This window comes from Aliidiomarina minuta (assembly GCF_003987145.1).
Taxonomy (GTDB): Bacteria; Pseudomonadota; Gammaproteobacteria; order Enterobacterales; family Alteromonadaceae; genus Aliidiomarina; species Aliidiomarina minuta.
Genome location: NZ_PIPL01000001.1, coordinates 2,007,909 through 2,065,579 on the forward strand (window position 1 = coordinate 2,007,909; position 57,671 = coordinate 2,065,579).

The window sequence follows — 57,671 nt, forward strand, 5'->3', positions numbered from 1 at the left end:
CCGGCATCACTGGCTAACGTACTTCTGGGCTGCTCCATACTACTCAATGTCTCGGCACTAAGTAACGAGGTCGGGAAATCACGCCCCTTAGTCAACCAGAATTGTCCTAATCGCGCCATATCAGCAGCACTGCTGTAAGCACCTTCACTGGCCCATAACCAACGGTCTTTACTTTCAGTTTGGCGCGGTGGCAACCCCAGATGACCTGGCATCAGTTGCTCCTCAGGCACCGCGGGTAAATGACTAAAAGTAGATTCAAGCCGTAAAGGACTCAATACCTGCTGGTGCAAAATCTGCTGCCATGACTGTTCATAATGGCTTTCCAGTAAAGCGCCAATAATTGCATAATTAACACTGCTCGGGCTACTCATGGTGCCAGGGGGCCAACGCACCTGCAAAGCGCCGGGGTCACGGTTCAAAGCGGCTATATGAGGCGCATCGGGGTGCAAACGATAGTGATTACGGAAGCGTCGCTGATCAAGACCACTGGAGTGTTCCAGTAAATGTACCAACTGCAATGAGTGTTGTTCAGCATACGGATTTCGCAGCTGTAATTCTGGAAGGCGCCCTCCAACATCGCTTTGCAGAGAAAACGTTTGCTGCTCAACTAATTGCATAATGGCAATACTGGTCATCATTTCAGTAAGGTTGCCTACGGCATACAATGGCTCGTTTTCCTTTTCGGCAGCGCTTCCATAATCTCCACGCCAGCGAACGCCAGCGGTATCGAAAATAATGATACTGGCAGCGGGCACACCCAAGGTCCGTACCCGTTGCTGTAACCGCTGCTCAAGCTCCTCAGTGCTGGAGGGCCAGGCCATCATGTCCACCTGAGCCTGTGTCGGCGGGCTAAAAGATAACCACAAGATAGCTAAGAGGAGTACGCGCTGAAAGAAAACATTCATGTTTAAGCTTCCAGTTCCTGAGCGGTAAATACATCTTTAAACAACGGAGTACTCAGGTAACGCTCTGCCGAGCTCGCTATGATAACAACGACATTTTTATCTTTGTTTTCCACTTTCTCCGCCACTCTTTTTGCTGCCACCACTGCAGCACCGGATGAGATGCCCGCCAGAATACCTTCTTCGCGCATTAATCGGTGCGCCATCGCCATGGCATCTTCGTTACTCACTCGCTCCACGTCATCTAGCAAGCTCAAATCCAGGTTTTTCGGAATAAAGCCTGCACCTATACCCTGAATTTTATGAGGTGCCGGAGTCAGCTCTTCTCCAGCCAGCGCCTGGCCAATAATAGGAGAGTCTGCCGGCTCAACGGCTATTGCCTGCATGGCTGAACCTTTTTCTTTAAAATAACGGGCCACCCCGGTAATAGTACCGCCGGTACCTACACCGGCGACAAAGAAGTCCAGCTTACCGTCGAGCGCCCGATCAATTTCCGGGCCTGTCGTACGTTGGTGGATACCCGGGTTAGCCGGGTTTTCAAACTGTTTAAGCTGCACATATTTGTCAGGCCATTCGCCAGCCAGACGTTCAGCTTCAGCCACTGCCCCTTTCATACCTTTATCAGCGGGTGTTAAACGCAATTCAGCTCCCAGCGCTTTCAGTAGTTTCCGCCGCTCCAGGCTCATAGATTCCGGCATAGTCAATAACAATGGATAACCACGTGCGGCCGCTACAAATGCCAGGGCAATACCTGTATTACCGGAAGTTGCTTCGATGAGTATTTTGCCTTCGCTCAGTTGCCCGGATTCCTCAGCAGCCCAGATCATACCGGCCCCAATGCGACATTTAATGCTGCTTGATGGGTTTCGGCTTTCCATTTTTGCAAATACCCGGCCGCCAGCTACCCGGTTAAGGCGGACCAATGGCGTATTGCCAATGCTACTGGCGTTGTCTGCAAATATATTTTTGTCCATTAAGGGTTCCTGATTAAATCGTAGGGTCAAACCTGTCTAAGGCTTCCTGACGGCTCTCTGCCGCGCGTTTTTCTGCTTCTTTAAAATCTTCATCTTCCAGTTCAATCCGGGGCAGCTCACCACAAACATCGCCGCCCATTTTATTCACAGAGCGACAGATCTCACCGACTCGTTCATCCAGTAGATTCACATGGTCTAACATACGGCCAATCGCCATCGCCACAGGATCCGGATTATCCGGCGATACCGCATAAGCATCAAAACCATATTTTCGGGCGATAGCTGCGCGCTTCTTATCGTCGGTTGTATGTTCCGGAGGCGTGACTATACGGCCCGGTATGCCTACCATAGTGGCGCCCTCAGGCACATCCTTAACCACCACGGCATTAGAGCCAATACGCGCATTATTACCGACATGCAGTGGCCCCAGAATCTTGGCTCCTGCACCTATTACCACGCCATTACCCAGTGTCGGATGTCGTTTCCCCGCTTTCCAGCTGGTGCCTCCTAAAGTAACACCATGATAGAGCGTACAGTCATCCCCTATTTCGGCGGTTTCCCCTATGACCACACCCATACCGTGATCAATAAAAAACCGGCGCCCGATAACAGCACCCGGGTGAATTTCAATACCTGTCAGCCAGCGCGCCAGCGTGGATAAAAAACGGGCCAGCCAGCGCAGTTTCCAACGCCATAGACGGTGAGTCAGTCGATGCCACCAGATAGCATGCAACCCTGGATAATTGGTTAACACCTCAAAAAAATTACGGGCTGCCGGGTCTCGCTGATAGACACTGGCTATATCTTCTCGCATACCTTTAAACATTAGGCTTTCCTGTCAGTTCCGGGGTTTGGTCGCAACATTTTAACGGCTCGCCTAGTATAGCGGTCTCAGGGCCTCGGGGTGAAGCAGAGTTGATAAAAGTCTGATATGTTGAAACTCAGTCGTACCATAATAAAATAACCAGGAGCCACTCATGAAACGACTTATCACATATTTTACTGCATTCAGTGCACTTATACTGGCTAGCACTGCCACCCCCAGCACTGTTATTCACGCCGGCACTTTGATTGATGGCACGGACAGCGATCCGGTGAGCCAGGTTAGTATTATTATTGACGGAAACCGTATTAGTAGCATTGAGTCCGGCTTCCTTCAGCCGGAAGCGGGTCAAACTCTGGTTGATCTCAGCCAGGCCACGGTAATGCCCGGTTTTATTGACGGTCATACTCATTTATCAACTCAATTGTCACCCTCATCTTATCTTGAACGTTTTACCGATAATCCAGCGACCACGGCTGTACGTGCAGCCCATTTTGCAAAACTGACGTTGCACGCTGGTTTTACCACCGTTCGTGAACTGGGCGACAGCGACCACATCAGCGTGGCAGTTAAACGAGGTGTGAATCAGGGGTTATTAGAGGGGCCTCGCGTATTTGCTGCGGGTAAATCTTTAGCAACTACTGGGGGCCATGCCGACCCTACGAATAACGTACGGGACTCGCTGGTAACTGCACCTACAGCTTCCGATGGTGTTCTTAATGGACCTTATGAAGCGCGTCAGGCGGTACGTAAACGTTATCAGGAAGGCGCTGACCTGATTAAATTAACCGCCACTGGCGGCGTTTTAAGCATGGCAGCTTCCGGACAGAACCCGCAATTCATGCAGGATGAGCTGGAAGCTGTCGTCGCTACGGCTCACGATTATGGTATGACAGTCACAGTGCACGCTCACGGTAAAGAAGGCATGATACGGGCTATTAAAGCTGGTGTTGATTCGATTGAGCATGGAACCTACATGGATGAAGAAGTCATGCAGCTCATGATAGAGCATGGCACTTACTATGTGCCCACTATCACAGCCGGTAAATCTGTCGCTGAGCGAGCAGAAGTGGACGGCTTTTTTCCGGAAATGGTTCGCCCCAAAGCGCGTGAGATAGGCCCTTTGATTCAACAAACCTTCGCGGATGCCTATGCTGCGGGTGTCAAAATTGCATTTGGAACCGATGCCGGTGTTTATGACCATGGTGAAAACTATCGTGAATTTATCTATATGGTGGAAGCTGGAATGCCCGAACTGGAGGCCATACGCTCAGCAACCTGGCATGGTGCCACGCTGCTAGCGCAGATTGACAACCTGGGCAGTATAGAAGCCGGTAAACTGGCTGATATCGTAGCGGTAGAAGGTGACCCTTTGCAGGATATAACCCTGCTCAAGAATATCAGTTTTGTTATGCGTGACGGTCAGGTTTTCAAACAGTAACAGTCAGCGCGCCGCTTCAGGCGCGCTCTTTTTTAACCCAGACTAAAAGCTCAGCAACATCAGTTTGAATGTTTTCTGCCAGGTCTTTTTCATAACCTTCCCGCTCATCGTCCATTTTACGGATTTCCTTACGGGGGTATTGCTTACGCGCTTCATGGGTTGGCATATGCTTAATGCGCTCGTACATGTCATGAATTGCCGGATACTGTTGCGCAAAATCATATTTTTCACGCAACGCCAGATGATCCAGCAACACTGTAACGCGCAGACTGCCTTCCGACAACGGACATTGCTCCTGCTGCATAGCCAAAGCTATGGTTTCTATGCTTTCCAACAGGTTAGCATTGCGTTTTGCCACGGCAGTATCACGTACCTGGCGCTGCTTACGAAGTTTCGCCAGCAGACTACCTGCGTAAAAGCTCAAACCCGCAATAATCAATAAGCCTGCAATAAAGGCTATCCACAGCATACATTTCTCCTGCTACTTAGCATTAAATCCAATCTTTCGGGTTTTCAAATTTTTGCCAGGGCTCCAGCTCGTCTTCACTTTCGGACTCTGTTTCGTCCGCATTATCACCCTCTTCTTCGTCCTCTTCCTCGACAATGCCCAGCTGTTTCGCCAATTCCTGATAGCGAGCCAATCGCGCATTCACAAAGTTTCTATCGCGTGGTGTCAGGGTCTCGCCCTTATCCACCTGCTCCAGCAATGACTGCAAGCGCTCGTCATTTTCCAGCTGCGCAAGCTCCTGCTCAGCAGTTAAGTTTTCCGCTTTAACAGGAGTCACCAATGGGATCTTACGTTTACTTCCCACTCGTGGATCGCGGGGTTGTCCAGATTGACTATGTTCAGCCTGCTGTTGCAACAGGCTATGCCTGTTGCCCGCTGGTTTGCCTTTAGCCTGTTCTGGGTTCTTCCGCTGGTCAGGCTGTTTTTTCGCACGTAGTGATTTTGGTTGAGATTTCACTCCCAGGGTGCCGGGGGTGCGGCTTTTTTTACGACGGGTCATAACACAACTCACTCTTACTGTTTCGCTTATCCTTATATGGTAACGCATAACAGCCAAAGCAACAGCCAATAAAAAAGGCGATGACATAGTCATCGCCTTTACATGAACCCAACGCACCTATCTGGTGGTATCGAGAACTGTTGTCGCTACTTTCCGTGTTTTCTTTTTATTATTCCCTGTTTAAATCTTATGCCTTTATTATTATCGACTTTAAAGTCTCTTTTTGGCTTGTCGACCACATCCCATGGTTAACGTGTTCGCCTCCTGGCGTTATTATTTTTCCCTAAAAATTTACATTTGTTATTGGTGTGGTCTGTTTTTTTATTTTTATTTTTTGTCGCCACACGCTTTATGGATGCCTAGATTACTGGTTTTCAGCTCAGGATCAACAACTTTATTGATATAAAAATGTTATTTCTTATTACAGCTCAGTTAATTTTGTGTAAAACCTTACTATCAAAAGTCATAGACTAAAGCAGTCGCACTTAACATAACAATCAGCGTACAATCAGTAAGTATCCGTTATCAAACAAATAATCATCAGGAGTCGAGTATGCGTAACTTTCTATTGGGAGGTCTGGCCCTCGCCCTTACCGCTTGCGCGAGCGCGCCACAACAGGAAACACAGCCCCCGGGGATTAATGCAGAATTCACACAGCTAGCCGAGCAAGCCTGGGAATATAATCAGGAACAACGACACCCTGATGATAGGCTGCTCGATATTTCTCCTCAGGCTCTGCAAGAACGACATGCTCAGCGCCGCGAATACTATCAACAGTTGGAAGCGCTGGATGCAAGCCAGCTGGATGAGCAGAATCAGATTAACCGCGATATGATTATGTATGCGCTGGCAAATCAGATTGACCAGTATGAATTTAATGCACATCTGATACCACTGACTAACGAAAGTGGTTTCCATAGCAGAATAGCAAGCCTGCCGAACAGCTCCACGCTACGTAGTGAAGAGGATTACCGCAACTATCTGTCCCGTTTGCAGGCGATCCCGGCTCATTTTGAACAGCAAATAGAGTATATGCGCGAAGGACTTAACCGCGGCATTACCCAGCCAGCAGTTGTTCTAACCAATTTCCCCGCAGGCATCATGGCGTATGTAAAAGCAGACCCTCGGGAAAGTGTTTTCTATGCGCCGTTCAACGAACGCCCGCGCAACCTGAGTCGGGACGTTTTTAGCGAATTAGAAATGGAAGCCCAGACCATTATCGCCACTCAGGTCAATGATGCCTATCAGGACTTTCATGATTTCATGGTCGATGACTATATTCCTAATGCCCGCGATACTATCGCTGCCCACGACTTGCCACGCGGCGAAGCCTTTTACCGTAACAGGGCCCTGCACTACACCACTACGGATTTGACGGTAGAGGAAATCCATCAGATAGGCCTCGATGAAGTTGCCCGTATCCGCGCTGAAATGATGGAAGTTATCGAAAGCGTCGAATTTGACGGCAGTTTTGATGAATTCATCGAGTTTCTGCGTAATGACCCTCAGTTTTACGCCGACAGTGCTGAGGAGCTATTAAAAGAAGCCGCCTATATTGCCAAACAGGCCGATGCAGCCTTACCTCGCTTCTTCACTCATTTACCTCGAACGCCTTACGGTGTGGCGCCGGTTCCCGATGAAATAGCGCCTAATTACACCACGGGTCGTTATGTAAGCGCGCGTCAGGATGATCAACCCGGTTATTACTGGGTCAATACCTATGCCCTCGATCGCCGCCCACTGTATGAACTGGAAGCTCTCACTCTGCACGAAGGTGTGCCCGGTCATCACCTGCAAATAGCACTGGCTCAAGAAATGGATCATCTGCCGGACTACCGCCGCAACACTTACATCTCCGCCTTTGGTGAGGGCTGGGGTCTGTATGCTGAATACCTGGGACTGGAAGCTGGTTTTTATCAGGATCCCTATAGTAATTTCGGCCGTCTGACCTATGAAATGTGGCGCGCCGCTCGTTTGGTAGTAGATACTGGCATGCACACTATGGGCTGGAGCCGTGACCGTGCGGTTGAGTTCCTGGCCAGCAATACTGCCCTGTCTATGCATAACGTGAATACTGAAATTGACCGTTACATCAGTTGGCCTGCACAGGCCTTATCTTATAAGCTGGGCGAACTCAAAATCAAAGAGTTACGTGCAGAAGCTGAAGAAACCCTCGGTGATGATTTCGATTTACGCGAATTCCATGATGAGGTACTGAGCAACGGCAGTGTGCCCTTGCAAACGCTGGAAGACCAGATACGAGCTTATATTCAACGTAAACAAAGCTAGTTATTAAACTTCTGATCCAGGCCCGCTTTCTATAAGCGGGCCTTTTTTTGCGTTCAATTATATTCTGCCGCGGGCTACAAAGCTGCGTATAAACCCGTGTTGCACTTCACTCCTTATGATAATATTTTGCCAGCAAAAAATAATAAACACATATCAGGGAGAAGCAGATGGCTTACGATTTCGGCTCACAAGGGTTAGGTATAACGAACCCATTCAAGAAAGAAGGCGCAATCCGCCTTATCGGGGGATTAGCAATCACAGCTGTTGGCTTATATGCATTGCTACAGGTCACCTCGTTAATTGGCGATAATTTAGTCGCTGCCTGGATTTATGCCGCCACAGGCTTTTTACTTTTAGTTGCAGGTCTGAAGCGCTGCGGCAGCGGTTTAATGCAGCTATTTAAGTTTTTTGTTGGGCGCTCGATTCCTTCATCACTGGCTCACAACCTGACTAAAAGTGAACGAGAGAATGCAGAGATTGAAGCAAAGCAAGGCTCGTTGGCTTATAACAAAAGCACACTGGAATCTATGCTCATGGGGCGTAAAAACGCCACCTTCACCGAGCCTCAGGGGTGGATGGGCCGCTTAGTCCACTCGCTCTTTCCACGCCTGGTTTTCATGCCCTATCCAATACGAAATGTAGTGCAGGAAGTCGTTTCGGCGGTAATCACAACGCTCATCGCATTCATTGCTTTTGGTTTAACCTATTTTGTCGCCTCAAGCGGTCTGGCTGGCGCTGCAGGTCATATTATAATACCTGCTTTTTCAGTATTTCTGCTGGTCTACCTGGTGAGTACCTGGCGCAAGGCCGCAGTCAACGTGAAGTTAGACAAGGTTAAAGCATTGCACAGCGCAAATGCCGGAAGTGTTGCAAAAATCATTGCCTTCTCAATTATTTTCCCGGTGCTCATAGGACTGGGTTATCACTATTTGCAAACCAATGCTGCATTTCAGCTGGACGAAATTGGAGCCATAACCGGGCAAATCGAATTGTTTAGTGCCTGGCCAATGTTGTTTTTGCTGCTGGTACTGGCAGCAATCATTACTACTTTCGTAATGACGCTGGTTAGTGGACGAGCTAACCAGGTGAATACTGCAACAGAAGTGGCTGAGTATCGCGAGAACATGCAGGAGTCGGTTCATCCACACGAAATTTTTATCAATATTGAAAATATCGTGCTGGCGAACCGTCGGTACAAAGAAGTTCCTAACCGGACATATATCGACTTCAACCCGACGCTGAATGAACAAAGCCAGGGCAAAGGGGACTTTTCCGGGGAGCTCTTAATTGAAACTCAACCCGCCTATGCGAAACATGAAGAGCAGCCCGTATTTTCCTTAATGCGTTTGATTTCTACTGCGCTGGCACAAGTGTTACTGGTAGTGGGTGCGATCTTCTTCCTGCTGTTAGCAAGCAACCTTGTGTATGTTTACGACTTTTTCTCGACTACTGATTTTAGCTCGGCACAAATGAATGACCCGGACTTTGTCAGTAGCTGGATGGGTCAGGCGTCCACGGTTGTAATAGCTGCGGTAGGCAGTTTCTTTGCCTGGTTGATCATTTCCTTGATGGGGCGCCTGCTGGAAGGTTTTACGCATATATTCTGGGCTGAACTGCAATTTAATTCGCTACTCATGTATATGAAAACTGAAGGTACCTTTTCAGAGTCAAAGATCTCAACCGGCATGTCTATTCACGACTCCACCCGCAGCGAAAACGTAATTGTAAAATCCTCAATTACTCCCTGGATCGTAACTTCGCGCATTATCAGCAGTACCTTTGCCGGTAGCGGACAGAATAACGTCGATATGCCTCGTTACGTAATGTCGATGCATAAAAACCAGGATGAGCTGAACATTATGGTTGAGGAAATTCGTCACTTCCTGCGCAACCGTGAAAACATTGCAGGTTTTACCAACACTAAAGACTTACAGCACGCTGAAAACATTCTGCGGGTAAACCAGGTGTCCCGTGGCGAAGAAGGTAACCATAAGCTCGAACATGATGAGCAAGCAGCAGGTTATCTGCGCTCGCAAAGCGAAGCCGAGGAAGAAGCCGGCAAAAGCTAACCTGTCTCAGGACATAAAAAAATCCGCAGCCATTTCTGGCTGCGGATTTTTTTTATTCATAGCAATCTTTATTTAATAAAGACCACTGATGTAACGAGAGAGGATATCAATGTCCCGGTCAGTTAAGTGAGTAGCTACATCACGCATCATGCCATTCGGGTCATTATCCCGCTCACCAGCTCGGAAAGCCTCCAGGGAAACTTGCGTGTACTGAGCATGCTGGCCACTTAACAGCGGAAATGCTGCCAGACCCATGCCGCCAGCGCGAGGCCCGTGACAAGCCGCACAAGCGGTAATTCCACGTTCTTCGTCGCCACCCAGATACAGACGCTGCGCTTCGGCTAACTCTCCATCGTCAAGGTCTGCGCCTATCACATCATGCTCTTGTGCAGTAAAATAAGCCGCTAAATCGCGAATGTCCTGTTCACTTAAACCTTCCACCTGATCAGCCATCAAAACGTTATAGCGCCCACTTTCACCACCGGTTTCATTACCCAGCTGGTAATCATGAAGCTGCTTCACCAAATACTTTGAATGCTGACCTGCAATCGAAGGGAAGTCACCAGCCGGACTGTTACCGTCAGCTCCGTGACACGCCGCACAGGTTTGTGAAAGCTCCTGACCACGTTCAATATCACCAGTGTCAGCAACGGCCGCACCGCTTCCAAACACAACTAAACCACATAGAATCGCGAATTTTTTCATGACCTGTTTCTCTGCATCCAATAGGGCGTACTGCCCAGACCTAAAGTCGCTTAACACGTTAATTACTGGGGTACATTTTACACGAATCTGCTCATGAATAAATGCCCAATGCAGAATAGGTAGTAATAGGTTGGCCGTTGCCGGTTAAATCCGTCATAATAGCGCCCCAAATATACTAGCAGAGGTGCCCTGTGGCAGAATCCAAGATTCATTTCGGCAACGCCCGGTTTTTGACCAGCGCGCCAAGTATTCGTCAGTTACCAACCGATGAAGGTATTGAAGTTGCCTTTGCCGGCCGCTCCAATGCCGGAAAATCCAGTGCGCTCAACGCACTTACTCGTCAACGCCAGCTTGCACGCACAAGTAAAACCCCCGGCCGAACTCAACTTATCAATGTTTTCAGTCTGGACGCTGACCACCAGCGTCTGATTGATTTACCTGGTTATGGCTTCGCCAAAGTACCTATGGAGATGAAGCTGAAGTGGCAACGCTCCCTGGGTGAATACCTGGAAAAGCGGGAATGCCTGCGCGGCCTGGTTGTGCTTATGGACATTCGCCACCCGTTCAAAGATCTGGACCAGGACCTGATTTACTGGGCAGTAGAAAGCAAAATCCCGGTCTTAGCCGTACTCACCAAGGCCGATAAACTAAAGTCAGGTGCGCGTAAGAAGGCGTTAATGGAAGCTCAGGAAGCAGTTCCTGCTTTCGGTGGCGATGTAAATGTCATTACCTTTTCAGCCACCAGCAAAGCGGGTTTACCAGAGCTGGAGGCCATACTGACTAGCTGGCTAAATGCTGAATAATGGAAGTTAATTACCCCTTAACCACCTGGCTGAAGCTCATGCTTCTCACGCTGGTCTGGGGGAGTTCTTTTATGCTCATCAAAAAAGGGCTTATCATTTACACCCCCACAGAAGTTGCTGCCCTGCGGCTCGCTTCTGCGGCGGCAGTGCTGGCACCTTTCGCATTGATGCGGCTTAATCGTATAAAGGGCAAACAATGGTGGGTCCTGCTTTCCGTGGGTATGACAGGAAGCCTGCTACCAGCGTTTCTATTTGCTTTTGCACAAACTCAGCTGGACAGCGGACTAACCGGAGCACTTAACGCTTTGACTCCGCTATTCACCTTAATTGTTGGCGCGCTGATGTTTTCGCAATGGGTGAGTAGACGCACTGTAATTGGCCTGAGTATTGGTTTCGCCGGTACCGTAATTCTGGTTACCGTGCAGGGCAATGGTGATTTCAGCCTGAATGTTTACGCACTCTTTATTGTCATCGCTACTATATGCTACGCAGTGAACCTGAATTTCATTAAAAACTACCTGCCTAATCTCAGCCCTGTCACTATTACCGGTGTCTCACTTCTGATGGTTTTACCTGTGGCCTTGCTTTATCTGCTCGGTCCATCAGATATTGGCGCTAAACTAAGCGGTGATGTGCAGGCCTGGTGGTCGCTACTAGCTATTCTTACACTGGGCATGTTGGGTACTGCCCTGGCTCTGATTCTGTTTAACCATCTGGTGCAGATCGCCAGCGCTATTTTTGCCAGCTCGGTCACCTACCTGATACCCATAGTAGCGGTTACTCTGGGCATGCTGGATGGCGAAGTGGTCTCTCTTTATCAGGTAGCTGGTATGGCCCTTATTCTATTCGGCGTATGGAGCGCCAATCGACAGCCGGCCGTGCCACCGGCTCACCCGAACCCAGTGGCTGACCAGGCTCAGGATAAGCACTGAGATCAATGAGCCTCATCCCAGTTGTCACCAACCCCAGCCTCGGCAATAAGAGGCACATCCAGGTTCGCGGCTTGCTCCATGACCTTACATAGCTGCGGCACTACTTTATCCAACACCCCTTCTTTAATTTCAAATACCAGCTCATCGTGCACCTGCATATTCATGTACACATCAGCGACTGACTCTTGCTGTAGCAACCAGGCTGAAGTCGCCAGCATGGCGCGCTTAATAATATCCGCCGCCGAACCCTGCATCGGAGCATTGATAGCGGCCCGTTCAGCCCCTTTGCGACGCGGAATATTACGTGCTTTGATATCAGGCAGGTACAAACGACGTCCAAATAAAGTTTCCACATAACCTTTCTCGGCAGCCAGTTCCCGCGTTCGCTCCATATAATCCTGAACCCCTGGGAAACGCTCGAAATATACATCCATATAATGCTGCGCATCATAACGGCTGATATTCAATTGACGCGCCAGACCAAAAGCCGACATGCCATAGATAAGACCAAAGTTAACCGCCTTCGCCCGTCGTCGCTGTTCGCTGGTGACATCGTCCAGGGCAACACCAAATACTTCAGCAGCGGTTGCTTTATGCACATCCAGGCCATTGGCAAAGGCGTGTAGCAAGCCTTTATCCTGGGACAAATGAGCCATAATTCTAAGTTCTATCTGACTGTAATCGATAGCAACGATTTTATACCCATTCGGGGCTATAAAAGCTTTACGTACACGGCGTCCGGCTTCGTTACGAATTGGAATGTTCTGCAGGTTAGGATCACTGGAAGACAACCGCCCTGTCGCCGCCACCGCCTGATGGTATGAAGTATGAATGCGCTGCGTTCGCTTATTCATCACCTTAGGTAATTTATCGGTATACGTTGATTTTAACTTAGCCATGCCACGATGCTTGAGGATCAAATCCGGTAGCGGGTAGTCCAGCGCCAGCTCCTGCAAGGTTTCCTCAGCAGTAGAAGGGGCTCCTTTAGGCGTCTTTTTACGAACCGGTATCTCCAGTTTCTCAAACAGAATGTGCTGCAGTTGCTTGGGGGAGTTCAAATTAAATTCCTCTCCGGCAATGGCAAAAGCTTCCTGTTCAATTTTCTTTAATGACAAGGTCAGTTCATCGCTCTGCTTAGCCAGCAACGCCGGGTCAATAACCACCCCATGCCGCTCCATACTCACTAAAACCGGAATCAATGGCAGTTCCAGTTCCTGCAGCACTTTTTTTAAGCCAGGTTCTTTTTCCAGTCGCTGCCACAACTCAAGGTGCAGCCGCAGAGTCACATCAGCATCTTCAGCAGCATAAGGAGCCGCGACATCCAGTGAAATCTGATTGAAAGTAAGCTGTTTAGCACCTTTACCGGCGATATCAGTAAAGCTAATAGGTTTATGATTCAGGTATTGCAGGCTGAGCGTATCCATATCATGTCGTGAACTGACACTATTAAGAACATAAGAGGCCAACATACAGTCGTTCAGAATACCCTTCAACTGAATGCCACAGTTGGCCAGAATATGCATATCGTATTTTAAGTTCTGACCCACTTTGCGTGCTTTATCATCTTCTAATAAGGGTTTTAGCTTCTCCAGCGTATGCTCGCGGTCAAGCTGCGTCGGTGCGTCCAGATAATCGTGGGCCAGAGGCAAATATGCGGCCTCGCCAGGAGCCACCGCAAACGAAAGCCCCACCAGTCGTGCATCCATATAATTCAGACTGGTAGTTTCAGTATCCAGAGCAAAAACCTCAGCCTGTTCTAATTTTTTTAGCCAGCGCTGCAAATCCTCTTCATTGAGAATAGTTTCATAAGCCGAAGTGTCGATAGTGCTTTCATTGCCTTCTTTGCTTTCATCGCTTTTATCTTCTGGCTCAATACCCAGCGCCTGGTCTGTTGCAGCCCCCCTTTCCAGAACTTCTCCAAGCCAGCGACGAAACTCGCATTCAGAATACAAACGTACCAGCTCATCAGTATTTGCCGGCTGAATGGTTAATTGTTCTGGGGTGAAATTCAACTCCACACTTTCGTGTATAGTCGCAAGTTCACGCGACAACAGCAGCTGTTCTTTATACTCAGCTAACTTCTTCGGCATGCTTTTAGCGCCGCGAAAACTTAATTCAGCAACTTTATCCGGGTCGGCCAAAATAGCATCTATGCTGTGCATTCCCTGCAACAAAGCCTGTGCCGTCTTATCACCCACTCCTGGAAGCCCGGGAATGTTATCGGAGCTGTCGCCCATTAGTGCCAGATAATCAATTATTTGCTCGGGCGTTACGCCAAATTTACTTTTCACACCGTCGATATCGGTAATAGTGTCTGTCATGGTGTTGATCAGCAGCGTATGCTCGCTGACTAACTGAGCCATATCCTTATCGCCGGTACTAATCAGGGTCACTCGGCCCTCTCTCTCAGCCTGACGCGCCAGAGTTCCAATAACATCATCGGCTTCGACGCCATCAATACATAATAAAGGCAATCCCATGGCTTCAACGATAGCGTGCAAAGGTGCGATTTGACTGCGTAAATCATCCGGCATCGGCGGGCGATTTGCCTTGTATTCGGTGTACATATCGTTACGAAAGGTTTTCCCTTTGGCATCAAAAACAACGGCCATATGACTTGGCTTATAACGCTTAAGCAGGCTCCGTAGCATATTAACTACACCATATATCGCACCCGTGGCTTCGCCAGCAGAATTTGTCAGGTGAGGGGGAGAATGATAGGCGCGAAAAAGATAAGAAGAACCATCTACCAACACAAAAGGATTTTCAGGAATCTGAGTCATAAAAGTCGAGCTCGGTTACATAGAGAATATGCTGTATAGCATGCCATAAGCGTGGGTTTGACACCATTGTAAAGAAGTGAATAAGCTGTGCATAAGTCTGTGGGCAAGATAAATCTGCCGACTCCCAAAAAGTAGTGGGATGCAGCATAAACTAACATTAAGATGTTGATTTTAAAGGCTTTACGGCTTATGCCTGCTGAATCAAGCGTGTTCTTTTATAATAAAAAATCGCTGTGGAAACTACATTTTTAACTGATAAAGCTGACAGAGACGCCAGCAAGATGTGTTATCAGTTCAGCGAACCGATCATAGCAAATGACCGGTCGAGTAGGTTACCACAGCCGTGTCGTTAATCCAGTATTTTCAGCGCAAAGCTTAACAATACTTTGCTCTAAAAATACTGATGTTTATTACTCTCTTACTGAGCCATTAAATTCAGGGGCTCTCCGTTGATTAACAGTTCACCATGCTGCCATTCCAGACGCCAGGGTAAATCACCACTAACCATTTCAGCCAAAGATAGCTGCACCATCATGGGCAGTTCAGAAAACTCAATGTGACCATTGATAAAGTCTAAAAGAGAACCTTCATAATTCTGATCAAAAGCCATATTGTCATGCAGATAAAACTCGCCCTGACCGCGAACGTTGCCTAAGCCTTCAGAGTCTATGCTTAAATTCTCGAGCCGCAGTAACGCATCGCTATGTTGCACTGCCGCAACCAGATGCTGAATGTCTTCTTCTGACTGCGGGCTTCGTGAAAACCTGGTAAAGGCATCATAAGGCAGGTTAGTTACATTCATTTCCAACTCACCGGTAAATTCAACGTCACCGTAACTAAATTTGCCGATTTCAGTTTTTTGCTGCGCATTGAGCACATCGAGTTCCCGCTGAAAATGAACATCTACAGCTAAGTTATCAAGTTCCTGAAGGTGCCCACCTGGTGTGATCATGCGCATATTCAGCAAGCGGAATTCGCTGCTGCCCTCAGACGGCTCGCCATTTTCCAGACGCGTCTGGCTGATAGCTACGACTTCACTGACAAATAGCCCTTCCTGGTTAGTATCCGAATCGACCGCATAAAGAGGCTGAAAATTAAGACTGGGTAAATGTAAACGAGAGTGCTGCTCATCCTGAGTAAATACGACCTGTATTTGCGAAGCTTCAGCGGTAATTCTTACATCATCAATCTGGTAATCAACTGCCGGAACCTGATAGTCAAAACTTACCCCACCTAAGCCCAGCGTGCCTTCGACTCGTACCACCTGATCGCCAAACACCATAGCAATGAGATCTTCATCGGCCATGGAAACTTCCAGCTCACCAGTCACAAATGAGCGCAATACACTGTGCCGTATATGCATAGGCTGCTGAATGACAAAAGATTCATCCAAATCCGCCTCTGGTACATCCAGGGTCATTCTTAAAGTGGCCTCAGAGCTCCAGAAACCTTCCCGCTGCCAGCTTAAGTCAGCGTTAAACTGCGGGTTTGACTCCTGAAAAGCAGCCACCTGTTCCGCAGCCACCTGACGCGTCTGACTACCGGTCAACCAGACTAGAAACAAATAAACTAAAATGACCACTACAGCCAATGGTAATAGCCAGCGAAACACCGATTTCATGATAAATATCCTTTTTAAATTTTAACTACGATTACGATTAAACAGACGATTCAAAACACCTGCACCGCCTTCTTCTTTGCGTTGCTGCTCAATAAAGCCGGTCCAGAGTTGCTCTAATCCCTGTCGACTGGATTCGGTAAAATCAGGTTGTAAAACTCTGAAGCTAGGGCCTTTAAGCAAGCGGCTGATACTAGCAGGGGGATTACAAACCTGCCAGTTTCCAAGGAGGTATGCATAGGTTTGCATGAGCATAGCTTCCGTTGCTGCGGCGTGCTTTTCTGGCAAATTAAGATGCTCACGAATTGCCCGGGCTGTCGCCCGGTACTTCTGTGCAAGCTTGGTCTTATATGAAAGCAGCGCTTTGCTATCAATATTCGTTTCTATAACGGCATGACTAAGACTGGATAAGGGCCAAAGATGAGGCTGGTTCTGCGCAAAACTCATAAGTAACCGCATTAACTGCTGCATCGGGTCTTTGTCGTGATACTCCAGCTCTTTCTCTATATGTTTTAGCCAGCCGTGCAGCTCATCTTCCAGTAAAGCCAGATAAATAGATTCCTTGGTATCGAAATAGATATAAGTAGTACCCTTAGCGACGCCAGCGCGATTTGCGATGGCGCTCATGGTGGGTAACTTTGCTGGTTTTTGCAAAAACAATTCCAGCGCAGCCTGCACTATACTGTCGCGCCGACGGTCTTTTTCCTTTGCCGTGCGCGCGCGCTGCTTATCACCCAGTACGTCCGTCATACTTACCCTCTTATGTTCAATGCGCTATTTTTATAAAGGCCAGAATAGCAGTAAGGCCGGTATACCCACCACTATAACAATAATTTCCAGAGGCACACCCAGGCGCCAGTAATCACCAAACTTAAAACCACCAGGCCCCAATATCAAAGTGTTATTCTGATGCCCTATGGGCGTCAGAAAAGCACAGGAAGCTCCCACGGCTACGGCCATCAAAAAGGTATCCGCATTCACCGTAAGCTGATTGGCTGTACTCAAGGCTATCGGACACATCACCGCCGCCGTCGCCGCATTATTCATAAAGTCTGACAACATCATGGTTATCAATAAAATCAGCACCAGAGCGATGACGCTGTTTTCACCCGCCAGAGTATTCAGCATAACCTGCGCTATTAAGTCTGCAGTGCCAGTGGTATACATAGCCCCTGCAACTGGTATCAGTGCCGCCAACAGAACCACGACAGGCCAGTCAATAGCGGAATATATTTTACGTGGGGCCACTACCTTAAGAACCATCACCGCCAGTACCCCCGCCGCGAAAGAAACAGCGGCAGGCAGCAGCCCAAAGGCCGCCCCCGCAATTGCTCCACCCATAACTGCCGTAGCCAGAATAGCCTTACGCTTACTGGGCACCCGTATTTCACGCTCAGCTAAAGGTACGCAGCCAAAATCCGAAGCAAATTCTGCGAGATTTTCCGCATCACCCTGCATTAGTAATACATCACCGGCACGCAGCCTGGTATGCCGGATGCGTTTGATATTATGCTGACCCTGACGGGAGACCGCCAGTAAATTTACCGAATAACGTGTACGCAGCGCCAGATCACTGGCAGCCCGGCCTATGATCTCAGCATCTGGTAAAACACTGAGTTCCATAATAACAACATCACCACTGCTGCGTTCTTTTTCTTTGTCCTGCTCTTCTTTTTGTTCTTTACTGAGCGACGCCGCGGTCACCGCCCGTCCCATAAACATGCTGGGCCGCTGATGCTCTTCCTCCCCGTCTTTGCTGTCCTCTGGCTTGACGCTTTCCTGAAGTCTTAACCCCAGGCTGGACAACGCGCCGCCCAAAGATTCAGGATCTGCTTCAAGTACCAGGATGTCGTCTGCTTTCAACTTCCGCCGCGGATTCGGGGCTGTCACCTGTTCGTTACCCCGCAAAATGCCGACCACCTGCGCATCATGCTCATCCAGCGCTTTTTCCAGTTCAAAAACCCGCATGCCATCGGTTTTGCCTTCACTACGTACCCGGACCTCAGTAATATAGGCGGCAGTATCAAAACTGGACGCGTCGATTCGTTTGCGTTCCGGAACCAATCGCCAGCCCAGCAAAGCGACAAAAATAACACCTACGGACGCCACTACTATGCCAACAGGCGTAAAGGCAAACATCGCAAAACCCTCAGCCCCGGCTTCACTGCGAAAACCCGATACTATCAGATTCGGAGGGGTACCAATCAAGGTGGTCATGCCGCCCAGAATGGAACCAAAAGCGACTGGCATCAGAACTCTTCCGGGTGGCATATCCAGTTTCCCGGCAAGCTGAATCGCCACGGGCATCAGCAACGCCATGGCGCCGACATTGTTCATAAATGCGGACATAACCGCCGCCAGAGCGGTGAGCGAAGCAATAGTCACCGTCGGTCCTGAGTTTTTCGGCAGTGCTTTCTGAGCTAACACGTCAACGGCACCGGAAGACTGCAGCGCACTACTTAACACCAGGACGCAGGCTACAGTAATAACCGCCGGGTGGCCGAATCCGGCAAAAGCAATATCAGTCGGAACCAATCCCATGAAAACACAAGCAAGTAGTGTAGCTAGTGCCACCATGTCATGGCGCCAGCGGCCCCAGATAAACATGCCAACTGCCAACAGTAAGATGACGATAATAGTGAGCTGGTCAAAACTCATAAATCACCCTGTAAGCTGGTCAAAGCAGCGACAAAATCAACTTCAACCTGAGTCCATATTGTGAAGCTGGCAGCGCCTTGCGCCACTAACATGCCAAGACCATCCGTCATTTCACAGGATTTTTCAGCAGCTAGTTGATGAAACGGCTCAGCAGCTTTGCCGTAACTCAGGTCATAACAGAAAGGGTGGCCAGTAAACCAATCCGCGGGCAATACCGGAGCCAGTCCTGAATGGCCACTGGCAGTTGCGTTAATAAGGATATCAGGGCGCATTGACTGTTCTGGAGTAGCTAACTGCAATGCTTTTTTGTCAAAGTCTGTCACCAGTTGCTGTGCTTTAGCCAGAGTTCTGTTACCTATACTGAGTTTGGACACACCGGCTTCCAGCAGCGGCTGAATAACCCCTCGGGTCGCTCCGCCAGCCCCCATAATAAGCACATGGCTTCCATTTAAAGGTCCCCGCAACCGAGTCAGATCCCTGACCAGGCCCTCGCCGTCAGTGTTATCACAAACCACAACACCGTCCTTCAGAAAAAGCGTATTTGCCGCGCCAGCTATCGCGGCCCGGGCGCTGACCTTATCCATCAACTCAAGTACTCGGACTTTATGCGGCAGAGTGATGTTAGCGCCCTGACCACCCTTCGCGAAGAAATCAGCTAATTGCTGCGCAAAGCTGGCTTCGGGTGCTAAAATACGTCGATAATCGACTTCGACTCCACTTTGCTGGGCAAACAGCTGATGAATACGAGGCGAAAGACTGTGCTCAATAGGATCGCCGAAAACTGCCAGAGGTATCATGTTATCCCGCTTCTTTAAAAAAACTGAGCCGACAACTGCAACACCTTCTCAGTATCAGCAACTAGGTGGAGAGAAAGCGGTAAGGGCAATGGCCGAGCGCTTTTACGACATCATGCAAAGCGATCCTGAAGCCAGTGATTTGCTGGCTATACATCCACAGCCCATGACCGCAATACGGCTAAAATTTTTTGAATTTTTAAGCGGTTGGCTAGGCGGTCCCCAACTATTCATTGAAAAATATGGCGACCCCAGATTGCGCGCTCGCCACCTGCCCTTTAGCATTGACATTAAAATGCGCGACCAATGGTTACACTGTATGTACGTGGTACTTAATGAGCAGGTACAGGATCCCCTGCTTAAACAACAGCTAAAGGCGCAGTTTACGCGCCTTGCCCACCATATGATAAATACAGCTGAATCCTAGCTCGCTTTGGCCTGAATACGTTCAATGCGCCCTTTAAAGCCGGTTCTGGTTTTATCGTCCAGCCCGTGAGCCAGAGCCTCTTCGCACACCGCTATAGCTTTATCGTATTGCCCGTCTTCCATCAACACATTTGCATAGTTCTGGAAAGTAAGCACCTGCGGCAACTTGCCACCATTTTGTTTCTTTAACAGCGGTTTGATTTTCTTAAACTCATTCACATGCTGTTCAGCATAATGCTTAAAAGCTTCTCTCACGTCTGCTGTTTTACGGTCCTTGTAGGTAGCATCCGTAATTTGCACATAAAGACGATGACGGGACAAAGGATCCTGAGTGCCTTGCAGTGCATCAATCTGGGCCACAACCGGTTCTGGTAGCGCCCCTGTCTGCGGAGTTACCGTTGGAGCCGCTACTTTTTCTTTTGCTACTGCAGGTTCTTTTGATTCTGTTTTAACTTTTGCAGCAGGGGCTGACTCCCTTCCTGTCTTCACTGGTGATGTCTTCACTGGTGCTTTTTTCTTTGCTGTCGCTGGCGCCGACTTTTCTGCTACCGGAGCAGAAACCGTTTCACTGGCTTCAGCGGTTGGCTTTGTTTCCTCTGGTGCTGGTTTACTTTCTGGTTTTTGTTTGCCCAGCACACTACTGCGAAAAAACAGGAAGCCAGCAGCCACCAGTGCGATAATAATTATATATTCCATAGTCCTTTCCTATTTAGCTATGCGAATTACCGCTTACGAGAGCGAAAGCCTGCCGATGTATTCGCGGGTTTAGATTTAGTTTTTTTTACAGCACTTCTGTTACCGCGCGAGCGCTGCTTCGATGTATCTTCTGTTTTAATTGAGTGTTGTAACTTTTGCTCCAACAGGCGTAATTCACTGCCCGCCAACTGGCGCCATTCTCCCACCGCCAACTCACCCAGGTCGATATGCATAATACGCACTCGCTTCAGCTTCACCACTTCATAACCAAGGTACTCAGCCATACGCCGTATTTGGCGGTTCAACCCCTGCGTCAGCACAATACGAAAGGTGCGACCATTTATGCGATCCGCCTTACATTGCCGGGTAACCGTATCCAGAATAGGCACACCGCGCCGCATCTGCTGTAAAAACTCATCATCAAAGCGGCGTTCCAGGGTAACTATGTATTCTTTCTCATGTTCATTACCCGCACGCAAGATTTTGTTTACAATATCACCATCATTAGTCAATAAAATCAAACCTTCCGAAGGCTTATCTAATCTTCCGATGGGAAATATACGATGTTCATAGTTGACGGCATCAACTATATTGCCCCGCACCTTGCGCTCTGTGGTGCAAGTAATGCCCACAGGTTTATTGTATGCCAGGTACACAGAATCAGGTTTGCTAGTTAACAATTGCCCCCGAACTTCAATTTGATCGGAAGCGCCCACCTGTAAACCCATTTCTGCGGGTTGCCCATTCACCCGCACCTGCCCCTCTGCAATAAGCTTGTCCGCTTCACGGCGTGAGCAGATTCCAGTCTCACTGATCCACTTGTTCAACCGCTTAGTAGCACTGGAATCACTCATTGGCCAACCAGTCCTGAGGTTTCAGGTAACGTTCATACAAAAGGCTTTCTGCTGTTCCTGGCTCGGGTGTATGCATATACTCCCAGCGCACCAAAGGCGGCATGGACATTAAAATGGACTCTGTGCGGCCACCGGTTTGTAATCCGAACAGGGTGCCGCGGTCATAGACCAGGTTAAATTCAACATAACGCCCACGACGGTACAACTGAAACTGGCGTTCTCTTTCTCCGTATTCGGTATCTTTACGACGCTCCACAATAGGTGCATACGCAGGCAGGAAATGGTCACCGACCGACTGCATCAAGCCAAAGGCATGCGCAAAATCTTTCTCGCCCTTCAGGTTGCAGTTCAGGTCATCAAAAAACAGCCCCCCTACACCCCGGGTTTCTTCGCGGTGTGGCAAATAGAAATACTCGTCGCACCAATGTTTATAGCGTGGATAATAGTCGGCACCAAAAGCATCACAGGCTTTTTTGGCTGTTTTGTGCCAGTGCACGGCGTCCTCTTCACGAGGATAAAAAGGTGTCAGGTCAAAACCACCGCCAAACCACCAGGCAGGCTCTTCGCCAGCTTTTTCCGCAATAAAAAAGCGCACGTTCGCATGGCTGGTTGGCACATGCGGATTACGCGGATGCAAGACCAGCGAAACGCCGCAGGCATGAAAGCTGCGCCCGGCCAGTTCTGGTCGGTGCGCGGTTGCTGACGCAGGCATCTGGGCACCATACACATGAGAGAAATTAACGCCTCCCTGTTCAAACACCCGTCCCTGCTTTAACACCCGTGAACGACCACCGCCCCCAGCTTCCCGCTGCCAGCTATCTTCCTGAAATGAAGCACCGCCATCTAAAGCTTCCAGCTGCTGACAAATGTTGTCCTGCAACTGCAGCAGATAAGTTTTCACTTCGGCGAGATAGGCATGTTCTTTCATGAGCGAATAACTTCCTTAGTCAGCGGGTTAATAATACGGCTCGGTTGAGTAGCCTTGCCCACTTCGGCATCCATAATCCAGTCAATGTCTTCACCAAAGGTGTTTCTAACTGCCTCGGCTGAAGTTAACGCGGGCTCGCCACTACGATTCGCACTGGTAGACACCAACGCCGTACCTAACGCCTTACACAACTGTCGCGCCGGTTCATGGGCGGTTACCCGCACCGCTATGGTGTCATGCTGGCCACGTAGGAATGAGGGCACATCCGGCCGCGCCGGAAGTATTAGTGTAGTATGACCCGGCCAGTGAGACAGCACATTAAAGCGCTGATCCTGCAATATTTTTTTATCGTCTACATAGTCCAGAAGCTGGCTATAATCAGCTGCAATCAGAATCAGTCCCTTCTCCGCAGAACGAGACTTGAGAGACAGTAAACGACGTACGGCCACTTCATCATAAGGGGCACAGCCCAGACCAAATACAGCCTCGGTGGGATAAGCAATAACGCCATGCCGGGCCAGAGCATCACGAGCCGGAATAAAAGTTTCAGGGGTATAATTAGTCATGCGGCCAGGCTCCTCAATAATAATTCAGACTGCATTATAAAGGCTCTGAACTATAACTGCAGGATTTTTGCGGGCATTTTAGTCTGACTCCCGCTGCACTTTTCTTTTCAACCAATACGTGCCAGCCACAATCCGGGCATGTCTGCGCCACAGGTCTATCATTTAACGCATAGCGGCATTTGGGGTAAGCGTCACAAGGATAGAAAACTTTGCCGTACTTATTACTGCGTTCAATAAGCGAACCTTTGCCACATTGTGGGCAATCTGCCAGCGCACCCTGTTCTTCTTCGGCATCAGGATCAGCAATATAATCACATTTCGGGAAATTGCTGCAGCCGATAAAAAAGCCAAAACGACCTTTTTTCAGCAGTAACGGATGCTCACACTCAGGACAATAAGCATCGGGCAGAGGCTGGGGCTCGAAATCGGAGGTTTCCTGCAATGAGCGGGTATAATCGCAAGCAGGGTAATTGGAACAACCCCAGAAACTATTCTGGCCAATATGCTTGATTCGCAGCTGACCATCGCAACGCGGGCAGGGTTTAGTGTCGGCATCAGAATGCTGCGCCGAGAATAGCGCAGCATCTTTATTCTGCTCTGTCATATTTAGTGCATGAAGCCTTCCGGCTCCTCAAAAATAAGACCTTCCATTTGCGAGTAGGCATCTTCGCGACCCGGTACATTAAAGAGCACCATCAATACCACCCACTTCAGGTCTTCCAGGGCAAAGCTTTGTGTATCCAGCTCCATCACCCGATCCAGCACCATTTCGCGAGTGGTAAAATCAAGCACACCTATTTGCTCCAGGTACATTAAAAAGCCACGGCTGGGACTGTCCAGTCGCGCCATTTCACCCGCAGTAAAGGCACGGAAAGTCGCCTGCGGCGCCGCATTCAAATACGGTGTCTGCTGGCTATCCTGCAAATCGGCCAGGCGTTCGAGCCAGGCCAGTGCTTTATTGATTTCCTGTTGATGGAATCCCGCTCGGGTCAACTCATCAGTCAGTTCATCGTGGTCTACTACCACTTCCATTTCTGAATGGACGTAGTTTTCAAATAGATACATGAGGATATCAAACATCATTTATTCCCTCCTCACCCTGACATAACCGCCAGGTACAGCTGTTACCCATCCATCCAACTCTAAACTGATCAGTTGGTTCATGACCGACGCCACTGGCAGACAAGTACGTTCGACCAGGCTGTCAATTGACGTGGTCTCAAAGCCTACGTTAGCTAACATTTGTTGATTTGCCAACCCTGTTGACACCACTTTCGACCTGTTTTCAATATTTTCAGGTAGTTCCATGGCCCCCTGCAACGCAGGCAATTCAGCCAAAATGTCCTGAGCACAGGTTACCAGAATCGCGCCCTCTTGTATAAGCTGATGATTACCTCGATAGCTACTTTGAGTGACCGGCCCAGGTAACGCATACACGTTACGGTTCTGCTCTAAGGCAAGACGCGCGGTCACCAGTGAACCGCTACGAATACTGGCTTCAACCACTAACACGCCCTGACTTAGTCCAGTTATTATACGATTGCGACGCAGAAAATGATCGCTTCGTGCCGAAGTACCGGGAATAAACTCAGAAATCAGTACACCTTTATCGCCTATTTCCCGGTATAGCTCCCGTGCTCTAGGCGGATAACAAATGTCAGGGCCACAGCCCAGTACAGCAATGGTATCGGCCCCCTGCTCCAGCGCGGCATGGTGGGCAGCCGAATCTATGCCCAACGCCATACCACTGCAGATAGCCCAGCCGCAGCGAGTTAAGTCCGCGGTCAACTGTGTCGCATGTTGTAAGCCGTAATGAGAAGCCCTGCGGCTGCCCACTACTGCCAACTGCGGTTTATCCAGTAAACTTTTGTCGCCCTTGCCAAATAACAACCAGGGCGGCCTGTGAATATGAGTTAAAGCTTCCGGATAATCAGCACAGGCCCGGGTTAATAAAAAATGGCGGTCGTCCTCTTCCAGCCATCTCAACGTGGTTTCTATATAAGCGTCGGGAGCTTTAGGAATCTGTTGCTGCCAGAATCGGCTGAGGCCGGCAAAAGGCTGTTCCGCATTCTGCGCCAGATTTCCCTGCACACGATGCCTGCTTAATAACTCGTGTAGCTGAGCCGGAGCCAGTAATAACGATAACCATTGCCCTATACTTTGCTGTGTCCACATGATGCCATCCTTGTCATCTGCATAAATAATCCTTATATATTTGCTATGAACGACCAAAGTGCAAGCCCAGGCACTATTATTTAGTGGGGGTTCCCGTTAAAATTAGGCGATAGCTTGCACTGCAACAGAAATACAAGAGGTAGATCCAATGGCCACCCTGGAAATTTTACAGTATCCGGACGACCGTCTGCGCAAAGTAGCCAAACCCGTGGCTGACGTTGACGACGCCCTGCGCAATGTCATCGACAACATGTTTGAAACCATGTACGAAGCAAGCGGCGTGGGCCTGGCGGCAACGCAGGTCGACGTGCATAAGCGTTTTTTTATAGCTGATTGCTCGGAGAATCAGGATGAACCTCTGGTATTTATCAATCCTGAGATCATTGAACGTGATGGCATGCATGAAAATGAAGAAGGTTGCCTGAGCTTTCCAAACGTTTACGCCAAAGTGGAACGCGCCAGCGAAATCAAAGTGAAAGCGCTGGATCGTGACGGAAATGAATTCATACGCGAAGCAGACGGATTGCTGGCAATCTGCATCCAGCATGAGCTGGATCACTTGCAGGGTAAGCTTTTTGTTGACTACCTGTCGCCTTTGAAACGCAACCGTATCCGTAAGAAACTGGAAAAAGAAGCCAAACTCGCCGCCCGCGAGGCATAAGGATACACGTGCGTATTATTTTTGCAGGCACTCCGGATTTCGCAGCGCGCCATTTACAGGCACTGCTGGACAATAACCATCACGAAGTAGTGGCGGTATACACACAACCTGACAGGCCCGCCGGGCGCGGTAAAAAATTACAGGCTAGCGCCGTTAAGGAGCTGGCACTTCAGTATCAGATATCGATTGAACAACCAGAAAGCCTGAAGAGTGAATCAGCACAACAGCAGCTGGCCTCCTATCAGGCTGACATCATGATCGTGGTGGCTTATGGCCTGCTACTCCCTCAGGCGGTTCTCGAAATACCACGTCTTGGCTGCGTCAACGTGCACGGTTCTTTATTACCCCGCTGGCGCGGAGCGGCACCTATTCAGCGTGCCATTTGGGCTGGTGACAAAGAAACCGGTGTCACCATCATGCAAATGGATGAAGGGCTGGATACCGGTCCTATGTTATTGAAAAGAAGCATTCCTATTGAGAATCAGGATACTTCAGCCTCAATTTACAACAAGCTTGCCGAATTGGGACCGGAAGCCTTATTACAGACTCTGACCCAGCTCGAAAACGGCACCTGTAATCCTGAACCGCAGGACGACAGCAACGCCAGTTATGCGAAGAAATTGAAAAAACAGGAAGCTCAGATTGACTGGAAACAGGATGCGGAATTTATCGAGCGCTGTATCCGGGCTTTCACACCCTGGCCGGGTACTGAGTTTACGCTCGAAGGAATGCGCTTTAAAGTCTGGCAAGCGAATGTATGCCAGGGCGAAGCAAATGCGCTGCCCGGCACCATTTTACAGGCAGATAAAAGCGGCCTTCGGGTCCAAACCGAGCAAGGCGCACTGAACATCACCCAACTGCAACCACCGGGCAAAAAAGCTATGCCGATAGCCGACGTACTCAATGCGCGGGCGGCCCTGTTCCAGCCAGGTGTCATACTGAGCCAGCATGAATAACGCGGCAACAGCTCGTGCCGCCGCCGCTTTTTGCCTGCAACAGGTCCTGCAGCATGAGCGCTCATTGAATCAGGTGATGCCTGAGGCGCAGCAAAAATTCAGTCTCTCAGCGGGCGATAAAGCTTTTACTCAGGCCATCGTATTTGGCGTACTGCGTGACCTCCCGGCGCTTGAATGGCTGGTTCAGCAGGCGCTTGATAAGCCGCTGAGAAGTAAACTTCGCGTAATACATTATCTTATCCTCGTTGGCCTGCAGCAACTCCGCTCAATGCGCACAGCTTCCCATGCCGCCATCGCAGAAACGGTTAACGCCTGCGCTCTGCTACGACAAAAAGCATTAAAAGGTCTGGTCAATGCTGTCCTGCGCAACTATCAGCGCCAGCAAGAAAGTCTGGAAGCACAGCTGGCATCCTTACCGGATAAAATTCTGGGCCATCCGGGCTGGTTATTACGTCGGCTCAAAGAAACCTACCCCGAATACTGGCCTGCTATAGTGGCGGCCAATAACACTCAGGCTCCTATGTGGCTGCGCGTAAACATACGCCATCATAGTGTGGCTGAGTATGCTCATTTGCTTCAACAACAGGGCCTCGAAAGCACCACACAACCTGGCCTGGAACAGGCCATTTGCCTGCAGCACCCGGTTGATGTACATAGCCTGCCCGGCTTCAGCGAAGGCTGGGTGTCAGTGCAGGATGGCGCGGCGCAGTACGCGGCTCAATTACTGAATGCTCAACCCGGCGAGCGCATTCTGGATGCCTGTGCTGCACCTGGCGGCAAAACCGCGCATATTCTGGAACGCTGCGACTGCCAGGTTAGCGCATTAGATATTGATGCTACTCGGCTGACACGGGTGGAAGAGAACCTGCAGCGTTTGCAACTGCACGCCAACTGTCAGCAAGGGGACGCTGCAAACCCTGACACCTGGTGGGACGGGCAGCAATTTGACCGCATTTTACTGGATGCACCCTGCTCGGCAACGGGCGTCATTCGCCGCCATCCTGACATAAAATGGTTACGTCGTGACTCTGATATTGACCAGCTCACCGAATTACAGGCGCAAATACTAGCCTGCCAATGGCAACTTCTTAAACCTGGTGGTACCTTGTTATATGCAACCTGCTCCGTATTACCACAGGAAAATCATCAGCAAGTAGCGGCTTTTTTGGCCTCGCATCCGGATGCCTATTATGATCCCCTGTATGCTGATGATGAAAGCGGGTGGCAACTGCGCCCAGGCCAGAATAATCTGGATGGATTTTTTTATGCGCGGCTTCAAAAGCAAGAGTGAGCGGATACCACAATGAAAATAATAATTATCGGTGCAGGACAGGTCGGAGCAACGCTGGCTGAAAACCTGGTCGGCGAGCAAAATGAAATAACGGTCATCGATCTCGACCGCCATGTGCTTGGTGAACTGCAGGATAAATACGACCTCCGGGTTGTTGTCGGAAACGGCGCACATCCGGATACTTTGCAGGCTGCGGGCGCTGATGATGCGGATATGCTAATCGCAGTGACCAGCACTGATGAAGTTAACATGCTGTCCTGCCAGATTGCTTACAGCATGTTTAATACACCAACAAAAATTGCCCGCATCCGCTCGGAGCAGTACATTCGTTATAAAGAAAAGCTGTTTCATAATCAGGATATGCCCGTCGACCACCTGATAGCCCCAGAACAGCTGGTGACGGCTTATATTAAACGCCTCATTGATTACCCCGGTGCTTTGCAAGTAATGGAGTTTGCCGCGGGTAAAGTCAGCCTGGTGGCGGTAAAAGCCTATTATGGTGGCAAACTAGTGGGCCATGCCATTTCGACCCTACGGGAACATATTCCGAATATCGATGCCCGGGTCGCAGCAATATTTCGTCAGGGCCGGCCTATAAAGCCGCTCGGCAGCACTATTATTGAAGCTGATGATGAAGTTTTCTTTGTCGCGGCGACCGCCAATATCCGTGTGGTTATGGAAGAGTTGCAACGATTAGAAGATACTTACCGCCGCATCATGATTGTGGGGGGCGGCCATGTTGGCGCTGGCCTGGCTAAACAACTGGAAAAAACTCACCGGGTAAAACTGGTTGAAAAAGGCCTGGAACGCGCTGAGTATCTTTCGTCGGAGTTGCAGAATACTCTGGTACTTCACGGCGATGCTTCAGATCAGCAAATGCTGAGCGAAGAACATATCGAAGATATTGATGTTTTTGTTGCTGTTACTAACGATGACGAAGCCAATATCATGTCCGCTATGCTGGCGAAACGCATGGGCGCCAAGAAAACCATGGTGCTTATTCAACGCAGTGCTTACGTAGACTTAGTACAGGGCGGCGATATAGATATCGCCATCTCACCGCAGAACGCTACCATCTCTGCTTTGTTGCGCCATATTCGCCGCGGTGACATCGTCAACGTCTATTCGCTACGCAAAGGCGCCGCGGAAGCTATTGAAGCCATTGCCCACGGTGACGAAAAAACCTCCAAGGTAATTGGTAAATCAATTCGCGAAATAAAAATGCCCGCAGGCACCACCATCGGTGCCATTGTGCGCGGTGAAGAAGTATTAATAGCACATGATGAAACCATCATAAGATCAGATGACCACGTAGTAATGTTTCTGGTCGACAAAAAATACATCAGTGATGTCGAGCGCCTGTTCGAACCCAGCGCTTTATTCTTCTGACCCTTGCGGTTTATCAGCCACGCCAGAACGTGGGAGTAAAGAGCACCAGCAAGGTAAAGACTTCAAGGCGTCCAAACAGCATGGACAAGATCGCCAGCCACTTGCCTGCTGAGGAAACGTCCTGAAAATTAGCGGCAACAGACCCCAATCCAGGTCCCAGGTTATTCAGCGTGGCAACCGTAGCCCCAAAAGCGGAATAGTCATCCAGACCGGTAGCGATAAAGCCCAGCATAATAAAGACAAAAACCAGCGCATAAGCGGCGAAAAATCCCCATACCGCCTGAATCACCCGATCGGGTAAAGCTCGCTGACCATATTTGACGCTGAAAACACCTTTCGGGTGAACCAGTCGATTTAGCTCACGCACCCCCTGGCGGTATAACAGCAACACTCGAATTACTTTAAGGCCACCGCCGGTAGAGCCCGCAGAACCACCGATAAAACTGGCAAAGATGAGCATTACAGGTAAGAAAACGGGCCAGGCTGAGTAGTCCTCAGTCGTAAAACCAGCGGTAATAGCTATGGATACCGCCTGGAACATCCCGTGCGTCACCGCCTGCCCGACGCCATCATACCAACGGTAGACCAGTAAAGTAGCCACACAAATCAGAATAAGTACCAGTTGAATCGCGAGCAGCGCACGTAATTCGGGGTCGTGTAGATAGTTACGTAATGACTTCCCGCGGAATGCAGCAAAGTGCAATGCGAAGTTAGCCCCCGCAATAAGCAGAAAAATGACGCAAATCAGGTTAATAATCCAGCTGTCATAATAACCTATGCTGGCGTCATGGGTTGAAAAGCCACCAATAGCCACCGTCGAGAACGCATGGCCAACTGCATTAAAAAGGTCCATCCCCGCCGCCCAGTATGCCAGCGTACAGGCTAGAGTAATGCCAAAATAGATATACCAAAGATGCTTAGCAGTGTCTGCAATACGGGGGGTCATTTTATTATCTTTCATGGGCCCGGGTGTCTCAGCCCGATACAACTGCATACCTCCAATGCCTAACAACGGTAAAATAGCGACTGCCAGCACGATAATACCCATACCCCCTAGCCATTGCAGTAGCTGACGGTAAAAGCGATAGGCGTGAGGAAGTTCGTCAATGCCGGTTAGTACCGTGGCACCTGTGGTCGTTAACGCGGAGAACGACTCAAACATAGAATCGGTGAAACTCAGGCTAAAATTGTCAGGCATCCAAAAAGGAATAGCCCCAACGGTACCCAGCACGACCCAGAACATCACCACAATTATAAAACCCTCGCGGGTTTTCAGGTCGGCCCGGCGGTCACGATTTGGAAACCACAATATGAAACCGATGAAGAGACTGAGCAAAAAGGCCAGGAAGAAGGCGGCCGCCCCGCCGTCGCCGTATATCCATGCAAGCACCACAGGTGGCAACAGGGCGACGCTGAAAACCGCAACCAGCAGTCCCAGAATACGTAGTATCGAGCGAACCTGCATCAAGCAAGTCCTTGTTCACGAGTCAGATTCTCATTTCTATCGCGATGAATGATGATGTTGTCCTCAATGCGAATGCCGCCATAAGGGCGGAATTCATCAACACGCTTCCAGTTTATCTTCTGCCCAGCCCTGGTATTTGCCAGACGCTGTAACAGAGGCTCGATGAAATAGAGGCCAGGCTCAATGGTAAATACCTGTCCAGGTTCTATCTTACGGGTTGTTTTAAGTGTTGGAAACAAATCTGGTGGTGAAACCACTAATCCGCGCTCATCTGCCAGGTTACCACCAACATCATGCACCTGAAGCCCCAGCATGTGACCCAGCCCATGCGGCATGAATACACTGGTCACCTGGTTCTCAATCATTTCCTGAGGCTGCATATTGACCAGTCCGAAATCCTTTAGAATCTGCGCAAGTGACAGGTGTGCCTGCTCATGTAGCTGCGCAAAAGTAGTGCCTGGTGTGGCCTTACCAGCAAGCTCCCGACTCAGGCCGTCTACAGCTCGTATCAGCTGCGCAAAATCGCCTTCCTGCCAGGCGTATGTTCTGCTGATATCAGCAGCATAGCCCCGACAGTTTGCGCCAGCATCTATCATCATACTCCGCCGCTGGTTCTCAGCTATAACCTGACGCGACTGAACGGAATAGTGCAGGATAGCTGCATGCTCGTTGTGCCCAATGATGTGATCATAAGGCACTTCATTGGGTCCTTGCCCGGTAGCCTGAATATACGCAAGCCAACAGCCAAACTCCGATTCGCCGGAAAAATAAGCGGCTTCCGCTGCTTCGTGGCCCTGTATTGCAATGGCGTTAGCTTCACGCAGGCAGGCTTGCTCATAGTCTGTTTTGAATAGTCTGTGATAATGCAGGTAACTCATAACAGGCTCAGGGTTAACCTCCTCAATGCCTAAGGCCAGGGCTACCTCTATGTGCTCCCCCAGGTAAACGCAGCGGGCTTTATCGTACGGCAGGTGTTGATCGATAGCATCTGGTGTACTAATAAGTTCCACGTGGAACCTGGGCAACCAGAACTCGTCATCAATCCGACCCTGCTGAGTCCAGAAGTCTTCTGTTGAATGAAAAACCAGCACAGGTTTTTTACCCGGCCGGATAAGTAACCAGCAATTAGGTGCATCCAGTAAGGGGCACCAGGCTTTAAAGTGCGGGTTAACCTTAAATGGGTACTCCATATCATCCAAAAACTGGCGTTTCACTTGCCCACTGTGAATCGCCAGCACATCGATTTGCTCCCGTTGTAGCAAGCGTTCATAACGCTCACTCAACAGCGCAATATGATTTCCAAACAAATCAGCAAAGATTGTCCGGTTTTGTGTCCGCCTCGGCATAATAGCAAACGCCTCCATTCTCAAGAATGCGCATCGAATGCACCAGATCCAGGATATTATCATCCCGGCCTAGTAGCATCGTATATATTTGCTGGTAAGCCAAGACCGCTTTTACATAATCCCGTGTTTCCTGATATGGAATGGTCTCAATCCAGAGGTCAGCAGCAAGCTGTCCCTCAGGCAACCATTCCCGCACACGATTAATGCCGGCGTTATAGGACGCTGTCGCCAGTAGCCAGTTGTTATCATTACGTCTTAAAAGATCGGCCAGATAACGGGTGCCTAAACGAATATTCTCTTCCGGATGATGTAAGTCCGGCGATCGGCTTCTTGGACGTCCGGGTGTTCGTCGCAAAAGGTATTCCGCTGTATCAGGCATAACCTGCATGAGTCCCTGAGCACCCACTGGAGATACTGCGTCCGCCTGAAAAGCGCTTTCTCGTCGAATTACAGCAAAAGCCCAGGCGGGGTCAATTGATTGCTGTGTGGCATATTTAGTCAGAGTTTCCTGGAAACCAAGTGGAAATCGTCTTTCTACATCATTCCCTAAACCTAATCGTGCCAATTCGTGAATGCTCTGATCCAGCCATTGCCAGCGACTAGCCAGAATGACGGCTTGTTTACGCTCGTTTTCTGTTAATTGACTGCGTACCAGGTTCCACTCACTGCGGGCTTCCATCAGCTTGCCCAACTGCAGAAATTCATAGGCACGTTTAACCCCATCTCGCTTAGCCAGGGCGTCCACAGACTCAGGGTCATAAACTAAGGGGGCTATATTAAGACTAGGTTCTGCACCCATACGGGCACTGGCCATGAAGCCGTAATAGTGACGCCGTGTGGCAAGTTCACCCCATACAACATCCGCTTCCAGCGGCCGCTTTAATTCATCAAGGCTGCGAGCCTGCCAATATAAATAGGGTGCTTCATCCGCCAGTTCCACAGGCAAACTTTCGATGAAGTTCAGCACCTTCTCAAAATCCTGGCCTCTTAAGAGGCTGGCAAGCTGCCAGTGCCTTCCGCCGCTAGTTAATCGCTCAGCTGGCAGGCGCTCAAACCAGAGCGTCGCTTCGTCATGACCGCGTACGGCGAGCGCGATAGCAAAAGCTTCCTCCATCTCTTGCACCTGCGCCTCATCGAACTCAAAATGAGCTTCTATTTGAGGCCAGAGCCGAAGTGTATGCTCCTGATTCTGCCAAATCAGACGGCGCAGAGCATTCGTTACTATCTGCATACTGCGAGGGTCGTCTGCTGGTAACTTCTCAAATTCGCCCACCTGAGCTGGCGAGCGATGTATGCGGTATGCTTTCTCTGCCAGCACCTGCTGTGCTTCGGGCAAAAGACCGATCAGGTAACGACTTAACCGCCATTCTCGCTCATTAAACGTCAATTGAAGACGACGCCACACCATATCATCGGTGCGCTCTCCCGCCTCCTCCCAGGCAGCAAATACCGGGTCGCAAGTGCGAGGCTGGCTTTGCCCTCTTACCCAACGGCGTTCGATTAAACTCGATAACGCCTCAATGTCATTTTCCGCTTCCCAGCGAAAACGCAAATAACGGCAATCCTGATGAGCATCCCCACGAGGAATATAATCACGGATATAACGCTGATCCATATCTCGGCGCGCCAGAAAGGCGAGCCAGGCATTGCGCACTCGGCGTTCTGCTGTGGTTCCCTGATACGCCTGCATGAAACTCAATACCTGACTTTCTTTTTGCAAAGACATATTGTTTTGTAAGTACGCCGACTCTATATAAGGCCATAGGGGATAGTCGCCGTAGTCTTCTGCAAGTTGCGAGAACTCATATTCATTGGCGCTTGCGGCTTTCCGCTCCGCGCTGATAAAACCATCGCGCTGGCGTTCAACTTTTGTCGGCAAAGGTTCAAAAAACAGTTCTGGCAACTTAAGTGATTGAGCTGCCGCAGCGGTTCCGTTCAGATTAAAAGCAGCAATGCTCAAAACGGCGATACTTTTAAACGCCTGTTTAAATCTTGTTTGCATTGTGGGATGATTAGTGCCACATTTTTGTTCCATACTTAAAGCACCAAAGTTTGTAGTAAAGTCTTTACGGCACCGCCGTAATACATGGGAGACCCAAGATGATCTACCAAGGTGAAAACCTGCATGTCGATTTTATTGAAGAAGGCATTGCCGAGCTTCAGTTCGACGCACCCGGCTCCGTCAACAAGTTTGACGAGAAAACTCTTAATCAGTTCAGTGAAGCACTGGATGCCTTAAGCCAGAATAAAGAGCTTAAAGGCGTTATCATGACCAGTAGCAAATCTACGTTTATCGTAGGCGCTGATATTACCGAATTCCTGACGCTCTTCTCCGATCTTGATAAAACCAGGACCTGGGTACACAAGGCCTCTCGCGTCTTCGACAAGATGGAAGACCTTCAGGTTCCAAGTGTAGCCGCCGTATCTGGTTTTGCACTGGGCGGTGGCTGCGAAGCCATACTTTCCTGTGATTACCGAGTGGTTGATGAAACCGCGATGATAGGTCTGCCGGAAGTTAAGTTAGGCCTTATACCTGGATTTGGCGGCACCGTTCGTCTACCACGGGTTATCGGCCCTGACAACGCACTGGAAGCTATCACGACTGGCGCCAATCACAAACCTGAAAAGGCACTTAGTCTGGGTCTTGTTGATGCCATAGTGGCAGGCGATAAGCTTAAAGCAGCCGCGCTGAGCATGCTTAAAGATGCTATTGCCGGTGAGCTGGACTGGAAGAGCAAACGGCAGCCTAAGCTAGAGCCGTTGAAGGCCAATGACACCGAACGCCTGATGACCTTTAGCACCGCTAAAGGCCTTGTCGCAGCGAAGGCTGGCAAACATTACCCGGCTCCCCATGCGGCTGTTGAAGTGGTTGAACGTGGCGCTGGCGAAGCCCGTAATGAAGCACTGAATATTGAGAATGAGCTTTTTGTTAAGCTCACTCAGACAGACGCCTGCCGTGCCATGGTTGGGATCTTCCTTGCCGACCAGATGGTTAAAGGTAAGAGCAAAAAATCAGCAAAAAGTGCAACTAAAGAAATTAAGCGTGCCGGTGTTCTCGGCGCCGGCATTATGGGTGGTGGCATCGCCTACCAGTCGGCTGTTAAAGGCGTTCCTGTAGTGATGAAAGACATCAAACAGGATGCCCTCGATTTAGGCCTCAATGAAGCAGCGAAAATTTTAGGTAAAGGTGTTGAACGCGGTAAAGTAAAACCAGCGAAAGTAGCCGAAACCCTGAATAACATAGTACCTACCCTGCACAACAACGAACTGGAAAATGTAGATATCATTGTTGAAGCTGTGGTGGAAAACCCGAAAGTAAAAGGTGCCGTGCTGGCCGAAATAGAAGGCGTAGTGGCTAAAGACGCTATTATTACTTCTAACACGTCAACGATTTCAATTGACCGCCTGGCAGAGAACCTGAAAGATCCGAGTCGCTTCTGTGGCATGCACTTTTTTAACCCGGTGCATAAAATGCCACTGGTAGAAGTAATACGGGGCAAACACACATCGGATGAAACCGTTGCGGCAGTGGTTGCTTACGCGCTGAAAATGGGTAAAACCCCTATCGTTGTAAACGACTGCCCAGGCTTTTTAGTGAACCGGGTGCTGTTCCCATACTTCGCAGGCTTCAGCAAGCTGCTTGACGATGGCGTGAACTTCCCGCAAATAGATAAAGTCATGGAAAAGCAGTTCGGCTGGCCTATGGGCCCAGCGTATCTTAGCGATGTCGTGGGTATCGACACCTCAGACCATGCCACTCATGTAATGGCTGAAGGCTTCCCAAGCCGCATGCCGCGTGACGAAAATGGCGCTATTGCGCAGCTTGCAGCGGCTGAGCGTTATGGCCAGAAGAATGGTAAAGGCTTTTACGAGTACAGCACTGACAAACGTGGCCGTCCTCAGAAAGTAGTCAACGATGACGTTTACGACATTATCGGCAAGAAAGATAAAGAAGCGGACGCTGACGAGATTATCGCCCGCTGTATGGTTCCTATGGTCAACGAAATAGTGCGTTGTTATGAAGACGGCATTATTGGTAGCGCCGAAGAAGCCGACATTGCCCTGCTCTATGGTATTGGTTTCCCTCCATTCCGTGGTGGTGCATTCCGTTACCTGGAAACCTTAGGGTTGAAGAAATTTGTAGAATTAGCTGATAAGTACGCTCACTTAGGTGAAATTTATCAGGTTACTGATGGCCTGCGCGCTAAAGCGGAAGCTGGTGAGTCTTACTTTAAAAGCTAATTTCGAACGGAGAAGATTATGAAAGACGTAGTCATTGTAGATTGTATCCGCACCCCTATGGGTCGTTCGAAAGGCGGTGCTTTTCGTAACGTGCGGGCTGAGGACTTATCAGCTGAGCTGATGAAAGGCCTGCTCGCGCGGAACCCGGATGTGGACGCAAACCAGATTGAAGACATTTACTGGGGCTGTGTGCAACAGACTCTGGAGCAGGGTTTCAACATCGCGCGTAACGCGTCGCTGGTAGCAGGGCTGCCTCACAGCATTCCTGGTGTTACTGTGAACCGTTTGTGTGGTTCTTCCATGCAAGCTATTCACGACGCCACTCGCGCTATTCAGACCGGTCATGGTGATATTTACCTGGCTGGTGGTGTTGAGCATATGGGTCATGTGCCTATGATGCATGGCGTGGATTTCCACCCAGGCATGAATAAATCAGTCGCTAAAGCGTCAGGTTCTATGGGCATGACCGCTGAGCTGTTAGGTAAAAAATTCGGTATCACCCGTGAGCAGCAGGATCAGTTTGGTGTGCGTTCTCACCAGCTGGCCCAGCAAGCTACTGAAAGCGGAGCCTTTGATAACGAGATTCTGGCCGTTAACGGTCATGATGCAGACGGCGCTTTAAAACGCTTTAAGCATGATGAAGTGATACGCCCTGAAACCTCGCTGGAAGGCCTGGCGCAGTTACGCCCGGTATTTGATCCGGCAAATGGTACTGTGACCGCAGGTACGTCCTCTGCCATCTCTGACGGTGCAGCAGCTACGCTGATCATGTCAGCTGACAAAGCCAAAGAGCTGGGCCTTAAACCAAGAGTTCGCATTCGCTCTATGGCTGTGGCTGGTTGCGATCCTTCTATCATGGGTTATGGTCCTGTTCCAGCGACTGAGAAAGCGCTGCAACGTGCGGGTCTGAGCATTAAAGATATTGAGCTGTTTGAGCTGAATGAAGCTTTTGCTGCGCAGGCCTTGTCGGTCATGAAAGGCCTGAATATCATGGACTCCATGGACGACCGTATTAACCTTAACGGGGGTGCAATTGCACTGGGTCATCCACTGGGTTGTTCCGGTGCGCGTATATCAACCACACTGATTAACCTGATGGAACGTAAAGATGTGACTTTAGGTTTAGCTACCATGTGTATTGGTTTAGGTCAGGGCATTGCGACTGTATACGAGCGTATTTAAAGCGCTGGTATTGATTAACCCCGCAATATAACGCAAAAGGCAGGCAGCGATTTTCGCTGACCTGCCTTTTATTTTTTTGTATGCTTAGACTTTCGCAACCCTTAAATATGGATGTGTGTATGTCACCTTTTTCCAATGCCACGCGCCAGCTTGATACTATCGGCCTGCGCTGCCCTGAACCAGTGATGCTGATTCGAGGCCAGATTCGGCAAATGGCCGAAGGCGACACCTTACTGGTACTTGCCGACGACCCCGCAACCACCCGCGACATACCAGCCTTCTGCCGGTTTATGGAGCATCAATTATTAAACGCTCAAACCGAAGAAGCGCCTTATCAATACCTGATACAAAAAGGCCTGTAAGGGCTAGAGTTTTAGTTCCCAAAATTCAGCAGCCCCCAATTGAGGATCAAGCTGATAAGGCTTAAAACCAAAGCGACGATACGCATGCCGGGCCCTGTCATTGCCGGTCAGCACCTCAAGCGTTACTTTACAGCAGTCTCTTTCACGCGCCTTCTCCGCTACTTGCTGCATTAAAGCCTGAGCTATTCCTTCGCCACGGTACTCTTTAAGCACTGCAACATCGTGGATATTACATAAGGGTTGGGCTGCAAAGGTGGAAAAACCTTCCACACAGTTTGCCAGCCCGACGGGTTTATCATCCAGATAAGCTATAAAGCTGTAGACCCCCGGCTGCGCCAGCATTTTCTCGATTAGCGTAGCCCGGGTTCGTTCGGGCAATGGCGAACCGCCGCCCATAGGATCACGAGAGTATGCATCCAGAAGCTCAATCAGGGCCCTGGCCTGCTCCGGATTTTTATAATCAACCATTTCTATTCGTAACATTTCCTGTAACTCCCCTGTAATCGTAAAGCGTGCCTTTAGGCAGTGAGCATTTTATTATGGCACTGGCTATGGCATGAAAACAACGAAAGGCCCGGGTTGAATCGGCCCGATTCTTCGCAAAACAGGCGAAAAGCTTTAACGGCAAGCCCTGAGCCCTGTAAAAGACGGGCAATATCAGGCTATAATCGGGTCATATTTGCCGCTGGCGAACTGAGCACGCAAACGAGTTGGGTACCTTATGGATAAATTTGACGTTAAAACTTTTCAGGGTTTAATTCTGGCCCTGCAGGATTACTGGGCGCAACAAGGCTGTGCCATTGTGCAGCCCCTTGATATGGAAGTGGGCGCGGGCACTTTTCACCCTCAGACGTTTCTGCGCTCCATCGGGCCAGAACCGGCAAATTTTGCTTATGTGCAGCCGTGTCGCCGCCCCACAGATGGTCGTTATGGCGAGAACCCTAACCGACTGCAACACTACTATCAGTTCCAGGTGCTGCTCAAGCCCTCGCCTTCGAATATTCAGGAGCTCTATCTGGACTCGCTGCGCATGCTTGGGTTTGACCCTTTGGTACATGATATACGTTTTGTTGAAGACAACTGGGAGTCGCCCACGCTAGGTGCCTGGGGTCTTGGCTGGGAAGTCTGGCTTAACGGCATGGAAGTCACTCAGTTCACTTATTTCCAGCAAGTCGGCGGCCTCGAATGCCGGCCCGTAGCCGGAGAAATCACTTATGGTCTTGAGCGCCTCGCTATGTACATTCAGGGCGTCGACAGCATTTATGATTTAGTCTGGACAGACGGGCCTCGTGGCAAAATTCTGTACGGCGATGTCTTTCATCAGAATGAAGTGGAACAATCCACCTATAACTTCGAATATGCCGACGTCGACGTGCTTTTTGCCCGCTTTGATGCCTGTGAAAAAGAATGCAATCTGCTGATAGAACACAATCTGCCCCTCCCAGCTTATGAGCAGGTAATGCGCGCATCTCATGCCTTTAATTTATTGGACGCCCGTCACGCGATTTCAGTCACTGAGCGGCAACGTTACATATTACGTGTACGCAGCATGGCCAAAGCCTGCGCAGAATCCTATTTTGCAGCTCGTGAAGCCCTTGGCTTTCCGCTGGCAGCCAGCGCCACAACTGACGAAACAGCATAAGGAAATCAGGGACTATGAATACGCACGATTTACTTATTGAACTTGGCACTGAAGAGTTGCCGCCTAAGTCATTATCCACCTTGAGCACCAGCTTCAGTGCCAGCATTGAAAGCCAGCTCAAAGAAAGTGAGTTAGCATTCACTTCGGTTAAGGGGCTTAACAGCCCGAGGCGGCTGGCCGTGATTGTTGAAAACCTTCAGGCAGAACAAAGCGATAAAGAAGTTGAAAAAAGAGGCCCCGCTGTACAGGTTGCTTTCGACGAGCAAGGCATGCCAACTAAAGCCGCACTTGGTTGGGCTCGCGGTAATGGCATCAGCATCGAAGAAGCTGGCCGGCTGAAAACAGATAAAGGCGAATGGTTACTACATAAGGCTCTGGAAAAAGGAAAGCCAGTGACCTCTTTGCTGCCAGAGATGATTGAAAAGGCTATTAAACAATTACCGATAGCCCGGCCCATGCGCTGGGGTAATAGCAATCATAGCTTTATCCGGCCCGTTCACCAGCTAACTATTCTTTATGCTGGCCAAGTGGTAGAAGGCAGTATCATGGGCATCTCGAGCAGTAATAAGGTGACCGGTCACCGATTCCACCATCCTGAACTCGTCGCTATAAAATCAGCCTCCAGCTACATTGAACAGATGGCAGAAGCCCACGTGTTGGTTGACTTTGAGCAACGAAAAGCGACTATCCGGGAGCAAATTGAGGAACTAGCCGAGCAGGAAGGTGCATCACCAATAATGGACGAGGACTTACTTGACGAAGTAACCGCTCTGGTAGAATGGCCAGTTGCTCATGTTGCCAGTTTTGACGACTCCTTTCTGCAGGTACCCAAAGAAGCCCTTATCTACACCATGAAGGATGATCAGCGTTATTTTCCATTGCAAACCGATAAAGGAGAACTGCTACCGCGCTTCATCTTTATCAGTAATATCGAAAGTAAAGATCCTGAGCAGGTTATTCAGGGCAATCAGAAAGTTGTACGGCCAAGGCTTGCTGATGCAGAGTTTTTCTTTACTACAGACCAGAAAAAGCCGCTGCACCAACGCGTCGAAAAACTGCATTCTATTCTTTTTCAGAAGCAACTTGGGACCTTAGGCGACAAAGCCGAACGCCTTTCCCTTCTTGCCGGCGCTATTGCGTCTGAATTAAACGATGACGTAAATGCAGCCACCCGGGCTGGTCTGTTGTCGAAAGCAGACCTGGTAACCGATATGGTCATGGAATTCCCCGAAGTTCAGGGCGTGATGGGCATGCACTATGCGCGCTTAAATGGGGAGTCTGAATTAGTTGCTGAAGCGATAGAAGCTCATTACCACCCTCGTTTTGCTGGCGATAGTCTGCCACAAAGTACAGTGGGTTGTGCTGTTGCGCTGGCCGACAAACTTGACACCCTGGCCGGAATTTTTGGTATAGGTCAAACCCCGAAAGGTGACCGCGACCCCTTCGCACTGCGACGTGCAGCAATAGGAATGCTCCGGATTCTGGTTGAGAAAAAACTGCCATTAGATCTCACCACCCTGGTAGAGAAAGCCATTCACGGTTACGGCGATAAAATCAAAGCAACTGATAACCTGGTAGAACAGATTGTAGATTTTCTATTAGGCCGCTTTCGTGCCTTATATCAGGAACAAGGCGTAGAAGTGGACGTGGTGCAAGCCGTGTTGGCACGCCGCCCAACGGTAGCTTACGATTTTGATAACAGAGTACAGGCCGTGAGTCGCTTCCGTCAGCGCGATGAAGCCATTGCCCTGGCTGCAGCCAATAAACGTGTTGGTAATATTTTAGCTAAAGCGGATAACATTGCCTCGCAGGTAGACCCAGAGTTACTGAAGGAGGACGCGGAGAAAGCTCTGTATAAGACGCTAAGCGACGTAACAAACGAAGTCCATGTAGCAACCGAGAATGGCGACTACGATAAAGCACTGGCCCTTCTGGCTGGCCTTCGTGCTGATGTCGATGAGTTCTTTGATAAGGTGATGGTAAACGATGACGATAAAGCCGTTCGCGAGAACCGACTTGCCTTGTTAAAGCAGCTACGCGAACAGTTTCTGAATATCGCTGACATCTCTTTACTTCAGTAAATTACTTGAGTAAACAGCAACAACAAAAAGGGTCTTTAAGACCCTTTTTGTATTCTTTCCAGCCAAAAGCGCCAGGTACCATAGTCATCTGTTGACCACAAAATCATTGCATGGTGTGAACGCGGCTGAACCGCATGAAACTCAACTTTGCCCGCTTCCAACTGACGTAATTTAGCAAACGGAGATACCGCGTCGTTTTTTGATCCCATAATCAGTACTGGAATATCTAACTCAGCGACATGCTGAACAACTGCCGTATCCTCTTTAGGTGTGCCCGCTTCATTTAATGCGTAGTTAGCACCCCGTTTTAAAGCTCCCTGCGTTACCCAATGAGCCGCCCGACTGTAAGCGCGCCCCGCATCCACAAAGGCATCTTCAAATGCCAGCATAGGTGCCAGTAGTAGTAAGCTTTGCACCTGGTCGTTTTTACGTGCCACATGCACCCCAGTAGTGCCACCCATAGACATACCAGCAAGATGCACAGGTCCCGGATTGTCCAGATTGTCTATTAAGTTGCTAATGAGTTCAGCATCCGGTTTGCCGCTAAAAGAAAATTCACCTTGTGAATCACCATGACCATAAAGGTCAACAAGAACTACATCAAAACCGGAAAACCGTATGCTTTCGGCAATAAAGAATAAAGACTTCTTATTAGTACGAAAGCCGTGCATCAAAATATAAGTGCCCTTCTTCGCCGGGACATCGCCATCCAGTAACAGGTTAACCTCATCCAGGCCACGCACGGTTTCCAGTTCGACACGATACTCCATGGCAATACGACGCGTTCGGTCCTGGGCCGTCTTTTCAGCCTGAGGCCAGGTTCTCATTTTAACTTCCATGGCTTCGGTAGCTATAGGCAGCCCAGCCTCTTCCCACTCTTTAACAACTGAAGCCCATTGAGCTCTACTTTGATTGTCGTAAGCAGCTGCAGACATAAAAGCCATACAGCCAGTCCGGGCATTGCTTAATTCCGGGCATATAAGATCATGATGGTAATTTAAATCAGTCCAACTTTGTTCTGGAATGACATCCAGATCTAACATTGGAGGGTCCAGAGCCTGGCGTCCGATGATACTGGCACAACCGCTTATCAAAATAACAAGAAGCAAAACTACGGATGCTTTTATCAGGCGTAAAGGTAATATCATTATTGTTATCACTCATTATCTGCAGTTAAGTAAGATATTAAGAATAAAGGAATTCTATAAGAAAGGTAAGCATTACCAGGTACAAATACCGGGTACAAAAAAGCGGGAACAGGCTTTAGGCCGGCTCCCGCTTTTTTCATTAAACAATCACGCTAGACGTCCAGGTTAGCCACCTTAAGTGCGTTGCTTTCAATAAAGGCGCGACGCGGTTCTACATGGTCTCCCATCAGGGTTGAGAACAACTGATCAGCACCAATCGCATCCTCAATGCGTACCTGAGTCATGCGACGGTTATCGGGATCCATAGTGGTTTCCCATAACTGGTCCGGATTCATCTCACCCAGACCTTTATAACGCTGAACATACAAGCCACGTTTAGACTCACTGATTAACCACTCCACGGCTTCCACAAAGTCATCAACATCCTGTACTTTGTCGCCACGCTGAACATAACCGCCATCTTCAATAAGGCCGTTAATTTCGCCACCAATCGCGGTCAACTTGTCGTAGTCACGCGAAACCAGGAACTCGTAATTAATCGGGAAGTCCGTATCTATGCCATGACGGCGCAGGCGAACTAACGGCAGAAAAACTCCACGCTCTTCGTCTTCATGTATCAATACATGATAGGTGGCAGAGTCTTTTTCCGTTTCCATCAAATCAGCTTCAAAGTCTGCAGCCCACTTTTCTACCACCGACTTATCTTTCACCAACTCAGGCGTTAACTTATTCGCATACACCATCCGGTTCAGCATATGTAACGGCAGGCGTCGACTCAATCGCTTAATGGTCTCTATGGCAAACTGGTAGTCATTCACCATTTTCTCCAGATGCACGCCGGTAATGCCCGGTGCGTCTGCGGTTACATGCAACGATGCTTTTTCCAGAGCCAAACTGCTTAAGTATTTGATCAGGCCTGGTTCGTCTTTAATGTAGGTTTCCTGTTTGCCTTTTTTTACTTTATAAAGTGGTGGTTGTGCAATATAGATATAGCCACGCTCGATAATTTCCGGCATTTGACGATAAAAGAACGTCAGTAACAAGGTACGGATGTGAGAACCATCGACGTCCGCATCGGTCATGATAATAATGCGGTGATAACGGGTTTTATCCGGATTGTATTCGTCCCGGCCAATACCACAACCCATGGCTGTAATCAGTGTAGCGACTTCTTGCGAGGACAGCATCTTATCGAAACGAGCTTTTTCCACGTTAAGAATTTTACCCTTAAGCGGCAAAATTGCCTGATTTTTACGATTACGCCCCTGTTTAGCAGAACCACCCGCCGAGTCGCCCTCCACAATGTAGAGTTCAGATAATGCCGGATCTTTTTCCTGACAATCCGCCAGCTTGCCTGGTAGGCCAGCCAAATCTAATGCGCCTTTACGGCGAGTCATATCGCGTGCTTTACGCGCCGCTTCACGGGCCCGGGCTGCATCAATAATTTTTTGTACGACCACCTTGGCATCTGTTGGATTCTCTAATAAGAAAGCAGACAGGTGTTCATTCATTGCCTGTTCGACAGCGCCTTTCACTTCCGAAGAAACCAGTTTTTCTTTAGTCTGGGAAGAAAATTTAGGATCAGGAACTTTGACGGAAATAACTGCGGTTAAACCTTCCCGAGCGTCATCGCCTGAAGCATTGGTTTTGGCTTTCTTACTATAACCTTCAGCATCCATATAGTTATTCAGAGTACGCGTTAAAGATGCGCGGAAACCGGCCATATGGGTTCCACCATCTTTTTGCGGAATCGTATTTGTGAAGCAGTAAATGTGTTCCTGAAACGAGTCATTCCACTGCAAGCCCACTTCCACCGATATACCGTCTTCACGTTCATGAGAAAACTGAAATACTTTAGGATGAATAGGAGTTTTCTTGTTATTCAGGTATTCCACAAAAGCCGCAATACCGCCATCGTACTTAAAGTGGTCTTTACGGTCACTGCCTTCGTCTATCAGGTGAATAGAAACCCCTGAATTCAGAAAAGAGAGCTCACGTACCCGCTTAGCCAGGATGTCATAATGGAATTCAGTATTGGTAAAGGTTTCATCACTAGGCCAGAAGCGAATTTCCGTACCGGTTTTATCAGTATCTTCCAAAGACTCGATCGGCGTGGCTGGTACTCCATGCTTATAGACCTGACGCCAGACTTTTCCGCCTCGCTGGATGGTTAGCTGCAATTTCTCAGATAACGCATTAACTACAGAAACGCCTACACCGTGCAAGCCCCCGGAAACTTTGTAGGAGTTATCGTCAAATTTACCACCGGCGTGCAATACGGTCATAATAACTTCGGCTGCGGAAACACCTTCTTCGTGCATTTCTACAGGAATACCTCGGCCGTCATCACTGACGGAAACCGAGCCATCCGCATGCATAGTTACATATATTTCATTACAGTGACCTGCGAGCGCTTCGTCGATAGAATTATCTACGACCTCAAAAACCATATGATGAAGGCCAGTGCCATCATCAGTGTCCCCAATATACATGCCAGGGCGCTTACGTACCGCGTCCAGGCCTTTCAGGACTTTAATACTCGACTGATCGTAGTTGTTCTCGGACATAATTTATATTCCCACTCGTGTCTTAAATTGTTCCATGTTCCACGTGGAACAATCGATTATCGGTATCGCTAAAGTGTGGCGTGATTTTTTTCTCATCTATAGCCGTTATAAAAACCTGGCTTCCACTATCTATTAACGCGTTACACAACTCTCTTTGATTAAATTCGTCCAACTCCGCGGGAAGGTCGTCCACTAAAAAGACGCAAGCCTGCCCCCGATGACTCTGATAGTCGCGACCCTGTACTAAACGAAGGGCCGAAACCAATAATTTCAACTGGCCTCTGGATAAACGCTCCCTGGCGTCCACACCGTCTGCCTTTATCTGCCACTCAGCTTTATGCGGACCCACTCCGGTAAAGAGCTGTTTTTTGTCCTGTTCTAATCGTTGCTGTAGTGCTTGCTGCAGACTGTGTTCTTCTCTTAACCAACCATGGTTAAGTTTAAATTTAAAATCATACTGCGGTAAAAATCTATGGCAATACTCGTTTAATAGCGCGTTCAAACCTTCCACATAAGACTGTCTGAATGCAGCGACTAACTCTCCAGATGCCGCCAGCTGTTCGTCCCAGTAAGCGCCACCCTGTTTTTCATACTGCCCCTGACGCAATAAGCTATTACGCTGCTTCAGCAAACGAACATAACCAGACCAGGCCGAATGAAAAGACTGTTCCACGTGGAACAATCCCCAATCCATAAACTGACGCCTAAGTTTTGGCCCACCCGTTATGAGTTCAACGCTTTCTGGGGTAATAAGCTGAACCGGCACCAATCGAGCCAAACTGGCAAACTTTGCTGCTTTATCCCCATCAACTTTTATCTGAGTATCACCATTTCGAAAACGACGGTAACCTATTTTATGCGTCTCAGGTTCATCGCTATCACTTTGCAGTTGAGCAAACAGCGTGAAAGCGTCCTGCTCATCCTTGACCAGCTGCCGTATTTGATGGGTTCTGAACGAACGACCAAAACCTAAACAATAAACAGCCTCCAGGAAACTGGTTTTGCCACTCCCATTGGGCCCACAAATAATATTCACTTGAGGTGCCATTTCGAGCTGAGCACCACTGAAATTTCTAAAATGCTCGATATTCAGGCGTTCAAACCGCATTCAACGTTTTCGCCTTAGAGGCGCATTGGCATGACAACATACAGTGCGGAATCATCCGCGGCGTCCTCAACCAGTGCACTACTATTTGCATCTATTAATGTAAATTTAACCGACTCGCCATGTATGGAATTCAAAACATCCAATACATAAGTCACGTTAAATCCGATTTCCAGCGCTTCGCCCTGGTACTCTACTTCAATACTCTCTTCTGCCTGTTCCTGCTCAGGGTTATTGGCCGTCAGCGCGACTTCGCCGTTGCTCACGTTCATACGTACGCCGCGAAACTTCTCATTAGACAGAATCGACGCACGAGCACAGGCACTGCGCAATAATTCTCGATCAGCGATAACCGTTTTATCGCCGCCCTGCGGCAATACCCGGCGATAATCAGGAAAACGGCCATCCAGTAATTTACTGGTAAAGCTCATGCCTTCATTCACGATACGAATATGGTTCTGGCCAATAGCAACCTGGATAAGGGTATCGTCCTGCTCAAGCAGGCGCATTAGTTCCGAGACACCTTTACGTGGCACTATCACCTGGCGTTGTGGCAAACCGCTCTGTTCAAGTTGAATGCCAGCCATAGCAAGCCGGTGCCCATCAGTTGCCACTGTGCGCAACTGATTGTCGTTAACCTCGAATAACATACCATTCAGGTAATAACGCACATCCTGATTAGCCATCGAAAAATGGGTGCGGTCCATCAAATGACGCAACTCTCCGCGACCAATCTCAAAACTGACTTCGGCTTCCCATTCGTCAATATCCGGGAATTCCGTGCTCGGCAGGCTACTCAGGGTAAACTTACTACGCCCTGAGCGAACTATCACTTTATCGCCACTGGCTTCGACTTTCACATCATTGCCTTCTGGCAAACTACGAACAATATCCAGTAATTTTTTAGCAGGCACTGTCACTTCACCGGCAACGGCGCCGTCCAAAGCCACCACGGACACAAGTTCGACCTCTAGGTCAGTGCCAGTTAAGCGCAACTCTTCTTCGCTGACCCGAATTAATACATTGGCTAAAATAGGTAAAGTATGGCGTCGTTCAACCGCACCACTTACAACCTGTAGCGGCTTTAATAACGCATCTCTTGTTATTGTGAAGTTCATTCGTTATTGCTCCCTTACTGTTATCCGCTACGCCGTATTACACCGACAGGGTACGGTTCAAGTTCCGGTGGTCTTCCTGAATTTCATGTTCAGATTCTATCAATTCTTTAATTTTACGACAGGCATGCAAAACGGTGGTGTGGTCGCGACCACCAAAAGCATCACCGATCTCCGGCAGACTGTGGCTGGTCAGTTCTTTTGCCAGCGCCATCGCCAGTTGCCTTGGCCTCGCAATTGAACGGCTACGACGCTTTGACGTTAAATCAGACACTTTAATATTGTAGTATTCCGCAACCGTGCGCTGAATATTATCGATAGTAACCAGCTTTTCCTGCGCTGCGATAAGGTCACGCAAAGCTTCTTTAACGAAATCTATAGTTATATCCCGGCCAGTCAGGCTCACGTTGACCGCCACCCGATTCAAAGCGCCTTCTAATTCACGTACATGCGACCGCAGACGTTTAGCTATAAAGAACGCGACCTCATGTGGTAAACGAATACCGCGTTCTTCGGCCTTGCGCTCCAAAATCGCTACTCGGGTTGGCAATTCAGGTGGCTCGATCGCTACAGTAAGGCCCCAGCCGAAACGCGACTTCAAACGGTCATCAACCCCTTCGATTTCTTTAGGATAAACATCGCTCGTTAATATAACCTGTTGATTTCCCTCAAGTAACCAATTGAACGTATGGAAAAATTCATCCTGAAAATGTTCTTTGCGGGCAAAAAACTGAACGTCATCAATAAGCAAGGCGTCTACTGAACGGTAACTTTCCTTAAAGGCATCGATTTTATTGTGCTTCATGGCGTACACCATATCCTGCACAAAACGTTCGGCACGCAGGTAATACACCTTGGCGCCAGGCTTGCGGGCTACAATACCGTTACCTACCGAATGCAATAAATGGGTTTTACCTAAACCGGTTCCGCCATAAATAAAAAGCGGGTTATAAGCGCCGCCTGGATTTTCTGCGACTTGCAGTGCAGCCGCTCGTGCCAGCTGGTTCGATTTACCCTCGACAAAGTTATCAAAAGTATAAGATTTGTGCAGATTGCTGCTTAACAGCGAAATAGGGCGATCCGATTCTTTAGTGCGGCCATTGTGCTTAGCCCGGGCTGGAGTACTGGAGTTATTGGCAGGCTTGCGCGCTCTGTTACCCGCAACAGGGTCTGCTGAAGAGACCCCACCGACCTTGAGCTCTACATTGGGTTGGCCATCACCCGCTTCCTCTCGCAGGAAACTAATGATTTGCTCAAGATACTTATCCTTCACCCAGTCCATTACGTAGGTATTCGGCGCATAGAGAAATAGCGTATTATTCTGCATCTCCACCTGCAAAGGGCGGATCCAGGTATTAAAGTGCTGCATGCTTAACTCGCTCTGTAAACGAGATGAACACTGCTGCCAAAGCGACTTACTCACGCTCCACTCCTGTATTCCTTATGCTTTATAAGACGGGTTCAGGCTCAGCTTTATAATAATAAAAACACCGCGCTGAGCGCATTCTACTTTTGCTTCCGATCAATCGCCCATTCTACGAAATTACAGCCTCACAAGCCAGCCATTTACCCACAATTTATAAAGTTATCCACAGCGATTGATGATCACTTTTTATTGACACAGATCCATTCTTTTTGTAGAATTCGGCCTCTATTTTTTAAGACTCTTTGACGTACGGACTATTGTTATGAAAAGAACATTTCAACCTAGCGTATTAAAACGCAAACGCTCTCACGGTTTCCGTGCTCGTATGGCTACCAAAAATGGTCGTCAGGTATTAGCACGTCGCCGCGCTAAAGGCCGTAAAGTACTGAGCGCTTAAGTTCAGTGCTTTATACTCAGGTCTCTGAGTGACTCGTAATACATATCCTCGGGAGTTACGTCTGCTAACTCCCGCTGATTTTCAATTGGTTTTTGATAATCCTCCAGTTAAAGCTGTTACCGCTCAGGTGACCGTGCTTGCACAACCGAACACTCTCCCACACCCACGTCTTGGCATTACTGTCAGTAAAAAGCGTGCGCGTCTGGCAGTGCAACGCAACCGTATAAAAAGAATTATGCGTGAAACTTATCGGTTACAGCAGCACAAACTGCCAGGGTTTGATATTATCGTCATCGCAAAACCGGGCATCACCAATTTAGACAACCCGGCATTGCACGATCTGATGAACTATCTATGGCAAAAGTTAAGCAAGCGCTGCAAGCAATACCAATCGCGTTAATTCGCGGGTACCAGCTTATTATAAGCCCTCTTTTAGGGCCACGCTGCCGCTTTATGCCTACCTGTTCAGAATATGCTATCCAGGCAATTCGCCTGCACGGCGTGGTAAAAGGAAGCTGGTTAGCTCTTAAGCGCATCGGCAAATGTCATCCCGGTAACCCCGGCGGCTTTGACCCGGTGCCTGGCTCGCAACTTGAAGCGGAAACGCAAGATAGGCAACAAGAGACGAAGTAATTATGGGTTCGCAACGTTCTATTTTAATTATTGCCCTGTTGGTAGTTAGTTTTTTCTTATACCAGCAATGGCTTATTCGAGATGCCTCCACCACACCTGGTGTAGATGGCAGCAGTGCACCTGAGCCGACCTATGTATTGCCTGAGGCCGCAGACGATAGCGCCGCTAGCAGCACAGTTCCAGGCCAGACCGCAACTGAGAGTTCAGGTGAAAGCTTACCGACCAGCCCTGATATTGACTCCGGAGAAATCATCCGGGTTCAGACGGATGTGCTGGACGTAGAAATTGATCTGCGTGGTGGTGATCTGGTCGACGCCAAACTGCTGAAGTTTGCCGAACGCCAGGGCGAAGCGGAACGCTTTAACATTATGCACCGCAAACCCGGGCACATTTATATAGCGCAAAGTGGCCTGATTGGCCGTGACGGTACCGACACCGGTGACTCACGCCCTGTCTTCACAGCCCCGCAAAGTGCTTTTAACATAGAGAATCAGGAAACCCTGAGTGTTCCATTGACCTATGTGCGCGATGATGGCACCGAAATTATCAAAACCTATACTTTTTCCCGTGGTGACTATGCGGTCAACGTGAGCTACGACATCCGTAATGCTACCGATGAAGTAAAACGTATGGCGCTATACGGTCAGTTAAAACAGAGCATGGTGAGTGATTCTGGCAGCATGTTTATGCCTACCTATAGAGGTGCGGCTTATTCAACCCAGGATACCCGTTACGACAAGTACAGCTTCAGCAATATCGAAAGCCGTAACCTGAACGAAAATACCATGGCCGGCTGGGTCGCCATGCTGGAACATTATTTTGTTACCGCCTGGGTGCCAAACCAACAGGAAAATAACCGCCTGTATACCAATGCCACACGGCATAACGAAGCCATGATAGGTTTTGTAGGTGAGACGGTTCAGGTACCAGCTCAGGGCGAAGCACGCATTGAGGCTAACCTGTTTCTGGGCCCTAAAGACCAGTCACGACTGGCTGAACTCGCCAACAACCTGGATTTAACTGTAGATTACGGCTTCATGTGGTGGCTGGCACAACCGATGTTTGCCCTCATGTCCTTCTTCTACAGCCTGGTGGCTAACTGGGGTGTGGTCATTATTATGATTACCCTGACCATGAAACTGCTGCTTTATCCACTTACCAAAGCACAGTACACCTCCATGGCGAAAATGCGCATGGTGGCTCCTAAGATGAAGGAGCTAAAAGAAAAGTATGGCGATGACCGACAGAAAATGTCGCAGGCCATGATGAAGATGTACAAGGAAGAAAAGGTAAATCCACTTGGCGGTTGTCTGCCTATGATTCTGCAACTTCCTATCTTCCTGACCCTTTACTGGGTACTACTGGAGTCTGCAGAATTCCGTCATGCTGATTTTGCCCTGTGGATCACCGACCTTTCCAGTCGTGACCCCTACTTCATACTGCCGTTATTAATGGGTGGCAGTATGTGGCTGATGCAACGTTTGCAGCCGACACCAATGACCGACCCTATGCAGAAGAAACTGATGCAGATGATGCCTATACTCTTCACTGTATTCTTCCTCTTCTTCCCGTCCGGTCTGGTACTGTACTGGTTAGTCAGCAACCTGGTGTCCATTGCTCAAATGTTATGGATTTACCGCCAGATTGAGCGAAAAGGCCTTAAAGGTAAAAAGGAAAGTACCTGATAAGCTTTTGATGTAGATAAGAAACCCGGCCCTGGCCGGGTTTTTTATGTGCTATGCTAAATTCATATCTGAGGCGAGCACGGAACATCCAATGCAGACTCAGAGTCTGCTGGCTGAATTTAGCTTAGTGAGTCGGGAGTGCCGCAGTAGTTTTTACCGCATATCATTGAACGCAGAAGAGCAGGTGATTGAAGCCATCAAGGACCAGAACAAACTGGAATGGCAAGATGCGAAATGGACCCTGGCTGAACAACAGCAACTCCACATCATTTTTAGCCATATAACTAAACATTAATAAACCTGAGGAGCCACTATGCGTCGCTTTGCTCACACTTTTTACTTAGTTATCATCGCCGTACTGGCAACCTTATTGTATGTGGAACACAATAAGCAAAGCGATACGGCACAGGCCGAAGAAGTACAAGCCATGTTGAGCCACATCAATCACCAGGTTGCGGAATTGCAGACACAGGTAGAAAGTCTGCAGGATGCAGGCAACCAACAACCGCAAACCGGGTATCAGATACAATATCATTCAGAAGACACTAGTCTCCCAAACCAGAATCATCAGGTTAGTCCCATTGTCAGTAGCAGAGCCTTACCTGTAGACCTCAGCCACACTCAGCTACGCCGTCGCGTTGAAAACGAAAATGCAGATCCTGACTGGAGCTACCAGCAGGAAGATAACATCCGTGACCTTTTTATCGAGGATGAGCATTTACAGAGTCTGCAACTCAATGAGGTACGCTGTCGTAGCAGTCTCTGCGAATTACAGATTCAACAAACAGACCCTCAACAACCAGTCGACACCACTCGTTTGCATCAGCAACTGACTATTAATGCCGAATCCCTGTCCCACGAACGCGTGATTAGTTTTCGCCAGGATGATATCAGCTACCTTTATATCTTTCGCAACTAGCGGCCACTGGCATAGACGCCACCGACCAATTTACCGATAATAGATGCTTAGACAGATATCTTTAGTGTAAGGCGCGGTGGCGACATGAGCAGCATGCAAACCCAGGCAGACGAATTTTCCAATGACACCATAGTGGCCCAAGCAACACCTCCCGGCAAAGGTGGCGTTGGCATAGTGCGCGTCAGTGGTCCTCAGGCACGCCTGGTAGCGGAACGTTTACTCGGTCATTGCCCTAGACCCCGTTACGCAGACTACACACCTTTTAAAGACCAGCACGGGCAGGTTCTGGATCAGGGCATCGCGCTTTTCTTTGCCGGCCCCAACTCCTTTACCGGCGAAGATGTACTGGAATTACAGGGCCATGGTGGGCCTGTAGTCATAGATATGATTATCCGTGAAATACTGACCCTGCCTGACATTCGCCCGGCCCGGCCCGGCGAATTCAGCGAACGGGCTTTTATGAACGACAAGCTGGACTTAGCTCAGGCCGAAGCCATTGCTGACTTAATAGACACCACCAGCGAACAGGCTGCACGCATGGCTTTGCAAAGCCTGCAGGGCGAGTTTTCTTTTCGCATCGACTTACTGGTCGATGCCGTTATCCGCCTGCGCATGTATGTAGAAGCCGCTATCGATTTCCCCGATGAAGAAATCGACTTCTTAAGCGACGGCAAAGTCGCTGGCGATCTGGACGATATTATCAGCTCACTAATGGACGTTGAGAAGCAGGCCCGCCAGGGAAGTTTGCTGCGTGAAGGCATGCGAGTTGTCATTGCCGGGCGTCCGAATGCAGGTAAATCTAGTCTGCTCAATGCGTTGGCAGGCCGTGAATCAGCCATAGTTACCGAAATCGCTGGCACCACCCGTGATGTGCTGCGCGAACATATACAGATTGATGGCATGCCTTTGCATGTCATTGATACCGCAGGCCTGCGTGACAGCCCAGACACCGTTGAACAGATAGGTATAGAACGCGCCTGGAACGAAATCGCCCAGGCGGATCGTGTGCTCTTTATGGTCGACAGCACAGAAACCGAGGCCTTCCACCCTGACGATATCTGGCCTGAGTTTTTTAACCAGCTACCGGACCACATCCCCTACAGTGTGATTCGCAACAAAGCCGACTTAACCAATGAACCAGCAGAAATAGAACAACATAATGAAGTGCCTGTGCTGCACCTGTCCGCCAAGACAGGTTTAGGCATAGATCTGCTGCGCCAGCACCTGAAAAACGCCATGGGTTACAGTGATAACATGGAAGGTGGCTTCATGGCCCGGCGCCGTCACCTCACCGCTCTGGAAAATGCACGTAAGCACTTACTATCAGGAAAAGAGCAGCTAGAGATGAATGTCGCAGGTGAAATACTGGCCGAAGAACTGCGCTTAACGCAGCAGCACCTGAACGAAATCACCGGCGAATTCACCAGTGACGACCTGCTCGGAAAAATCTTCGGCTCTTTTTGTATCGGCAAATAAAACAGTTAGAATCGACATTAAAGCGGAAGAGCCTGGTGACCTGCGTGAGGAGCTATTTGTTTAACACTCACAGCCGCTTGCTCATAGGCTTTATTGCGCACGTCCCAAATTTCCACCGCATGTTGAATATTGAGCCAGAACTCTGGCGTGTTACCCAAAGCGATAGCTAGTTTAATCGCCATAGGGGCTGTCAGAACTCCTTTATCATGCACAATGCGGCTAAGCGTATTTCTATGAACGCCCATAGCATTCGCGAGCTCGCTGATCTCTATCTTCATTGGTTGCAAAAATTCAGTAATCAGCATTTCTCCAACCGTAACCGGACGACGTTTTGTATTTCTCATAACCTTCACCTCCATTAGCCCTTATACACATGCGGGTCTAAATATGTCTCAAGTGCGAATCCATCTTCCCAGCGAAAAATCAGACGATACTGCTTGTTCACCCGGATAGAACACCAACCAGACAGATTCCCCTGTAAAAATTCAAACCTATTACCAGGCGGAATCCTCAAATCGGCCCCCTGAGTTGCAGCGTCCAGTATCTGGAGCTTTCTGAAAAGCGCCCTTTCAATAGTACTAGGTATCTTTTTATGGCCGACATCTTCCTCATAGAAAGCCTCCAACCACGTATCCCTAAATTCTATTCCCATAGTTGACTGAATACTTTTTAACCATTATATGCACAACAACATTGTGCGTCAAGATCAGACGAAAATCAGATCCGGTTGACTCGCAGTAGTCACCTGCAGCCTTGCTACACGCCATATTTACGTTTCCCACAATAACTTTTAAATTAGCACCAAATATGTGACTATTTCAGGAGACTCTGGAGTAATTTTCACAAAATATAAGCAAGGAACAGCTCTTGGAAACTGACCAATAGAGGCTCCTTCCTATGCTAGATGGGAAAATTAAAGAGGGAGCCGTTTACTCGCTGCTGGTGACGCGCAAGCGACCAGGTTCTACGCTGATATCCAGGCCTAAATCGCGTAATAACCGATATCGGTTATCTTCAGGGTCAAAGCGGTATACCGGGTTTTCATCCAGCCACTGATTGAGGAAGTCATAAATTTCGCCGCTAATACCATTTAAACTAAAACGCATGGCACCTGTGTCTATGACCGAATCTTCCAGGCTCACATTGCGTAAAAATATGGCATGTTCTGTACTGCTATAACTGGGCACACCGGCTATTTTAATATCCGCTTTAACCGGATAGGTACGACCAAAGGCTTGGGTATTCAATACAGAACTGGTCGATAAATGCACTTTGCCGTCGCCATTCTCATCGATAGTTACGCCAACAGTCTCAACATCCAGCGCAGAGGTAACTCCGGCGAAATTTAACGAAAACTCACGCTGCTGGATCTGCTGCTCTACCAGTTGCTGCACATCGCCTTCACTGATCGTATAGTTAACCAGTCGGCCCACTTGTGCGCACGCAGTAACCGCGATCAGTAGCGGTACTATCAGCCATAAATTTTTCATAAGCTTTCCTCAGTTCCCATCAATTCTTTGGCTACCTGCTGCAAAACCTGAGTTTCACGATGTATTGAAATCCCCATCTTCTCAGCGCGGCTTACTATTACGCTCTGGTTATGACGAATAGCTTCATCAATATCTACCCAGTGAACATTCATACCATTGGCCACTTCATAATGCTCTAACTTATTAGCCTGTAAAGCAGAATTAAGCTTACAGTGAAACCAATAAGAAGTCTGAAACATAAGGTCCCACTGCGGTTTCCAACAGGGCAGGTACTCAGTTACCCGGCCAAAATCACTGAGTATCTCTATGTCATGGGCGCCGGCTTCTTCCGCCAGCTCCCTGCGCAAACCCACTATAGGTGCTTCGCCAGCATCTATACCGCCGCCAGGAAAACTAAAATCGTCATAACGCTCGGTGTACATAAGCAGTATTTTACTCTCTTCAATCACGATCCCCCGAGCCGCTTCCCGGGCCAGAACATTCAGGCTTTGATCTGCAACCAAATGCCCTATAGAGTCATGAACTAAATGTGCTAACTGCCGCATACTACCTCAACTGCTTATTTAATGAGCGCGCAATTATACACTTAAGGGAAAAAAATGCATTTTGAAATACAACAATTGAGCTGGCACAAAAGACGCCGGCCCGGCAAAGAACCGCAACCAGTGGCTATTGATGTGCCTGACTTCAAAAAAGAAGCAGACCACATGTGCCAGGTGAGCGTTACTTTCGACAACGGCGAAGTGCTTAGCATGCACGGACGCGTAAGCCAGAATCAGATTAAAAAAACCTGGTCTGTAAATGCTATTAATAGCTCCGGGCAATCGGTATTTGCCCGGCTGATTGAATAACTACTTACGTAAAACTCTGGAGAGCGGTTGTAGCTTCGGAATATGGCTGACTACAACCATAATAACCGTCATTAGGGGTACCGCCAGCAACACGCCTACCGGCCCCCACAACCATCCCCAGAAGAAGATAGAGACAAATATGATGACCGGGTTCACCGCCAGCCGCATACCATGTATATAAGGTTCAATGAAAAAGCCAACTATACTGGTCATCACCATAAAAGAACCCGGCACTATGGCAATTTTCCACAATTCATCAAAAGTAGCTACCGACACTACAGTTAATAGCGCTACACCCAGAATAACTCCTATATAGGGTATAAATCGGCTAAGTGTTGCTACCAGGCCCCACAATACCGGTGTAGGCAAACCCACACCCCAGGCGACCAGACCAGTAAGAATGCCTATACTCAGATTGGTAGTTGTTATGACAGCAAGATAGCGAGCAACCTGCTCCTGACCACTACGCACAATACGCAGAAATATTTGTCGCCGGCGACGCCTCATTTGCATCGCCAGGTTCTTAACCAGCATGTCGCCACTAACCAATAAAAAATAAGTCAGCGCCAGTGCAAGTGCAAGACCGAATACGGTCTGCTGTGCTCTTTCCAGAGCCTGACTTTGCCAGGATTCCTGTTGTAAAACCACAGGCTGAGGGCGATCTTCTTCAGACACGTCGTCCATTTCTTCTTCAATCTGCTGAGCTGTATCACTGAAACGATCCATCTGCCGTTCCATTTCGCTCTCGCCAGTGAAAATACGCTCTATAGCATTAGGCGCACGGTCCGCCCACTCCGA

The 57,671-nt window shown here is 49.0% G+C and carries 55 protein-coding genes (2 of these 55 cut by a window edge); 23 read left to right on the plus strand and 32 right to left on the minus strand.

The features are described 5' to 3' along the window. The 3 genes in view from CWE09_RS09645 to cysE are tightly spaced (at most 13 nt apart) and all read right to left on the minus strand, a layout consistent with a single transcriptional unit that may run on beyond the window. On the minus strand, positions 1-905 hold the 5' portion of the coding sequence (locus CWE09_RS09645; protein ID WP_126803752.1) for a serine hydrolase domain-containing protein. Its footprint begins 904 nt before the window's first position; the window shows 905 of its 1,809 coding nt (coding positions 1-905); the start codon lies at positions 903-905; its stop codon lies beyond the left edge, outside the window. A gap of 2 nt (positions 906-907) precedes the next feature. Then, entirely contained in the window at positions 908-1,876 is a 969-nt protein-coding gene (cysK, locus tag CWE09_RS09650; RefSeq protein ID WP_126803753.1) for a cysteine synthase A, read from the minus strand. A 13-nt stretch (positions 1,877-1,889) separates the two neighbouring features. Further along, positions 1,890-2,702 carry a serine O-acetyltransferase gene (cysE, locus tag CWE09_RS09655; RefSeq protein WP_126803754.1) on the minus strand — a complete coding sequence of 271 codons (813 nt, stop codon included), beginning with the start codon at positions 2,700-2,702 and terminating at the stop codon, positions 1,890-1,892. Between the two features lie 151 nt (positions 2,703-2,853). On the opposite strand from cysE, the gene CWE09_RS09660 reads away from it, so the two are divergent. Then, complete coding sequence (locus CWE09_RS09660; protein ID WP_126803755.1) at positions 2,854-4,140, plus strand: metal-dependent hydrolase family protein; 1,287 nt, start codon at positions 2,854-2,856, stop codon at positions 4,138-4,140. Positions 4,141-4,156: 16 nt separating this feature from the next. Here CWE09_RS09660 and CWE09_RS09665 read toward each other — a convergent pair whose 3' ends face one another. Both CWE09_RS09665 and yihI read right to left on the minus strand, forming a co-directional pair. Further along, the gene (locus tag CWE09_RS09665) at positions 4,157-4,609 is read right to left on the minus strand and encodes a DUF2489 domain-containing protein (RefSeq protein WP_126803756.1); all 453 of its coding nucleotides are present in this window, start codon (positions 4,607-4,609) and stop codon (positions 4,157-4,159) included. 22 nt (positions 4,610-4,631) lie between these two features. Next, the gene (gene yihI, locus CWE09_RS09670; RefSeq protein ID WP_157982848.1) at positions 4,632-5,234 is read right to left on the minus strand and encodes a Der GTPase-activating protein YihI; all 603 of its coding nucleotides are present in this window, start codon (positions 5,232-5,234) and stop codon (positions 4,632-4,634) included. A gap of 466 nt (positions 5,235-5,700) precedes the next feature. On the opposite strand from yihI, the gene CWE09_RS09675 reads away from it, so the two are divergent. Both CWE09_RS09675 and CWE09_RS09680 read left to right on the plus strand, forming a co-directional pair. Then, positions 5,701-7,437 (plus strand): DUF885 domain-containing protein, encoded by a 1,737-nt coding sequence (locus CWE09_RS09675; protein ID WP_126803758.1) that lies wholly within the window; start codon positions 5,701-5,703, stop codon positions 7,435-7,437. Between the two features lie 167 nt (positions 7,438-7,604). Then, positions 7,605-9,506 carry a hypothetical protein gene (locus tag CWE09_RS09680; RefSeq protein ID WP_126803759.1) on the plus strand — a complete coding sequence of 634 codons (1,902 nt, stop codon included), beginning with the start codon at positions 7,605-7,607 and terminating at the stop codon, positions 9,504-9,506. Between the two features lie 72 nt (positions 9,507-9,578). On the opposite strand, the gene CWE09_RS09685 is transcribed toward CWE09_RS09680, so the two are convergent. Next, a complete protein-coding gene (locus tag CWE09_RS09685) occupies positions 9,579-10,211 on the minus strand; it encodes a c-type cytochrome (protein ID WP_126803760.1) in 633 nt (210 codons plus the stop codon). 191 nt (positions 10,212-10,402) lie between these two features. Here CWE09_RS09685 and yihA point away from each other — a divergent pair, with 191 nt between their 5' ends. Both yihA and CWE09_RS09695 read left to right on the plus strand, forming a co-directional pair. Next, positions 10,403-11,014: a ribosome biogenesis GTP-binding protein YihA/YsxC gene (yihA, locus tag CWE09_RS09690; protein WP_126803761.1), complete on the plus strand. Its 612-nt coding sequence runs from the start codon at positions 10,403-10,405 to the stop codon at positions 11,012-11,014. Between the two features lie 38 nt (positions 11,015-11,052). Beyond that, positions 11,053-11,946, plus strand: a complete 894-nt coding sequence (locus CWE09_RS09695) for a DMT family transporter (RefSeq protein WP_275541094.1) — start codon at positions 11,053-11,055, stop codon at positions 11,944-11,946. Positions 11,947-11,948: 2 nt separating this feature from the next. Here the strand turns inward: CWE09_RS09695 and polA are convergent, their stop codons facing one another. The 5 genes from polA to aroE form a co-directional block, all read right to left on the minus strand. Continuing rightward, entirely contained in the window at positions 11,949-14,729 is a 2,781-nt protein-coding gene (polA, locus tag CWE09_RS09700; protein WP_126803763.1) for a DNA polymerase I, read from the minus strand. Between the two features lie 418 nt (positions 14,730-15,147). Next, positions 15,148-16,350, minus strand: a complete 1,203-nt coding sequence (locus CWE09_RS09705) for a DUF945 family protein (protein ID WP_126803764.1) — start codon at positions 16,348-16,350, stop codon at positions 15,148-15,150. Between the two features lie 21 nt (positions 16,351-16,371). After that, complete coding sequence (locus CWE09_RS09710) at positions 16,372-17,097, minus strand: TetR/AcrR family transcriptional regulator (RefSeq protein WP_126803765.1); 726 nt, start codon at positions 17,095-17,097, stop codon at positions 16,372-16,374. A gap of 30 nt (positions 17,098-17,127) precedes the next feature. Beyond that, positions 17,128-19,005, minus strand: a complete 1,878-nt coding sequence (locus CWE09_RS09715; protein WP_126803766.1) for an SLC13 family permease — start codon at positions 19,003-19,005, stop codon at positions 17,128-17,130. Then, the gene (gene aroE, locus CWE09_RS09720; RefSeq protein ID WP_126803767.1) at positions 19,002-19,802 is read right to left on the minus strand and encodes a shikimate dehydrogenase; all 801 of its coding nucleotides are present in this window, start codon (positions 19,800-19,802) and stop codon (positions 19,002-19,004) included. The genes CWE09_RS09715 and aroE overlap by 4 nt, the downstream gene beginning before the upstream one ends. Here aroE and CWE09_RS09725 point away from each other — a divergent pair. Continuing rightward, positions 19,801-20,226: a group II truncated hemoglobin gene (locus tag CWE09_RS09725; RefSeq protein WP_126803768.1), complete on the plus strand. Its 426-nt coding sequence runs from the start codon at positions 19,801-19,803 to the stop codon at positions 20,224-20,226. The genes aroE and CWE09_RS09725 overlap by 2 nt on opposite strands. Here the strand turns inward: CWE09_RS09725 and CWE09_RS09730 are convergent. The 7 genes from CWE09_RS09730 to dprA are packed head-to-tail and all read right to left on the minus strand — an operon-like array spanning position 20,223 to position 25,444. Further along, the gene (locus CWE09_RS09730) at positions 20,223-20,921 is read right to left on the minus strand and encodes a hypothetical protein (RefSeq protein WP_126803769.1); all 699 of its coding nucleotides are present in this window, start codon (positions 20,919-20,921) and stop codon (positions 20,223-20,225) included. The two genes, CWE09_RS09725 and CWE09_RS09730, sit on opposite strands and share 4 nt — an antisense overlap. 26 nt (positions 20,922-20,947) lie before the next feature. After that, complete coding sequence (gene rluF, locus CWE09_RS09735; protein WP_126803770.1) at positions 20,948-21,775, minus strand: 23S rRNA pseudouridine(2604) synthase RluF; 828 nt, start codon at positions 21,773-21,775, stop codon at positions 20,948-20,950. Then, positions 21,768-22,703 carry an oxygen-dependent coproporphyrinogen oxidase gene (gene hemF / locus CWE09_RS09740; protein ID WP_126803771.1) on the minus strand — a complete coding sequence of 312 codons (936 nt, stop codon included), beginning with the start codon at positions 22,701-22,703 and terminating at the stop codon, positions 21,768-21,770. Before hemF ends, rluF begins: the two co-directional genes overlap by 8 nt. Further along, positions 22,700-23,269 carry an L-threonylcarbamoyladenylate synthase type 1 TsaC gene (gene tsaC, locus CWE09_RS09745; RefSeq protein ID WP_126803772.1) on the minus strand — a complete coding sequence of 190 codons (570 nt, stop codon included), beginning with the start codon at positions 23,267-23,269 and terminating at the stop codon, positions 22,700-22,702. Before tsaC ends, hemF begins: the two co-directional genes overlap by 4 nt. Positions 23,270-23,303: 34 nt before the next feature. Further along, positions 23,304-23,873: a DNA topoisomerase family protein gene (locus CWE09_RS09750; RefSeq protein ID WP_126803773.1), complete on the minus strand. Its 570-nt coding sequence runs from the start codon at positions 23,871-23,873 to the stop codon at positions 23,304-23,306. A 2-nt stretch (positions 23,874-23,875) separates the two neighbouring features. Next, positions 23,876-24,349, minus strand: coding sequence for a DUF494 family protein (locus CWE09_RS09755; RefSeq protein ID WP_126803958.1), 474 nt, complete (start codon positions 24,347-24,349; stop codon positions 23,876-23,878). Between the two features lie 3 nt (positions 24,350-24,352). Next, positions 24,353-25,444 carry a DNA-processing protein DprA gene (dprA, locus tag CWE09_RS09760; RefSeq protein ID WP_126803774.1) on the minus strand — a complete coding sequence of 364 codons (1,092 nt, stop codon included), beginning with the start codon at positions 25,442-25,444 and terminating at the stop codon, positions 24,353-24,355. Between the two features lie 148 nt (positions 25,445-25,592). On the opposite strand from dprA, the gene def reads away from it, so the two are divergent. From def to trkA, 4 genes are read left to right on the plus strand one after another with little or no spacing between them, the layout of a single operon-like run. Next, positions 25,593-26,105: a peptide deformylase gene (gene def, locus CWE09_RS09765; RefSeq protein WP_126803775.1), complete on the plus strand. Its 513-nt coding sequence runs from the start codon at positions 25,593-25,595 to the stop codon at positions 26,103-26,105. A gap of 8 nt (positions 26,106-26,113) precedes the next feature. Further along, positions 26,114-27,061 (plus strand): methionyl-tRNA formyltransferase, encoded by a 948-nt coding sequence (fmt, locus tag CWE09_RS09770; protein WP_241974333.1) that lies wholly within the window; start codon positions 26,114-26,116, stop codon positions 27,059-27,061. After that, complete coding sequence (rsmB, locus tag CWE09_RS09775) at positions 27,054-28,352, plus strand: 16S rRNA (cytosine(967)-C(5))-methyltransferase RsmB (RefSeq protein WP_126803777.1); 1,299 nt, start codon at positions 27,054-27,056, stop codon at positions 28,350-28,352. The genes fmt and rsmB overlap by 8 nt, the downstream gene beginning before the upstream one ends. Positions 28,353-28,364: 12 nt before the next feature. Beyond that, complete coding sequence (gene trkA / locus CWE09_RS09780; RefSeq protein ID WP_126803778.1) at positions 28,365-29,741, plus strand: Trk system potassium transporter TrkA; 1,377 nt, start codon at positions 28,365-28,367, stop codon at positions 29,739-29,741. 13 nt (positions 29,742-29,754) lie between these two features. Here trkA and CWE09_RS09785 read toward each other — a convergent pair whose 3' ends face one another. Genes CWE09_RS09785 through CWE09_RS09795 form a run of 3 tightly spaced genes read right to left on the minus strand, consistent with a single transcriptional unit; the run spans position 29,755 to position 34,554 of the window. Next, positions 29,755-31,206, minus strand: coding sequence for a TrkH family potassium uptake protein (locus tag CWE09_RS09785; protein ID WP_126803959.1), 1,452 nt, complete (start codon positions 31,204-31,206; stop codon positions 29,755-29,757). Then, complete coding sequence (gene pepQ / locus CWE09_RS09790) at positions 31,206-32,552, minus strand: Xaa-Pro dipeptidase (RefSeq protein ID WP_126803779.1); 1,347 nt, start codon at positions 32,550-32,552, stop codon at positions 31,206-31,208. Before pepQ ends, CWE09_RS09785 begins: the two co-directional genes overlap by 1 nt. Then, positions 32,515-34,554: a transglycosylase SLT domain-containing protein gene (locus tag CWE09_RS09795; RefSeq protein ID WP_198679698.1), complete on the minus strand. Its 2,040-nt coding sequence runs from the start codon at positions 34,552-34,554 to the stop codon at positions 32,515-32,517. The genes pepQ and CWE09_RS09795 overlap by 38 nt, the downstream gene beginning before the upstream one ends. A gap of 98 nt (positions 34,555-34,652) precedes the next feature. Here CWE09_RS09795 and fadB point away from each other — a divergent pair, with 98 nt between their 5' ends. From fadB to tusA, 3 genes are all read left to right on the plus strand, one after another. Continuing rightward, entirely contained in the window at positions 34,653-36,794 is a 2,142-nt protein-coding gene (gene fadB / locus CWE09_RS09800; RefSeq protein ID WP_126803781.1) for a fatty acid oxidation complex subunit alpha FadB, read from the plus strand. 18 nt (positions 36,795-36,812) lie between these two features. Continuing rightward, a complete protein-coding gene (gene fadA / locus CWE09_RS09805) occupies positions 36,813-37,976 on the plus strand; it encodes an acetyl-CoA C-acyltransferase FadA (RefSeq protein ID WP_126803782.1) in 1,164 nt (387 codons plus the stop codon). A gap of 119 nt (positions 37,977-38,095) precedes the next feature. Beyond that, positions 38,096-38,338 (plus strand): sulfurtransferase TusA, encoded by a 243-nt coding sequence (tusA, locus tag CWE09_RS09810; protein ID WP_126803783.1) that lies wholly within the window; start codon positions 38,096-38,098, stop codon positions 38,336-38,338. Between the two features lie 3 nt (positions 38,339-38,341). Here tusA and CWE09_RS09815 read toward each other — a convergent pair whose 3' ends face one another. Beyond that, the gene (locus CWE09_RS09815) at positions 38,342-38,821 is read right to left on the minus strand and encodes a GNAT family N-acetyltransferase (RefSeq protein WP_126803784.1); all 480 of its coding nucleotides are present in this window, start codon (positions 38,819-38,821) and stop codon (positions 38,342-38,344) included. Positions 38,822-39,059: 238 nt separating this feature from the next. On the opposite strand from CWE09_RS09815, the gene glyQ reads away from it, so the two are divergent. Next, positions 39,060-39,980: a glycine--tRNA ligase subunit alpha gene (glyQ, locus tag CWE09_RS09820; RefSeq protein WP_126803785.1), complete on the plus strand. Its 921-nt coding sequence runs from the start codon at positions 39,060-39,062 to the stop codon at positions 39,978-39,980. 14 nt (positions 39,981-39,994) lie between these two features. After that, complete coding sequence (gene glyS, locus CWE09_RS09825; RefSeq protein WP_126803786.1) at positions 39,995-42,061, plus strand: glycine--tRNA ligase subunit beta; 2,067 nt, start codon at positions 39,995-39,997, stop codon at positions 42,059-42,061. 35 nt (positions 42,062-42,096) lie between these two features. On the opposite strand, the gene CWE09_RS09830 is transcribed toward glyS, so the two are convergent. The 5 genes from CWE09_RS09830 to dnaA all read right to left on the minus strand — a co-directional run bounded on the left by CWE09_RS09830 (position 42,097) and on the right by dnaA (position 49,419). After that, a complete protein-coding gene (locus CWE09_RS09830; protein WP_198679700.1) occupies positions 42,097-43,221 on the minus strand; it encodes an alpha/beta hydrolase in 1,125 nt (374 codons plus the stop codon). A 140-nt stretch (positions 43,222-43,361) separates the two neighbouring features. Beyond that, positions 43,362-45,776 (minus strand): DNA topoisomerase (ATP-hydrolyzing) subunit B, encoded by a 2,415-nt coding sequence (gene gyrB / locus CWE09_RS09835; RefSeq protein WP_126803788.1) that lies wholly within the window; start codon positions 45,774-45,776, stop codon positions 43,362-43,364. A 22-nt stretch (positions 45,777-45,798) separates the two neighbouring features. Next, the gene (recF, locus tag CWE09_RS09840) at positions 45,799-46,884 is read right to left on the minus strand and encodes a DNA replication/repair protein RecF (RefSeq protein WP_126803789.1); all 1,086 of its coding nucleotides are present in this window, start codon (positions 46,882-46,884) and stop codon (positions 45,799-45,801) included. A gap of 14 nt (positions 46,885-46,898) precedes the next feature. Next, on the minus strand, positions 46,899-47,999 hold the full coding sequence (dnaN, locus tag CWE09_RS09845; protein ID WP_126803790.1) for a DNA polymerase III subunit beta: 1,101 nt from the start codon (positions 47,997-47,999) through the stop codon (positions 46,899-46,901). Positions 48,000-48,036: 37 nt separating this feature from the next. Continuing rightward, a complete protein-coding gene (gene dnaA, locus CWE09_RS09850) occupies positions 48,037-49,419 on the minus strand; it encodes a chromosomal replication initiator protein DnaA (protein ID WP_126803791.1) in 1,383 nt (460 codons plus the stop codon). Positions 49,420-49,684: 265 nt separating this feature from the next. Between dnaA and rpmH the strand changes: the two genes are divergently transcribed. From rpmH to mnmE, 7 genes are all read left to right on the plus strand, one after another. Further along, on the plus strand, positions 49,685-49,819 hold the full coding sequence (gene rpmH / locus CWE09_RS09855) for a 50S ribosomal protein L34 (protein WP_082863315.1): 135 nt from the start codon (positions 49,685-49,687) through the stop codon (positions 49,817-49,819). Positions 49,820-49,847: 28 nt separating this feature from the next. After that, complete coding sequence (gene rnpA / locus CWE09_RS09860; protein WP_126803792.1) at positions 49,848-50,219, plus strand: ribonuclease P protein component; 372 nt, start codon at positions 49,848-49,850, stop codon at positions 50,217-50,219. Beyond that, positions 50,174-50,452 (plus strand): membrane protein insertion efficiency factor YidD, encoded by a 279-nt coding sequence (yidD, locus tag CWE09_RS09865; RefSeq protein WP_126803793.1) that lies wholly within the window; start codon positions 50,174-50,176, stop codon positions 50,450-50,452. The genes rnpA and yidD overlap by 46 nt, the downstream gene beginning before the upstream one ends. A gap of 2 nt (positions 50,453-50,454) precedes the next feature. Beyond that, positions 50,455-52,137 (plus strand): membrane protein insertase YidC, encoded by a 1,683-nt coding sequence (yidC, locus tag CWE09_RS09870; RefSeq protein WP_126803794.1) that lies wholly within the window; start codon positions 50,455-50,457, stop codon positions 52,135-52,137. Positions 52,138-52,228: 91 nt separating this feature from the next. After that, the gene (locus CWE09_RS09875; RefSeq protein WP_126803795.1) at positions 52,229-52,432 is read left to right on the plus strand and encodes a hypothetical protein; all 204 of its coding nucleotides are present in this window, start codon (positions 52,229-52,231) and stop codon (positions 52,430-52,432) included. An 18-nt stretch (positions 52,433-52,450) separates the two neighbouring features. Continuing rightward, complete coding sequence (locus CWE09_RS09880) at positions 52,451-53,056, plus strand: hypothetical protein (protein ID WP_126803796.1); 606 nt, start codon at positions 52,451-52,453, stop codon at positions 53,054-53,056. Between the two features lie 93 nt (positions 53,057-53,149). Beyond that, positions 53,150-54,532, plus strand: a complete 1,383-nt coding sequence (gene mnmE, locus CWE09_RS09885; protein ID WP_126803960.1) for a tRNA uridine-5-carboxymethylaminomethyl(34) synthesis GTPase MnmE — start codon at positions 53,150-53,152, stop codon at positions 54,530-54,532. A gap of 17 nt (positions 54,533-54,549) precedes the next feature. Here the strand turns inward: mnmE and CWE09_RS09890 are convergent, their stop codons facing one another. From CWE09_RS09890 to CWE09_RS09905, 4 genes are all read right to left on the minus strand, one after another. Further along, the gene (locus CWE09_RS09890) at positions 54,550-54,876 is read right to left on the minus strand and encodes a HigA family addiction module antitoxin (RefSeq protein WP_126803797.1); all 327 of its coding nucleotides are present in this window, start codon (positions 54,874-54,876) and stop codon (positions 54,550-54,552) included. 14 nt (positions 54,877-54,890) lie between these two features. Continuing rightward, on the minus strand, positions 54,891-55,184 hold the full coding sequence (locus CWE09_RS09895) for a type II toxin-antitoxin system RelE/ParE family toxin (RefSeq protein WP_126803798.1): 294 nt from the start codon (positions 55,182-55,184) through the stop codon (positions 54,891-54,893). 277 nt (positions 55,185-55,461) lie between these two features. Continuing rightward, positions 55,462-56,022, minus strand: a complete 561-nt coding sequence (locus CWE09_RS09900) for a DUF1439 domain-containing protein (RefSeq protein ID WP_126803799.1) — start codon at positions 56,020-56,022, stop codon at positions 55,462-55,464. Next, entirely contained in the window at positions 56,019-56,567 is a 549-nt protein-coding gene (locus CWE09_RS09905) for an NUDIX domain-containing protein (protein WP_126803800.1), read from the minus strand. Before CWE09_RS09905 ends, CWE09_RS09900 begins: the two co-directional genes overlap by 4 nt. Positions 56,568-56,621: 54 nt before the next feature. On the opposite strand from CWE09_RS09905, the gene CWE09_RS09910 reads away from it, so the two are divergent. Next, positions 56,622-56,873 carry a hypothetical protein gene (locus tag CWE09_RS09910; RefSeq protein ID WP_126803801.1) on the plus strand — a complete coding sequence of 84 codons (252 nt, stop codon included), beginning with the start codon at positions 56,622-56,624 and terminating at the stop codon, positions 56,871-56,873. Here CWE09_RS09910 and CWE09_RS09915 read toward each other — a convergent pair whose 3' ends face one another. Beyond that, positions 56,874-57,671: the 3' portion of an AI-2E family transporter gene (locus CWE09_RS09915; protein WP_126803802.1), read on the minus strand. It continues 297 nt past the right edge of the window; the window shows 798 of its 1,095 coding nt (coding positions 298-1,095); its start codon lies off the right edge, out of view; it ends in the stop codon at positions 56,874-56,876. It lies immediately after the preceding gene.

Bases quoted from the DNA above. Each gene is read 5' to 3' on its own strand.
- cysK (WP_126803753.1), bottom strand. From the start codon at position 1,876: ATGGACAAAAATATATTTGCAGACAACGCCAGTAGCATTGGCAATACG.
- cysE (WP_126803754.1), bottom strand. From the start codon at position 2,702: ATGTTTAAAGGTATGCGAGAAGATATAGCCAGTGTCTATCAGCGAGAC.
- CWE09_RS09660 (WP_126803755.1), top strand. From the start codon at position 2,854: ATGAAACGACTTATCACATATTTTACTGCATTCAGTGCACTTATACTG.
- CWE09_RS09665 (WP_126803756.1), bottom strand. From the start codon at position 4,609: ATGCTGTGGATAGCCTTTATTGCAGGCTTATTGATTATTGCGGGTTTG.
- yihI (WP_157982848.1), bottom strand. From the start codon at position 5,234: ATGTCATCGCCTTTTTTATTGGCTGTTGCTTTGGCTGTTATGCGTTAC.
- CWE09_RS09675 (WP_126803758.1), top strand. From the start codon at position 5,701: ATGCGTAACTTTCTATTGGGAGGTCTGGCCCTCGCCCTTACCGCTTGC.
- CWE09_RS09680 (WP_126803759.1), top strand. From the start codon at position 7,605: ATGGCTTACGATTTCGGCTCACAAGGGTTAGGTATAACGAACCCATTC.
- CWE09_RS09685 (WP_126803760.1), bottom strand. From the start codon at position 10,211: ATGAAAAAATTCGCGATTCTATGTGGTTTAGTTGTGTTTGGAAGCGGT.
- CWE09_RS09695 (WP_275541094.1), top strand. From the start codon at position 11,053: ATGCTTCTCACGCTGGTCTGGGGGAGTTCTTTTATGCTCATCAAAAAA.
- polA (WP_126803763.1), bottom strand. From the start codon at position 14,729: ATGACTCAGATTCCTGAAAATCCTTTTGTGTTGGTAGATGGTTCTTCT.
- CWE09_RS09705 (WP_126803764.1), bottom strand. From the start codon at position 16,350: ATGAAATCGGTGTTTCGCTGGCTATTACCATTGGCTGTAGTGGTCATT.
- CWE09_RS09710 (WP_126803765.1), bottom strand. From the start codon at position 17,097: ATGACGGACGTACTGGGTGATAAGCAGCGCGCGCGCACGGCAAAGGAA.
- CWE09_RS09715 (WP_126803766.1), bottom strand. From the start codon at position 19,005: ATGAGTTTTGACCAGCTCACTATTATCGTCATCTTACTGTTGGCAGTT.
- CWE09_RS09725 (WP_126803768.1), top strand. From the start codon at position 19,801: ATGTTATCCCGCTTCTTTAAAAAAACTGAGCCGACAACTGCAACACCT.
- aroE (WP_126803767.1), bottom strand. From the start codon at position 19,802: ATGATACCTCTGGCAGTTTTCGGCGATCCTATTGAGCACAGTCTTTCG.
- CWE09_RS09730 (WP_126803769.1), bottom strand. From the start codon at position 20,921: ATGGAATATATAATTATTATCGCACTGGTGGCTGCTGGCTTCCTGTTT.
- rluF (WP_126803770.1), bottom strand. From the start codon at position 21,775: ATGAGTGATTCCAGTGCTACTAAGCGGTTGAACAAGTGGATCAGTGAG.
- hemF (WP_126803771.1), bottom strand. From the start codon at position 22,703: ATGAAAGAACATGCCTATCTCGCCGAAGTGAAAACTTATCTGCTGCAG.
- tsaC (WP_126803772.1), bottom strand. From the start codon at position 23,269: ATGACTAATTATACCCCTGAAACTTTTATTCCGGCTCGTGATGCTCTG.
- CWE09_RS09750 (WP_126803773.1), bottom strand. From the start codon at position 23,873: ATGACAGAGCAGAATAAAGATGCTGCGCTATTCTCGGCGCAGCATTCT.
- CWE09_RS09755 (WP_126803958.1), bottom strand. From the start codon at position 24,349: ATGTTTGATATCCTCATGTATCTATTTGAAAACTACGTCCATTCAGAA.
- dprA (WP_126803774.1), bottom strand. From the start codon at position 25,444: ATGTGGACACAGCAAAGTATAGGGCAATGGTTATCGTTATTACTGGCT.
- def (WP_126803775.1), top strand. From the start codon at position 25,593: ATGGCCACCCTGGAAATTTTACAGTATCCGGACGACCGTCTGCGCAAA.
- rsmB (WP_126803777.1), top strand. From the start codon at position 27,054: ATGAATAACGCGGCAACAGCTCGTGCCGCCGCCGCTTTTTGCCTGCAA.
- trkA (WP_126803778.1), top strand. From the start codon at position 28,365: ATGAAAATAATAATTATCGGTGCAGGACAGGTCGGAGCAACGCTGGCT.
- CWE09_RS09785 (WP_126803959.1), bottom strand. From the start codon at position 31,206: ATGCAGGTTCGCTCGATACTACGTATTCTGGGACTGCTGGTTGCGGTT.
- pepQ (WP_126803779.1), bottom strand. From the start codon at position 32,552: ATGCCGAGGCGGACACAAAACCGGACAATCTTTGCTGATTTGTTTGGA.
- CWE09_RS09795 (WP_198679698.1), bottom strand. From the start codon at position 34,554: ATGCAAACAAGATTTAAACAGGCGTTTAAAAGTATCGCCGTTTTGAGC.
- fadB (WP_126803781.1), top strand. From the start codon at position 34,653: ATGATCTACCAAGGTGAAAACCTGCATGTCGATTTTATTGAAGAAGGC.
- fadA (WP_126803782.1), top strand. From the start codon at position 36,813: ATGAAAGACGTAGTCATTGTAGATTGTATCCGCACCCCTATGGGTCGT.
- tusA (WP_126803783.1), top strand. From the start codon at position 38,096: ATGTCACCTTTTTCCAATGCCACGCGCCAGCTTGATACTATCGGCCTG.
- CWE09_RS09815 (WP_126803784.1), bottom strand. From the start codon at position 38,821: ATGTTACGAATAGAAATGGTTGATTATAAAAATCCGGAGCAGGCCAGG.
- glyQ (WP_126803785.1), top strand. From the start codon at position 39,060: ATGGATAAATTTGACGTTAAAACTTTTCAGGGTTTAATTCTGGCCCTG.
- glyS (WP_126803786.1), top strand. From the start codon at position 39,995: ATGAATACGCACGATTTACTTATTGAACTTGGCACTGAAGAGTTGCCG.
- gyrB (WP_126803788.1), bottom strand. From the start codon at position 45,776: ATGTCCGAGAACAACTACGATCAGTCGAGTATTAAAGTCCTGAAAGGC.
- recF (WP_126803789.1), bottom strand. From the start codon at position 46,884: ATGCGGTTTGAACGCCTGAATATCGAGCATTTTAGAAATTTCAGTGGT.
- dnaN (WP_126803790.1), bottom strand. From the start codon at position 47,999: ATGAACTTCACAATAACAAGAGATGCGTTATTAAAGCCGCTACAGGTT.
- rpmH (WP_082863315.1), top strand. From the start codon at position 49,685: ATGAAAAGAACATTTCAACCTAGCGTATTAAAACGCAAACGCTCTCAC.
- yidD (WP_126803793.1), top strand. From the start codon at position 50,174: ATGGCAAAAGTTAAGCAAGCGCTGCAAGCAATACCAATCGCGTTAATT.
- yidC (WP_126803794.1), top strand. From the start codon at position 50,455: ATGGGTTCGCAACGTTCTATTTTAATTATTGCCCTGTTGGTAGTTAGT.
- CWE09_RS09875 (WP_126803795.1), top strand. From the start codon at position 52,229: ATGCAGACTCAGAGTCTGCTGGCTGAATTTAGCTTAGTGAGTCGGGAG.
- CWE09_RS09880 (WP_126803796.1), top strand. From the start codon at position 52,451: ATGCGTCGCTTTGCTCACACTTTTTACTTAGTTATCATCGCCGTACTG.
- mnmE (WP_126803960.1), top strand. From the start codon at position 53,150: ATGCAAACCCAGGCAGACGAATTTTCCAATGACACCATAGTGGCCCAA.
- CWE09_RS09890 (WP_126803797.1), bottom strand. From the start codon at position 54,876: ATGAGAAATACAAAACGTCGTCCGGTTACGGTTGGAGAAATGCTGATT.
- CWE09_RS09895 (WP_126803798.1), bottom strand. From the start codon at position 55,184: ATGGGAATAGAATTTAGGGATACGTGGTTGGAGGCTTTCTATGAGGAA.
- CWE09_RS09900 (WP_126803799.1), bottom strand. From the start codon at position 56,022: ATGAAAAATTTATGGCTGATAGTACCGCTACTGATCGCGGTTACTGCG.
- CWE09_RS09905 (WP_126803800.1), bottom strand. From the start codon at position 56,567: ATGCGGCAGTTAGCACATTTAGTTCATGACTCTATAGGGCATTTGGTT.
- CWE09_RS09910 (WP_126803801.1), top strand. From the start codon at position 56,622: ATGCATTTTGAAATACAACAATTGAGCTGGCACAAAAGACGCCGGCCC.